Source organism: Rhizobium sp. 01L419 (genome assembly GCF_056400025.1).
This window is the reverse complement of record NZ_JBFTSM010000004.1, coordinates 168,415-225,714: the sequence shown is the minus strand read 5'-3', so window position 1 is coordinate 225,714 and position 57,300 is coordinate 168,415. Positions and strand designations below refer to the sequence as shown.

The 57,300-nt window shown below is 60.0% G+C and carries 51 protein-coding genes and 1 tRNA gene (1 of these 52 only partly in view); 20 read left to right on the top strand and 32 right to left on the bottom strand.

The annotated features are described in order from the left end of the window. The 7 genes from AC1DUP_RS11095 to AC1DUP_RS11065 all read right to left on the bottom strand — a co-directional run. Positions 1–323, bottom strand: partial view of a glycogen/starch/alpha-glucan phosphorylase gene (locus AC1DUP_RS11095; RefSeq protein ID WP_113296038.1) — the beginning only. It extends 2,137 nt beyond the left edge of the window; 323 of the gene's 2,460 nt are visible here — the first part of the coding sequence; it begins with the start codon at positions 321–323; its stop codon lies off the left edge, out of view. Positions 324–597: 274 nt separating this feature from the next. After that, positions 598–1,779, bottom strand: a complete 1,182-nt coding sequence (locus AC1DUP_RS11090; RefSeq protein ID WP_477832669.1) for a vWA domain-containing protein — start codon at positions 1,777–1,779, stop codon at positions 598–600. Between the two features lie 121 nt (positions 1,780–1,900). Continuing rightward, positions 1,901–2,788, bottom strand: coding sequence for a transglutaminase-like domain-containing protein (locus AC1DUP_RS11085; protein WP_113296039.1), 888 nt, complete (start codon positions 2,786–2,788; stop codon positions 1,901–1,903). Beyond that, positions 2,785–5,202, bottom strand: coding sequence for a circularly permuted type 2 ATP-grasp protein (locus tag AC1DUP_RS11080; RefSeq protein ID WP_477832668.1), 2,418 nt, complete (start codon positions 5,200–5,202; stop codon positions 2,785–2,787). The genes AC1DUP_RS11085 and AC1DUP_RS11080 overlap by 4 nt, the downstream gene beginning before the upstream one ends. A gap of 14 nt (positions 5,203–5,216) precedes the next feature. Further along, complete coding sequence (locus AC1DUP_RS11075; protein WP_477832667.1) at positions 5,217–8,543, bottom strand: transglutaminase family protein; 3,327 nt, start codon at positions 8,541–8,543, stop codon at positions 5,217–5,219. 107 nt (positions 8,544–8,650) lie between these two features. Continuing rightward, positions 8,651–10,033 (bottom strand): sensor histidine kinase N-terminal domain-containing protein, encoded by a 1,383-nt coding sequence (locus tag AC1DUP_RS11070; protein WP_477832666.1) that lies wholly within the window; start codon positions 10,031–10,033, stop codon positions 8,651–8,653. Further along, positions 10,030–10,707, bottom strand: coding sequence for a response regulator (locus AC1DUP_RS11065; RefSeq protein WP_477832665.1), 678 nt, complete (start codon positions 10,705–10,707; stop codon positions 10,030–10,032). The genes AC1DUP_RS11070 and AC1DUP_RS11065 overlap by 4 nt, the downstream gene beginning before the upstream one ends. A 214-nt stretch (positions 10,708–10,921) precedes the next feature. Here AC1DUP_RS11065 and AC1DUP_RS11060 point away from each other — a divergent pair, with 214 nt between their 5' ends. Both AC1DUP_RS11060 and AC1DUP_RS11055 read left to right on the top strand, forming a co-directional pair. After that, positions 10,922–11,434: a GNAT family N-acetyltransferase gene (locus tag AC1DUP_RS11060; RefSeq protein WP_477832664.1), complete on the top strand. Its 513-nt coding sequence runs from the start codon at positions 10,922–10,924 to the stop codon at positions 11,432–11,434. Positions 11,435–11,502: 68 nt separating this feature from the next. Beyond that, a complete protein-coding gene (locus tag AC1DUP_RS11055) occupies positions 11,503–12,567 on the top strand; it encodes an ABC transporter substrate-binding protein (RefSeq protein WP_477832663.1) in 1,065 nt (354 codons plus the stop codon). Positions 12,568–12,693: 126 nt separating this feature from the next. Here the strand turns inward: AC1DUP_RS11055 and AC1DUP_RS11050 are convergent, their stop codons facing one another. Both AC1DUP_RS11050 and AC1DUP_RS11045 read right to left on the bottom strand, forming a co-directional pair. Next, entirely contained in the window at positions 12,694–13,527 is an 834-nt protein-coding gene (locus tag AC1DUP_RS11050; protein ID WP_113508452.1) for a class I SAM-dependent methyltransferase, read from the bottom strand. Between the two features lie 195 nt (positions 13,528–13,722). Continuing rightward, positions 13,723–14,406 carry a winged helix-turn-helix transcriptional regulator gene (locus tag AC1DUP_RS11045; protein ID WP_113296045.1) on the bottom strand — a complete coding sequence of 228 codons (684 nt, stop codon included), beginning with the start codon at positions 14,404–14,406 and terminating at the stop codon, positions 13,723–13,725. 326 nt (positions 14,407–14,732) lie between these two features. On the opposite strand from AC1DUP_RS11045, the gene AC1DUP_RS11040 reads away from it, so the two are divergent. The 4 genes from AC1DUP_RS11040 (at position 14,733) to AC1DUP_RS11025 (ending at position 18,221) form a co-directional block, all read left to right on the top strand. After that, the gene (locus tag AC1DUP_RS11040) at positions 14,733–15,677 is read left to right on the top strand and encodes a Bug family tripartite tricarboxylate transporter substrate binding protein (protein ID WP_113296046.1); all 945 of its coding nucleotides are present in this window, start codon (positions 14,733–14,735) and stop codon (positions 15,675–15,677) included. Then, the gene (locus AC1DUP_RS11035) at positions 15,674–16,165 is read left to right on the top strand and encodes a tripartite tricarboxylate transporter TctB family protein (protein ID WP_477832662.1); all 492 of its coding nucleotides are present in this window, start codon (positions 15,674–15,676) and stop codon (positions 16,163–16,165) included. The genes AC1DUP_RS11040 and AC1DUP_RS11035 overlap by 4 nt, the downstream gene beginning before the upstream one ends. A 94-nt stretch (positions 16,166–16,259) precedes the next feature. Further along, positions 16,260–17,777, top strand: a complete 1,518-nt coding sequence (locus tag AC1DUP_RS11030; protein WP_115036311.1) for a tripartite tricarboxylate transporter permease — start codon at positions 16,260–16,262, stop codon at positions 17,775–17,777. Positions 17,778–18,050: 273 nt separating this feature from the next. Then, positions 18,051–18,221, top strand: a complete 171-nt coding sequence (locus AC1DUP_RS11025; RefSeq protein WP_007822797.1) for a hypothetical protein — start codon at positions 18,051–18,053, stop codon at positions 18,219–18,221. 128 nt (positions 18,222–18,349) lie between these two features. Here the strand turns inward: AC1DUP_RS11025 and AC1DUP_RS11020 are convergent, their stop codons facing one another. Continuing rightward, positions 18,350–19,444, bottom strand: a complete 1,095-nt coding sequence (locus AC1DUP_RS11020) for a DUF475 domain-containing protein (RefSeq protein ID WP_113310324.1) — start codon at positions 19,442–19,444, stop codon at positions 18,350–18,352. Between AC1DUP_RS11020 and AC1DUP_RS11015 the strand changes: the two genes are divergently transcribed. The 4 genes from AC1DUP_RS11015 (at position 19,430) to AC1DUP_RS11000 (ending at position 21,145) form a co-directional block, all read left to right on the top strand. Beyond that, a complete protein-coding gene (locus tag AC1DUP_RS11015) occupies positions 19,430–19,567 on the top strand; it encodes a hypothetical protein (protein WP_162748555.1) in 138 nt (45 codons plus the stop codon). The genes AC1DUP_RS11020 and AC1DUP_RS11015 overlap by 15 nt on opposite strands. A 247-nt stretch (positions 19,568–19,814) precedes the next feature. Next, on the top strand, positions 19,815–20,057 hold the full coding sequence (locus AC1DUP_RS11010) for a hypothetical protein (RefSeq protein WP_113296050.1): 243 nt from the start codon (positions 19,815–19,817) through the stop codon (positions 20,055–20,057). A gap of 37 nt (positions 20,058–20,094) precedes the next feature. After that, a complete protein-coding gene (locus AC1DUP_RS11005; RefSeq protein WP_477832661.1) occupies positions 20,095–20,271 on the top strand; it encodes a hypothetical protein in 177 nt (58 codons plus the stop codon). A 157-nt stretch (positions 20,272–20,428) separates the two neighbouring features. Further along, positions 20,429–21,145: a hypothetical protein gene (locus AC1DUP_RS11000; protein ID WP_115036312.1), complete on the top strand. Its 717-nt coding sequence runs from the start codon at positions 20,429–20,431 to the stop codon at positions 21,143–21,145. Between the two features lie 21 nt (positions 21,146–21,166). On the opposite strand, the gene AC1DUP_RS10995 is transcribed toward AC1DUP_RS11000, so the two are convergent. From AC1DUP_RS10995 to cpdR1, 4 genes are all read right to left on the bottom strand, one after another. After that, on the bottom strand, positions 21,167–21,655 hold the full coding sequence (locus AC1DUP_RS10995) for a hypothetical protein (protein ID WP_477832660.1): 489 nt from the start codon (positions 21,653–21,655) through the stop codon (positions 21,167–21,169). Positions 21,656–21,764: 109 nt separating this feature from the next. Next, positions 21,765–22,109 (bottom strand): Rap1a family protein, encoded by a 345-nt coding sequence (locus AC1DUP_RS10990; RefSeq protein ID WP_162747040.1) that lies wholly within the window; start codon positions 22,107–22,109, stop codon positions 21,765–21,767. Between the two features lie 196 nt (positions 22,110–22,305). Further along, positions 22,306–22,380, bottom strand: a tRNA-Val gene (locus tag AC1DUP_RS10985). Positions 22,381–22,464: 84 nt separating this feature from the next. Next, positions 22,465–22,827 (bottom strand): response regulator CpdR1, encoded by a 363-nt coding sequence (gene cpdR1 / locus AC1DUP_RS10980; RefSeq protein WP_003542883.1) that lies wholly within the window; start codon positions 22,825–22,827, stop codon positions 22,465–22,467. A gap of 189 nt (positions 22,828–23,016) precedes the next feature. On the opposite strand from cpdR1, the gene AC1DUP_RS10975 reads away from it, so the two are divergent. Continuing rightward, entirely contained in the window at positions 23,017–23,901 is an 885-nt protein-coding gene (locus AC1DUP_RS10975; protein WP_113310321.1) for an N-formylglutamate amidohydrolase, read from the top strand. 250 nt (positions 23,902–24,151) lie between these two features. Further along, entirely contained in the window at positions 24,152–24,925 is a 774-nt protein-coding gene (hisN, locus tag AC1DUP_RS10970; protein WP_113310405.1) for a histidinol-phosphatase, read from the top strand. Positions 24,926–24,985: 60 nt separating this feature from the next. Here hisN and AC1DUP_RS10965 read toward each other — a convergent pair whose 3' ends face one another. Next, positions 24,986–25,957: an alpha/beta hydrolase gene (locus tag AC1DUP_RS10965; RefSeq protein ID WP_113310320.1), complete on the bottom strand. Its 972-nt coding sequence runs from the start codon at positions 25,955–25,957 to the stop codon at positions 24,986–24,988. A 237-nt stretch (positions 25,958–26,194) separates the two neighbouring features. Here AC1DUP_RS10965 and AC1DUP_RS10960 point away from each other — a divergent pair, with 237 nt between their 5' ends. Together AC1DUP_RS10960 and AC1DUP_RS10955 are read left to right on the top strand one after the other, a co-directional pair. Then, positions 26,195–26,719, top strand: coding sequence for a hypothetical protein (locus AC1DUP_RS10960; RefSeq protein WP_113296056.1), 525 nt, complete (start codon positions 26,195–26,197; stop codon positions 26,717–26,719). A gap of 324 nt (positions 26,720–27,043) precedes the next feature. Next, positions 27,044–27,514, top strand: a complete 471-nt coding sequence (locus AC1DUP_RS10955) for an Hsp20 family protein (protein ID WP_113296057.1) — start codon at positions 27,044–27,046, stop codon at positions 27,512–27,514. Positions 27,515–27,604: 90 nt separating this feature from the next. Here AC1DUP_RS10955 and AC1DUP_RS10950 read toward each other — a convergent pair whose 3' ends face one another. After that, on the bottom strand, positions 27,605–28,651 hold the full coding sequence (locus AC1DUP_RS10950) for a bile acid:sodium symporter family protein (protein ID WP_115036315.1): 1,047 nt from the start codon (positions 28,649–28,651) through the stop codon (positions 27,605–27,607). Between the two features lie 51 nt (positions 28,652–28,702). Between AC1DUP_RS10950 and AC1DUP_RS10945 the strand changes: the two genes are divergently transcribed. Then, complete coding sequence (locus AC1DUP_RS10945) at positions 28,703–29,557, top strand: LysR family transcriptional regulator (RefSeq protein WP_113508534.1); 855 nt, start codon at positions 28,703–28,705, stop codon at positions 29,555–29,557. 145 nt (positions 29,558–29,702) lie between these two features. Here AC1DUP_RS10945 and AC1DUP_RS10940 read toward each other — a convergent pair whose 3' ends face one another. After that, a complete protein-coding gene (locus tag AC1DUP_RS10940; RefSeq protein WP_477832659.1) occupies positions 29,703–30,755 on the bottom strand; it encodes a threonine aldolase family protein in 1,053 nt (350 codons plus the stop codon). Positions 30,756–31,301: 546 nt separating this feature from the next. Between AC1DUP_RS10940 and gltB the strand changes: the two genes are divergently transcribed. From gltB to AC1DUP_RS10925, 3 genes are all read left to right on the top strand, one after another. Beyond that, entirely contained in the window at positions 31,302–36,026 is a 4,725-nt protein-coding gene (gltB, locus tag AC1DUP_RS10935; RefSeq protein WP_477832658.1) for a glutamate synthase large subunit, read from the top strand. A 225-nt stretch (positions 36,027–36,251) separates the two neighbouring features. Then, positions 36,252–37,706 (top strand): glutamate synthase subunit beta, encoded by a 1,455-nt coding sequence (locus tag AC1DUP_RS10930; RefSeq protein ID WP_113296132.1) that lies wholly within the window; start codon positions 36,252–36,254, stop codon positions 37,704–37,706. Positions 37,707–37,961: 255 nt separating this feature from the next. Next, positions 37,962–38,603: a hypothetical protein gene (locus AC1DUP_RS10925; RefSeq protein WP_115036695.1), complete on the top strand. Its 642-nt coding sequence runs from the start codon at positions 37,962–37,964 to the stop codon at positions 38,601–38,603. A 49-nt stretch (positions 38,604–38,652) separates the two neighbouring features. Here the strand turns inward: AC1DUP_RS10925 and AC1DUP_RS10920 are convergent, their stop codons facing one another. Both AC1DUP_RS10920 and AC1DUP_RS10915 read right to left on the bottom strand, forming a co-directional pair. After that, positions 38,653–39,864, bottom strand: a complete 1,212-nt coding sequence (locus tag AC1DUP_RS10920; RefSeq protein ID WP_477832657.1) for an SGNH/GDSL hydrolase family protein — start codon at positions 39,862–39,864, stop codon at positions 38,653–38,655. Between the two features lie 90 nt (positions 39,865–39,954). Further along, positions 39,955–41,178, bottom strand: a complete 1,224-nt coding sequence (locus tag AC1DUP_RS10915; protein WP_113508442.1) for a lytic murein transglycosylase — start codon at positions 41,176–41,178, stop codon at positions 39,955–39,957. Between the two features lie 204 nt (positions 41,179–41,382). Between AC1DUP_RS10915 and galU the strand changes: the two genes are divergently transcribed. After that, entirely contained in the window at positions 41,383–42,270 is an 888-nt protein-coding gene (gene galU, locus AC1DUP_RS10910) for a UTP--glucose-1-phosphate uridylyltransferase GalU (protein WP_113310313.1), read from the top strand. Between the two features lie 6 nt (positions 42,271–42,276). Here the strand turns inward: galU and AC1DUP_RS10905 are convergent, their stop codons facing one another. Continuing rightward, a complete protein-coding gene (locus tag AC1DUP_RS10905; protein ID WP_477832656.1) occupies positions 42,277–43,791 on the bottom strand; it encodes an outer membrane beta-barrel protein in 1,515 nt (504 codons plus the stop codon). Between the two features lie 143 nt (positions 43,792–43,934). Between AC1DUP_RS10905 and AC1DUP_RS10900 the strand changes: the two genes are divergently transcribed. Next, positions 43,935–44,930, top strand: a complete 996-nt coding sequence (locus AC1DUP_RS10900; RefSeq protein WP_113310311.1) for a KpsF/GutQ family sugar-phosphate isomerase — start codon at positions 43,935–43,937, stop codon at positions 44,928–44,930. On the opposite strand, the gene AC1DUP_RS10895 is transcribed toward AC1DUP_RS10900, so the two are convergent. The 12 genes from AC1DUP_RS10895 to AC1DUP_RS10840 all read right to left on the bottom strand — a co-directional run bounded on the left by AC1DUP_RS10895 (position 44,931) and on the right by AC1DUP_RS10840 (position 57,129). After that, positions 44,931–45,386, bottom strand: coding sequence for an NfeD family protein (locus AC1DUP_RS10895; RefSeq protein ID WP_115036320.1), 456 nt, complete (start codon positions 45,384–45,386; stop codon positions 44,931–44,933). 3 nt (positions 45,387–45,389) lie between these two features. After that, a complete protein-coding gene (locus AC1DUP_RS10890; protein ID WP_477832655.1) occupies positions 45,390–46,415 on the bottom strand; it encodes an SPFH domain-containing protein in 1,026 nt (341 codons plus the stop codon). An 83-nt stretch (positions 46,416–46,498) separates the two neighbouring features. Next, a complete protein-coding gene (locus tag AC1DUP_RS10885) occupies positions 46,499–46,762 on the bottom strand; it encodes a hypothetical protein (protein ID WP_477832654.1) in 264 nt (87 codons plus the stop codon). Positions 46,763–46,904: 142 nt separating this feature from the next. Next, positions 46,905–47,936 carry a ferrochelatase gene (gene hemH, locus AC1DUP_RS10880; protein WP_113310308.1) on the bottom strand — a complete coding sequence of 344 codons (1,032 nt, stop codon included), beginning with the start codon at positions 47,934–47,936 and terminating at the stop codon, positions 46,905–46,907. A 126-nt stretch (positions 47,937–48,062) separates the two neighbouring features. Further along, complete coding sequence (locus AC1DUP_RS10875) at positions 48,063–49,949, bottom strand: 5'-nucleotidase C-terminal domain-containing protein (protein WP_477832653.1); 1,887 nt, start codon at positions 49,947–49,949, stop codon at positions 48,063–48,065. 198 nt (positions 49,950–50,147) lie between these two features. Then, complete coding sequence (gene omp10, locus AC1DUP_RS10870) at positions 50,148–50,516, bottom strand: outer membrane lipoprotein Omp10 (protein WP_113296072.1); 369 nt, start codon at positions 50,514–50,516, stop codon at positions 50,148–50,150. A gap of 172 nt (positions 50,517–50,688) precedes the next feature. Further along, complete coding sequence (locus AC1DUP_RS10865) at positions 50,689–52,134, bottom strand: homospermidine synthase (protein ID WP_113296073.1); 1,446 nt, start codon at positions 52,132–52,134, stop codon at positions 50,689–50,691. Positions 52,135–52,264: 130 nt separating this feature from the next. Further along, complete coding sequence (locus tag AC1DUP_RS10860; protein ID WP_477832652.1) at positions 52,265–53,122, bottom strand: heme-dependent oxidative N-demethylase family protein; 858 nt, start codon at positions 53,120–53,122, stop codon at positions 52,265–52,267. A 46-nt stretch (positions 53,123–53,168) separates the two neighbouring features. Next, complete coding sequence (locus AC1DUP_RS10855) at positions 53,169–53,453, bottom strand: YciI family protein (protein WP_477832651.1); 285 nt, start codon at positions 53,451–53,453, stop codon at positions 53,169–53,171. 2 nt (positions 53,454–53,455) lie between these two features. Then, positions 53,456–54,085: an aminotransferase class IV family protein gene (locus tag AC1DUP_RS10850; protein WP_477832650.1), complete on the bottom strand. Its 630-nt coding sequence runs from the start codon at positions 54,083–54,085 to the stop codon at positions 53,456–53,458. Beyond that, positions 54,082–55,242, bottom strand: a complete 1,161-nt coding sequence (locus tag AC1DUP_RS10845) for an aminodeoxychorismate synthase component I (protein ID WP_477832649.1) — start codon at positions 55,240–55,242, stop codon at positions 54,082–54,084. Before AC1DUP_RS10845 ends, AC1DUP_RS10850 begins: the two co-directional genes overlap by 4 nt. 33 nt (positions 55,243–55,275) lie before the next feature. After that, positions 55,276–57,129 carry a M3 family oligoendopeptidase gene (locus AC1DUP_RS10840; protein WP_477832648.1) on the bottom strand — a complete coding sequence of 618 codons (1,854 nt, stop codon included), beginning with the start codon at positions 57,127–57,129 and terminating at the stop codon, positions 55,276–55,278. Between the last annotated feature and the right edge of the window lie 171 nt (positions 57,130–57,300).

Sequence of the window (57,300 nt, the reverse complement as noted above, 5' to 3'; positions counted from 1 at the left end):
GCGAGCGCATCACTTACCTCTTCCATGAGGTTGAGGTTGGATACAGCATCGCGCATCAGGCGGCCGATAAGGAATTCGAGAGACATGTAGTAGACGCGCTTGGCGCCGGTCTCATAAGCCTTGCGGGTGGATTCCATCCACTTGTCGATGATGCGGTCGCGCACCACGAGAATGGTCGCCGTCAGCCAGTCGTGAGGCTTGGCGACCTTGGCGTCCTTGCCGATGCGGTAGGTCAGGCGCTCGATGATTTCCTCAGCGAGGATTTCAGGCCGGGAACTGCGCGGAGCGGGTGCGGGGATGATCGGCTTCGAAACAGTATTCATTCTCAGGTCTCGCCAATTTTGATTTGGTTACAGTAAGATACGCCTGATTCAATCGATTTGTCATATATGCGGACAGGGCAGTTTATGCACCGTTACGAAGCACTTGCAACAAGGGAATTGGCCAAACGAAAAATTTGCGAAACCTTCATATTCACGAGGCCTAAGGGACTTGATTTCAATCGGTTTTCCCGATCTGATAGGCAGGACTGAGTTTAAACGAAAAGCCGCCCCGTTTGTTCCGGAGCGGCTTTTGTTTGCGCTGCAGTTGCGCTGATTACTGGGTCAGCAGAGTCTTGTCGGCGGCGGCACTTTGGCCGATCGCTTGGAAGGCGGAGGTCAGGTCGTTCATGCTTTCCGCCTGAAAGTAGTATGTCGGACCGCTAGCGCATTTGCTCAGTAAGCTCTGCCCCCGCGTCGGGGCCATGAATGCTATCGAATAAATCTTTATCCCGGCATTTTTTGCATTGGTGCATGTCGTTAAAGTATTCGTGTCGGACAGGTCCTTGTTGTTTTCACCATCCGTCATGAATACGATGTATTTGGTCAGACTGGTGTTGCCTGCGTTCGCTTGAATCTTGGATTCGGAGCCGCTGTCCGTCTTGTTAAGGTCGTTATAGGCTTGCAGCATCGGTGCCGCGGATTCGGTATTGCCGCCCGCTGACATCGTATTGATGACCTCTGTTCTTGTGCGGTTGGTACCCCAGCCGAACGTGTTCGAATCCTGAACGGCGCCGCTCCATGCAATTGCATTTGTGCGAACGTATTTCGCTTGTGGATCAGCTTTGTCCAACTGGTCGAGCAGCAGGTTGGCTGCTGTCTTCAAGGCGTCAATCTTCTTGACGTAGCAGGGGCTCTTTGTGCCGATCGACTGGCCGCTGGAATTGTACTGCTGGCAACTCTTGGTTGGAACAATCTGAGTACCTGTATTTGCCAGCATTGAGCCGGATTCGTCGAGGACCAGGGTCATTGAGACGGCGCTGCGCTGTTGGCTGATGCCGCTGGTCGTCTTGCTTGCCGCTGCGATGGTGCTGGTCTTGAAACCCAGGACATTCATGAAGGGCGTAAGACTTAGCGGATAGGAAGCATTGACGGAAATCCCGTAGCTTTTGCCGTTTGCGGAAGTGGTCGTCGTGATGGTTACACTGGTTGACGATTTGATCGCGCTGATCGTGGCTTCGTCGACATAATTCGCCATCTGCCCGGTGACGAAATCCTTCGCCAAAGCCTTTGCCTGATCATCGGTGGTGACCTTGCCGGAGGAAAGCGCGGTCGCTGTTGCAAGTGCTCCCGAGTCGGCTGCCTCCTGAAGCTGACGCTGCGAGGCTATGATATTCATGGTATCAATCGCGAAGCCGGCACTGCCTACAAGCACAGGCAGCAAGATAGCCGTCATAATGCCGAAATTGCCGCCGCGGTCGTGCCGCAGCCGATCGAGAAGCGAATGCAGGGTGTTCATCATGTCCACCGATTTCAAAAGAGCCTTAAGTAGGCACAATTGATGGACCGGATGACTTTAATGGCCGCTAAAGCCAGTACCTAAAATTCTAGACAACTGGCTGTTTTTTCCAATTTCGGGATTATTTCAGGGCAATCACGTCCACGGCCTGCACGGAACGCTGGCTGCCATAACTCTTGAGTACACCGATAACGGGAGCGACATCAGCGTAGTCGCGACCATATGCGACGACGATATGGTCGGTTCCGGCAGGAATGTTGTTGGTGGGATCGAGCTCGAGCCAGCCGGCCGTTTCGCCGCACCAGACGCGTACCCAGGCATGCATGGCATCGGCGCCCTCCAGGCGCTCCTTGCCGGGCGGCGGGATGGTGCGCAGGAAGCCGGAGACATAGCCGGCGGGGATGCCGAGGCTGCGCAGCGCAAGGATCATCACATGGGTAAAGTCCTGGCAGACGCCGCGCTTCAGCTCGAACGCTTCGAGCGGCGTCGTCTCGACGGTCGTCGCTTCCGGATCGTAGGTGAAATCCTTGTTGATGCGGGTGCAAAGCGCATAGGCGATCTGCATGACCGTCAGCGAGGGTCGGACGCAGGTCTTGGCGTATTCAGCGATCGCCTTGGTCTCCGTCAGGCGCGGGCTGTCGCCAAGGAAATGGTGAGGCGATTCCGGATCGAGCGACCAGATTCCAGCAACCTCCTCCGGCAGCTCGGCCAATAGCGGTGAGAAGTCTGCGGATATCGCCTGGCTTTCGACCTGTACGCGGGCCTGCATGCGGATATCCAGCTTTTCATGCGGCGAGCGCAACAGGAAAGATGTCGCCGGATGCTGGAAGAAGTCGATGAAATGCGACTGTTCGTCCGGCTGGGGCGCGACGCTGATCGAGCCTGCGACAAGCCGCTGACGGTTTGGCAGCGAGAGCGGCATCAGGCGCATGATGTGGCGCGCGCCGGATGCCGGCGTGTCATAGCTGTAGCCCATATGCAGGGTGAGATCGTAGAGGACGGTCGTCATCCGAGATAGGTCTGCGCCAGAAGGTCGGAGAGGTGTTCCAGCTCACGCTCCAGCCGATGGTAGACATCACCGTCCATGGTTTCCGGCGTCATGACGGCGAGGCCGGAATGCAGGCGCATCGCCTCGCGGTAGAAGGGCGACATCTGGCCGTTCATAAACGCATTCGGAAGCTGCTCGACCTCTCGGTGGATCTCGTTCATCTGGAAGAGGACCGAGCGCGGGTTCAGCGGATCGAGCGCCAGCAGATCGGTCACCGTCAGCCGTGCCGTGTTGACGTTGTAGCGGCGACGGTGGGTCATGACGCTGTCGCCGATTTCCAGCAGCATGTCGAGTGCGCCATCGGGCGCTTCCGGGCCGGACATGTGGCCGAGAAGGCGCGTCATGTGCAGGCCGCGTTCGATGTATCGGCCTAGCGAGAGGAAGCGCCAGCCGGTGAAGCGGTACATGTTTTCATGCACGAGACCGGCAAAGCCCGCGAGCTTTCGCAAGAGAATGGTCATCGCGTGGCTGGCGTCGTCGCCTGATGTAATGGTCGAGTGAAAGCGGCGGGCGGTCTTGGCGAGGTCATTCAAGGCCAGCCAGCCATCCGGCGAGAAGCGGTCACGGATGTTGCTTGCTGAATAGACGGCGCTGTCGATATTGCGCAGCAGCGATTCCGGCACGGGTTCGCCGGTGTCGATATCGACGGCGGCAAGATATTCGGTGACGTCAGCGAGCAACGGCTGGTTCGGGTCGGCGGCTTCGGCGTAGCGGGCGTGCCAGGCGCGCAGGATGCGCAGCGCCCCTTCGGCGCGTTCGATATAGCGGCCCAGCCAGAAAAGGTTGTCGGCCGCGCGGCTCGGCAGGCTGCCCGGCATGTTGCGGGTGAAGCTACCTTCGGCTGGCAGCAGCGTGTGGCGCTCGACCGGTTTGTCGCTGACGATCCACACATCAGCCGCCGCACCGCCGGACTGCATGGCTATGGCGGCGACATCGTCTCCCGAACCGATGCGGGCAAAACCGCCGGGCATGATCTGCCAACCATTGGCGGTGCGGGCGGCAAAGACGCGCAGCGACATCGGCCGCGGCGTCAGTTTGCCGTCGATCCAGGCCGGCGTGGTCGAGAGGGTGACGACTTCCTGACCTACGAGTTTTGCGCCGTCGCTCGTCAGCCAGTCCGCAATCGAGTTCTTGGCGGTGGCGCGCAGCGAAGAGCCGAGAACGGATTCGCCGCCGTCATCGAAGAAGGGTGCGCGGGAATAGGCCGGGCCGATCACCATCTTTTCGATATTTGCAGCCACATGGTCGCGCTCTTCCTTCTGACCGCACCACCATGTCGCGATGGATGGCAGGCGAAGATCTTCGCCCAGCAGCGAGCGACAGACGGCGGGCATGAAGGCGAGCAGGGCGCGCGTTTCCAGAACGCCGGTGCCGAGTGCGTTCACGATGGTGACGGTTTCGGCACGCAGGGCCTCCACAAGACCGGGCGTGCCGATATGCGAGTTCTGGTTCAGCTCCAGGGGATCGGCATAAGCGGAATCGAGACGCCGCCAGAGCACGCCGATCGGCTTCAGGCCGGCGACTGTGCGCACCATGATGCGCCTGTTGACCACCACAAGATCTTCGCCTTCCAGCAGCATGAAGCCGAGATAACGGGCGATATAGGCATGTTCGTAGTAGGTTTCGTTCGCCGGGCCGGGGGTCAGGACTGCGATACGGTCGTCACCGGAATGCTTCATCGCCTGCAACGCATCGCGGAAGGCGCCGAAGAAGGAGGCAAGGCGATGAACGGGCGTTTCGGCGTAGATATCGGAGAAGGCGCGGGTGGTTGCCACGCGGCTCTCCAGCGCGAAGCCTGCGCCGGATGGAGCCTGCGTGCGGTCGGCCAGTACCCACCAGTTTCCGTCAGGGCCTCGACCGATCTCGAAGGCACAGAAATGCAGGTAGTGACCGGTCGCAGGCTTTACACCGACCAGCGGCCGCTGGAATTCCGGGTTGGCGGCGATCAGTGCGGGTGGAAGAATGCCTTCCTCCACAAGCCTTTTTTCGCCGTAGATATCGGCGATTGTCGCTTCCAAGAGATCAGCACGCTGGACGAGGCCTGCCGAAAGAACCTGCCATTCGCGCTCGTCGATCAGCACCGGAATATGGGAGATCGGCCAGGGGCGCTCGCCGCTGCCCTTGGCGCCGTAGGCCCGATAGAAAACACCGGCGTCGCGCAGATAACGGTCGGCGCGGGCGAAACGCTCGGCCAGTTCCTTTTCGGGCATGGCATTCATATGGGCCATGAAGCGCTGCCAGACCGGACGGATGGCCCCGTTATTGTCCACCATCTCGTCTGCAATGCCGGGCAGAGGCGCATAGTCGAAGACTGCATCCGCGCCGGCGCGTTCCTCGATCTCGTCCCTCAATTCCAGTGCAGGCTTCTTGCCCATCAGACCCAGCTTCTTCAAGTTCCGACCGGCCGCCTCAGATCCAGCGTGAGCGGGAATTCAGGCGAAGGCGTTTCGGCGCGCGGAATATAACCGCCTGCCGTATGTCCCCACGGTTCGAAACGGGCGAGCCGCCGTGCTTCCGCCTCGTTGCCGTTGACCGGGAAGGTTTCATAGTTCCGACCGCCCGGATGGGCAACGTGATAGATGCAGCCGCCGATCGAACGTTTCGACCATGTATCATAAATATCAAAAGTCAAAGGCGTATTCACCGGCAGCACAGGGTGCAGGCCGGAAGCCGGCTTCCAGGCCTTGAAGCGCACACCGGCGACAGACACGCCTGATGTCCCCGTTGGCGCCAGCGGCACGGTGCGGCCGTTGCAGGTGACGGTGTAGCGCGCGGCGTTGTTCGTTTCGAGCCGAACCTGCAGACGCTCGACGGAACTATCGACGTAGCGGACGGTGCCGCCCGGCGCACCTTCCTCGCCCATGACGTGCCAGGGCTCCAGCGCTTGGCGCAATTCCAGCTTCGAACCCTCGTATTCAACCTCTCCGCAGAAGGGGAAGCGGAATTCAAGCTGCGCCTTGAACCATTCGGGGCTGACATCGAAGCCGTTTTCGCGAAGGTCTGCGAGGACGTCGAGGAAATCGGTCCAGACGAAATGCGGCAGCATGAAACGGTCATGCAGGGTCGTACCCCAGCGGACGAACTTGCCATCGGCGGGGTTCGTCCAGAAGCGGGCGATCAGCGCGCGTACCAGTAATTGTTGGGCTAGCGACATGCGAGCATTCGGCGGCATCTCAAAGCCGCGGAACTCGATGAGGCCGAGCCGTCCAGTCGGGCCATCCGGCGAAAACAGCTTGTCGATGCAGATTTCGGCACGGTGAGTGTTGCCGGTGACATCGGTCAAAAGATTTCGGAACAGTCGGTCGGTGAGCCAGGGCAGCGGCAGTTGACCACGACCCGGCGCTCCGACCTGCGCCATGGCGATCTCCAGTTCATAGAGAGTGTCGTGGCGGGCCTCGTCGATGCGCGGCGCCTGGCTGGTCGGGCCGATGAACATGCCGGAAAAGAGGTAGGAGAGGGAGGGATGGCGCTGCCAATGGAGGATGATGCTTTTCAGCAGGTCCGGGCGGCGCAGGAAGGGGCTGTTGTTCGGATTGGCGGCGCCGACGACGACGTGATTGCCGCCGCCGGTGCCGGTGTGGCGACCATCGACCATGAACTTGTCGGCACCGAGCCGGGTGGCGCGCGCTTCCTCGTAGATCGCCGTGGTGATGTCGACGCAATCCTGCCAGTTGGAGGCCGGGTGAATATTGACTTCGATGACGCCGGGATCGGGGGCGACGCGGATGACGTTAATCCGCTCGTCCTGCGGCGGCGGATAGCCTTCGATATGTACGGGGAGCTTGAGTTCGGCAGCAGCGTTTTCGGCAGCGGCGATCAGCTCCAGATAATCCTCGATGCGCTCGACTGGCGGCATGAAGACGCAGAGCCTGCCTTCGCGCGGTTCGACCGACAGGGCAGTGCGCACGGCACCGCCTATGTCGCCAAGGGTCTGTTCTATGCGGACAGCGTGGCTCTCCTCCGCCTGGAACGAGGCTTCGGGCATGGCGCGGCCGGCGGGCACGAAGACGTCAGGTAGCGGCGCGCGCGGTATCGACGGATCGGCGGGGTGGATATAGGGGTAGCGCGCTGGCGGGACATAGGGCAGCGTGCCGAGTGGCAGGCGATAACCGATCGGGCTGTCACCCGGTACAAGGAAAATCTTTCCGCGGCGCGTGCGCCATTTTTCGCTGACCCAGGTGCGGCTTGCGGCGGCCTTGGCATTCCACACTTGAACGGGGAGGACATACCCCGTCGGCACGGTGAGGCCGCGGGCGAAGACGCGGGCAATGCGGTTGCGCTCCTCGGGGTCCTTCAGCTTCGAATTCGACGGATCGACGTTTTCGGGAAGGCTGCCTTCCTTGATGATCCAGTCTGCCGGATCCTCATAGGCCGGCTGCACCATATCGGGCTTGATTGCCAGTTCCCTGGCGATCGCCGTCAGGAGCTTTTCGGCATCCTCCGCCTTGACACCGGTATCCTTGCCTTCAGCGGCGATCAGATCGAGGTTCTGCCAGATCGGCTTGCCGTCACGGCGCCAGTAGAGGGAGAAGGTCCAGCGCGGCAGGCTTTCGCCGGGATACCACTTGCCCTGGCCGTAGTGCAGGAAGCCACCGGGCGCGAAGCGCTCCTGCAGCCGGCGGATCAGGTTGTCCGCCTTTTCGCGCTTGGTCGGCCCGACGGCCGCGGTGTTCCACTCCTCGGATTGGAAATCGTCGATGGAGACGAAAGTCGGCTCGCCGCCCATCGTCAGGCGCACATCCTCGGCTTCGAGGACGCGGTCGACCTTCTCGCCGAGCTGGTTGAGCTCCTCCCAGCTCTCATCCGAGAAGGGTTTGGTGATGCGCGGATGCTCGGCGACCCGAGAGACCTTCATATCGAAGTCGAATTCGGTTTCGGCCTCGCCGAAATAACCGCCGGAGATCGGGGCCGCATTGCTGTAATGCGGTGTGGCTGCGAGCGGTATATGGCTTTCGCCGGTCAGCAGCCCGGAGGTGGGATCGAGACCGACCCAACCGGCGCCGGGCAGATAGACCTCCGCCCAGGCATGCAGATCAGTGAAATCGACCTCGGTACCGGAAGGGCCGTCGAGCGCCTTCAGGTCCGGCGCCAACTGGATGAGGTAGCCGGAGACGAAGCGGGCAGCGAGCCCGAGATGGCGCAGGATCTGCACGAGCAGCCAGCTGGTGTCGCGGCAGGAGCCCTTGGCGGTTTCCAGCGTCTCTTCCGGCGTCTGGACGCCGGCTTCCATGCGGATGACGTAACCTATCTGCCGCTGCAGACGGGCATTGAGGCCGACGATCATGTCAACCGTCGGCTGATCGGGCGACCAGTCGAGCGTCGGCAGCAGCGCCTTCAGGCGCGGGCCGGCCGGCTCCGGTATCATGTAGATCGAGAGATCCTCACGGAGCGTTTCCGGATAGTCGAAGGGCCACTTCGTCGCTTCCTCCTCGACGAAGAAGTCGAAGGGATTGTAGACGGTCATGTCGGCAACGAGATCGACCTCGATCTTGAATTCGGTCACCGGGTCGGGGAAGACGAAGCGGGCGAGATAATTGCCGTAAGGGTCCTGCTGCAGGTTCACGAAGTGGTTGGACGGCGTGACCTTCAAAGAATGGCTCAAAACCCGCGTTTTCGAGTGCGAGGCTGGCTTGAGGCGGATGATCTGAGGGCCGAGGCGGATCGGTTTGTCATACTGATAATGGGTCAGATGATAGATGCTGGCTTTGATCGACATATTGCTCTTTTATCCGCTTGCCGTTGATCGGCTTAGCTGTTCCCATGGCCAGTGTGTGCAATGCAGCGAAAGAATGCAAGGCGGAAAGGTTAACGCGCTGATCGCTTTCAGGCCGCGCGGTTGAATGTCACTGAAGCTTTGAGGCCCCTGCCGCCACGGCCTGATATCAGTACGAGCCTCGCATTGAAAAGATTGGCGATTTCCTCGACGATCGGCAGGCCGAGACCGGCACCGGGCGCACTGGATTCATTGCCGCGGGAGAAGCGCTTTCTGACTGCTTCCAGCTTTTCCGGCAGAATGCCCGGGCCGTTATCCTCGACTTCCAGCCTGACCGTTTCCGCATCCTCCATAATACGGACAGTCACTTCCGCGCCCTTGCCGGCATAGGCGATGGCATTGCCGGCGAGATTGCGCAGCATTTCGCCGATCAGCAGTGGTTCGGCGCGGATCATCGCCGGCCCTTCACCCTCGAAGCCGAGATCGATGCCAGCTTCGGCGGCACGGGGGATCTGCTCGCCGGTGATTTCCTGGGCGATGGCAGTGAGGTCGATGGCCGAGACCGTCAGCGCTTCCTTGGCGGTTGCGGCATCGATCTTGGCCATCAGCAGAAGCTGGGCAAGGATCCGCTCGGCGTGGGCAACCGCCTGATCGCCCTTGAGGGCAGCATGCTGCGCGTCATCCAGAGAGCCGGCCCGGACGGAGAGGGCAAGTTGGGTGCGGATGATGGCAAGCGGCGTGCGGAGCTGGTGGCTGGCATTGCCGGTGAAATTGCGGAGCGCATCGAGCGCCGATTGCAGGCGCACCATGAAGGAGTTGACGGTGTCGACGAGCGGCTGCACCTCGCTCGGAACGGATTGCTCGATCGGGTGCAGGTCGTCGGGGTTGCGCTCGCCGATGGCATCGCCGAGCTTATAGAGCGGTCGCAGCGCCACGGTGACGGAAATCCAGACGATAATTGCAGCGCCAGCGATCATCAAGGCAAGACGCAGCGCCGAGCGGACGAGAATCGCCCGCGCAAGCTGACGGCGGGCAATGGTGGTTTCGGCGACGGTGACGACGAAAGGCACGGAGCGGATGCCGGTCGAGGCGGAACGCTCCAAGGTTGCTACGCGGATCGGCTCGCCACGGAAGATATCGTCGGCAAAGGCAGCCGTATCGCCCTGCGTTTCCTTCAGCACCGGCAGCGCCTGATAACCGGTGATGAAATTTCCGGGCGGGCCGTCGACGCGGTAAAAGACGCGGTCCTGCGCTGCCGAAGTCAGCATTTCCAGCGCGACATAGGGAATGTCGACCTCGAGCGTGCCGTCTTCAGCAACGACGACCCGTTCGGCAATCGCCAGCGCGGAGCCCGCCAGCACGCGGTCGGAAACGATGTTCGAGGTCTGCACGGCCTCGCGCCAGGTATCGGCAAGCGCGAGCGTGCCGATGACGGCGGTCGAGACAAGCAGCCAGAAAAGCAGTCGGCGCCGGAGTGAATAGGCAGCCGTCATGAGGCCTCTGGCAGCTTGTCGAGATAGTAGCCGATGCCGCGGGCGGTCTTGACCGTCAGGCCATGCGGCGAAAGCCTTTTTCGCAGGCGGCTGACATATTGCTCGATGGCATTGGTGGAGATGTCGTCGTCGAAAGCGGTCAGCGATTGCATGATTGCTTCCTTGGCGACGACCTTGCCGGCGCGCATGAAGAGGATTTCGAGCAGACCGAGCTCGCGAGCGGGAATATCGAGCGGTATGGCGCCGGCGGAAAAGGCGCGGGAATTAAGGTCGAGCGAGATCGATCCGAAACTGACCGTCGAGGAGTGCAGCCCGGCCTGACGGCGAAGAAGCACGCGGACGCGTGCCTCGAATTCGGCAATGTCGAAGGGTTTGATGAGATAATCGTCCGCACCGAGATCCAATCCCTTCACACGTTCTTCCGGTGATCCGCGGGCTGTCAGGATCAGCACGGCAGCCCGGCTGCCGCGAGCGCGCATGGCGCGCAGCACATCGAGCCCGTCCATCTCCGGCAGGTTCAGATCGAGAATGACGAGATCGAAATTTTCCGCGGCGATAACGGCATTGGCCGAGGCCCCGTCATGGACGACATCCACCGCATGGCCTGTGCCGCGCAAGATCGCCGACAGGCCATCGGCCAGTGCAATATTGTCTTCGGTGAGCAGGATGCGCAACGGATGTTCCCCAGATTTTTCAGCGAGTTTATCAGGGATGGCAATCTGATGTCACAGCGATTCCGGGAATTGGTGAACGGAGGATGGTATTTGCTCCCGTTCATCATGAGCCCTGTCGCCACGACGCCATAAACCAGTTTCACTCCGCGCCGAATACCGATGGTAGGTGGAAGCTGTCATGATAGACTGCGGGAAGGTCGTGGAGGCTTTGCAGATGGGGAACATATCGGTCGCGCTCGCGGAAAGCCCGGAAGAGATCGATGCCGTTCGACATCTCAGTCGCGCCTTCCGACAATGGCTTTACGACAACTATTCGGATGAGCGGGCGCAGATCGAACTTTATTACAGTCCGGAAAAGTTCGAGGCGATGCTCGCCGACCTGCCGAAAATCCACGCAAGGCCACAAGGCGCAATCTTCCTGGCGCGGCTCGACGGAGAGATTGTCGGCTGCGTGATGCAACACGAGATCGCACCGGGCATTTCGGAGATGAAGCGGCTCTTCGTTTCCGATTCAGCACGCGGCAGCGGCGCGGCGCTGGCGCTCTGCGAAGCTTCTCTCGCGCAGGCCAGGGAGGATGGCTACAGGATGATGCGGCTCGATACCGGCCATCGGCAGATCGCAGCGCAGAAGCTATATCGGCGCCTGGGTTTTCAAGAGCGAGACGCCTATTACGAGATTCCTGACGATCTGAAGCCGATCCTGATGTTCTTCGAGCGCGAGCTTTGAAGTCCGGCTGCAGCGCCCACAGGAAGCCGACCCTTGTCTGACCTGAGCAGCTCGGGCATTCTTGCGCTATGAGGAGCCTTTTCATTCTGTTCCTGTGCCTGGTGCCCGGCCTTGTCGCCGCGGATCAGGTCTTCTATGCGGCGAAATCAGGTAATTCCGATGCGCCGGTGCTGACCGTCTATTCCTCGCTCGACGAGCCATTGGCGCAGCCGATGATCCGTGGCTTTCAGGAGGCCAATCCGGATGTGGCGGTCAAATATGAGGACATGCTGACCGGGGACATCTACGACCGCATCGTCAAAGAGACGGATGCCGGCGATAAGACTGCGGACTTCGCCTTCTCCTCTGCGATGGACCTGCAGGTGAAGCTTTCGAACGACGGCTATGCGCAGGTGAGCAACCTGCCGATGAGCGCCCAATGGCCGAAATGGGCGAACTGGCGCAACACCGCCTATGCGCTGACCTTCGAACCCGCGGTTTTTGTTTATCACAAGCCGAGTTTCATCCATGAGCCGGTGCCGAGTTCGCGGGCGGAATTCGTCGATTACCTGAAGCGCAAGGGTAACGAGGTCTATGGGCGGATCGGCACCTATGACATCGAACGTTCCGGCGTGGGCTTTTTGTTCATGGCGCGCGATCAGGAACAGTTCGGCGATATCTGGTCGGTGATCGGGGCGATGGGGGCTGCGGGCGTGAAGCTCTATTCCACGAGTTCGGCGATCCTGGAGCGGGTGGCCGACGGGCGCTTCGTGCTCGGCTATAATATTCTCGGCTCCTATGCGGCCGACTGGGCCTCGCGTCACCCTGACGTCGGTATCGTTCTGCCGAAAGACTATACGGTTGTAATGTCGCGCATCGGCCTGGTGCCGCAGGCAGCCGCCGAGCCGGAACTGGGGCGGCGCTATCTCGCCTTCTTCATGTCGAAGGAAGGCCAGACGATCATGGCCCGCGAGTTGCAGATCCCGGCCGTCAGCCCGGAAGTGGCCGGTGAGAATACCGCCAATACGTTGCAGGAACTGCTCGGCGCACAGTTGCGTCCGGTGCCGGTCAGCCCCGGTCTCATGGTCTATCTCGACCAGGTGAAGCGGGCACGGCTGATTGCGCACTGGAATGAGGTGCTGCGGACGCAGTAAAAATCTCGCTCGCCAATCTCGCCGTTAGGCGGGAATGGTCCGAGTTCTAGGTCGGAAATGCATCAGGGCGAGGGTGCTTCCGGCGAACCTCGCCCTTTCGCAGCGATGTGGCCGCAATAGCTGCAATCAGCCTTTGCGTATCACCACTTCCAGATATTCAGCCGGCACGACCATGGTGCCATCCTTGGCGCGGTTGAAGCGGGCGATGAGCGCAAGAAAATCCTTCTCAAGCGCCACCTTGCCGGGCTCTGGCAGAGCTTCAAAAGCTTTGTGGACAGGGCCATACCAGGTGCGGAACACTTCCAGCCAATGCTCGGGCGAGCGGTAGCGGAAATTGTACATGAGCGACGTCGCCTCGATGCTGGCATGGCCTCCGAACATTTCTTCCAGCCTTGCCTTGGTCCCCCACAGCGCCGGCGACCTGACGCCCTGCATTGGCGGAATATGCTGGCCTATCGTCTTGAAGACCTGGCCGATGAAGCTCTCCGGAGTCCAGTTGGCCATGCCCATGCGCCCGCCCGGCCGGCAGACGCGCAGCATCTCCCTTGCTGCCTTGTCCTGATCCGGTGTGAACATGACGCCGAAGGTGGAGACCACGACATCGAAGCTTGCGTCCTTGAACGGCAGGGCTTCGGCGTCGGCCTGCTGGAACTCCACCGCCAGGCCGTTCGCCATCGCCCGTTCTCGGCCGCGCTCCAGAAGTTCAGGAACGTAGTCGGTCGAAGTCACCTCGGCCCAGCGCCTGGCGGCGGCAAGCGTGGCATTGCCGTTGCCGGCGGCGATATCGAGCACCTTTTCGCCGGACCGCAGGTCGAGGGCTTCGCAGAGGCTTTCACCGACGATCTGCAGTCGGGCCCCGATGACGGAATAGTCGCCGGATGCCCAGGCGACCTGCTGGCGCGACTTCAACGCGGCGAAATCGGGTGCGGGCCGTGTTGCGGTATTAAGCGTGGTTTGCATGGCATGTCTCCTCTCATGTCGGCGAGCACAGGCTGTTGGTGCGATCGCTCGCCGGTTTTGCAATGATATTCAGGTGTATGCGCAGCGTTCGACCGGCTTCTGGAAGCGTCTCAGGTCGGCTTACACGAGATCGTGCCTCGGGATGTGCGATAGGCCTAGTGTAGAAAATGGACCGGGACCGGTACAAAAAATGGATCAGGCGGCTGCGTAGGAGCTGCGCACCATCCAGTTTCCGATGCTTGCGGCAAGTGACGTATCGCCGATGAAGGAGATGCGCTCCCCGGCGATCTCCATATCGAGACTGGAATGCCCCATCCAGGCCGAGGTCATCGCCTTCAAATCGGCGGTGACGAAGAGATCGACATCGTAACCTGGATCCGTGAGGCAGAGGTCCACAGGCGTGCCCAGCCGCGCCACCAGCCAGTAATGCCGTTCGTCGCGCGGCAATTCGGGATAGGTGAACTGGATAACGCTGCGCTTGCGCAAGGGCAGGGCGGCGGCATTGACCTTGCGGCGCATGTTCCACATCAGAATGCGGGCATCAAGCTTTTCGAGCGTTACGTTGGCGTCGATATTGCGATGCGCCCAAGTGCCGAGCGCGTGCACGATCGGCTCAAGCTCGTTGGCAATCTCGGTGGTCTTGTAGGCGATCTCGCCGGTCGTACGGTTTTCCGAGCGGGTGACGAGACCGTTTGCCTCCATGTCACGCAGCCGCTTTGCCATCAGGGTCGGCGACATTCCCGGCACGCCGCGCCGGATCTCGTTGAACCGCGTGGAGCCGGACCACATTTCGCAGAGTAGCAGCAAGGTCCACCGCGGCTCAAGCAACTCGCACGCCTTGGAAACCGGACAAAACTGGTTGTAACCGCCATTTGCCATCGGATCGCCCTCCGTGGCCGAGTATCGGCCAAGTTCCTGAGGGCGTCCAGTACGGACAATGTATTAATCCAGTCGCCTTTCGCGGGCAGATAGCCGAATTACGGCAAAAAAGTGTCTTGCCGCACTGGATATCCTGATGATGTCAGCTAAATGACAGCTTCATATGATGGCTTGGGCTACTTCCTTTCCGTGGAGGCGGAGAGTTGAAGAATTCCGGGAGGACTTCCGCTCGCTATCAGGACAATTGCGTCCACCGATCGGTGATCTCTCCTCATTTTCAAAAATAGCACTGGCGGTCCGCTCAGCCGCAGCACGGAGGACACATCGTGAAGCACACTTTCATCGCAACTCTTTTGGCAGCGGCTATCGCGCTGCCGGCCTATGCGGCCGATTACACAATCATCGCTCCGGCAGCGCCCGGCGGCGGCTGGGACCAGACGGCCCGCTCGCTGCAGACGGTGCTGCAGCAGGAGGGCATTTCCAAAAGCGTCCAGGTTCAGAACGTACCGGGCGCAGGCGGCTCTATCGGCCTTGCCCAGTTCAGCAGCCAGAGTGCGGGCAATCCGAACGCTCTCATCGTCGGCGGCTATGTCATGGTCGGCGCGTTGCTGACCAACAAGTCGGTCGTCACGCTGAAGGACGTCACCCCGATCGCCCGTCTGACCGGCGAATATGAAGCCGTCGTCGTTCCGGCCGCGTCGGATATCAAGACACTTGCCGATCTCGTCACCAAGCTGAAGGCTGATCCGGGCGCCGTTTCCTGGGGCGGCGGTTCTGCCGGCGGCACGGACCATATCGCCGTCGGCCTGATCGCCAAGGCTTCCGGCGTCGATCCGACGAAGATCAACTATGTCGCCTTCTCGGGCGGTGGCGAAGCACTCGCTGCTATCCTCGGCGGCCAGGTCACCGCCGGCATTTCGAGCTACAGCGAGTTCGAATCGCAGGTCAAGGCCGGCACGTTGCGCCTGCTCGGAGTTTCCAGCGATGCCCGTATCGCCGGTGTCGATGCCCCGACCTTCAAGGAAGCCGGTACCGACGTGACCATCCAGAACTGGCGCATGGTCGCTGCCGCTCCGGGCCTGACCGATGAAGAAGTCGCCTCGATCGCTTCCGACTTCGACAAGCTGCACAAGTCTGCCGCCTGGCAGGAAACTCTGAAGACCAAGGGCTGGGCCGACACCTACCTCGCAGGTGACGAGTTCAAGGCGCAGCTCGAAAAGGATGTCTCCGCTACCGAAGGCATTCTCAAAGATATTGGTCTCGTTCAATGAGTGAGGCCGATACCTCATCGGCAATAAAGCGCCGCCCTGATTGGGCGGCGCTGATCATTGCCGTTTTCCTTATCGCCGTCGCTGTCGTGGTGTTCTGGGATGCGTCGCATTTGAAGACGATCGCGCAGTATGACCGCATCGGCCCGTCGACTGTGCCGAAAGTCGTCGCTCTCGGCCTCTTCTGTCTTGGTATCTGGACGGCGATCGAAGCCTGGCGCGGGGACTTTCCAGAGCGTGAGCATCAGGAAGTGGCACCTGTCATCTGGGTCATCGCGGGCCTTGCCGGGCAGATGCTGCTCCTGCGCACCGCCGGCTTCTCGATCGCGACAGGCGTGCTCTTTGCGCTGACGGCGCGCGGTTTCGGCAAGCGGCAGATCTGGTTCTCGCTGCCGATCGGCATCATCATGAGCTTCATTGTCTGGGCGATGTTCTCGCAGCTGCTGCAGCTCACCTTGCCGGCCGGCCCGCTCGAACACCTGTTCTTCTGATAGCGCTCGCCTCGCGGCTAGGCGCTTTCAGTTCTTTTGCTTTTTGCGCGGACGGTCCTGTGCCCCCTCAGGAGCCGCCGCTTGGGATAAAACCATGAGCACATTCGAATTCCTCTGGCAGGGCATTCTGGTTGCTGGGCAGCCGATCAACCTGCTCTACGCCCTCATCGGCGTGACCCTTGGCACAGCTGTCGGCGTACTGCCGGGTATCGGCCCGGCGCTGACCGTGGCGCTGCTCTTGCCTGTCACCTACAAGCTCGATCCGGGCGGCTCGCTCATCATGTTTGCCGGTATCTATTACGGCGGCATGTATGGCGGCTCGACCACTTCGATCCTTCTGAACACGCCGGGTGAAAGCGCCTCGATCGTCACTGCACTCGAGGGCAACAAGATGGCGCGTGCAGGCCGTGGCGGACCGGCGCTGGCGACGGCGGCCATCGGCTCGTTCGTCGCCGGCCTTATCGCCACGCTCGGCCTTGCCTTCATTGCCCCCTATATCGTGAAACTGGCGTTGATCTTCGGTCCCCGCGAATATTTCGCACTGATGGTGCTGGCTTTCGTGACCGTCTCTTCGGCCTTCGGGGATTCGGCGTTGCGTGGCCTTACTTCGCTCTTCATCGGCTTTGCGCTCGCCATGGTCGGCATCGACCAGCAGACGGGCCAGGCGCGCCTTTCCTTCGGCATTCCCGACCTGCTCGACGGTATCGAAGTGACGACGCTGGCTGTTGCCATGTTCGCCATTGGCGAGACGCTCTACATCGCCGCTCAAGGAAAGCGCGGCGAGGACAAGGTGGAAGCGGTTCGTGGCTCGCTCTGGATGAACAAGCAGGACTGGGCGCGTTCCTGGAAGCCGTGGCTGCGCGGCACGCTCATCGGCTTCCCCATCGGCGCCATGCCGGCGGGCGGTGCGGAAATCGGCACGTTCCTCTCTTATGCCACGGAAAAGCGGCTGTCGAAGAACCCCGAGGAGTTCGGCCATGGCGCCATCGAAGGCGTTGCCGGTCCGGAAGCTGCCAACAATGCCTCGGCCGCCGGCACGCTGGTGCCGTTGCTGACGCTCGGCCTGCCGACGTCTGCGACGGCGGCGATCATGCTCGCCGGCTTTCAGCAATATGGTCTGCAGCCGGGTCCGCTGCTTTTTGCAACCAACCCGCAGCTCGTCTGGGGTCTCATCGCCAGTCTGCTCATCGCCAATGCGATGCTCTTGGTGCTGAACCTACCGATGATCGGCCTCTGGGTTCGCCTGCTGACGGTTCCGAAGCCGTGGCTTTATGCCGGCATCCTACTGTTTGCGACACTCGGGACCATCGGGGCAAACCCGTCGGTTTTCGAACTCGGCATGCTGCTCGCTTTCGGTGTGCTCGGCTATGTCATGCGCATCTTCGGCTATCCGATCGCGCCTGCCGTCGTCGGCCTCATTCTTGGGCCTCTGGCAGAGCAGCAGCTTCGCAGAGCGCTCTCGATCAGCCAGGGTGATGTGACCACGCTCGTCATGTCACCCATCGCCTGCGGACTGCTGATTGTCGCGGCTGCGGCCTTCCTGATTCCGCTGATCCTGAGATTGCGGGGCCGCGGCCAGGTTCTCTCGCAGCTCGCGGCGAATGAAGACTAAACCAAAAAGACAACCTGACCCCTAATTCAGGCCGGCCGTGGCGACATGGCCGGCCTTTTCTTTGTGATTTGTCATTTTTGTCGGCATCTGGAAGTCCATGCCTCGTAAGTGTAGGAATTATAAAAGAAACTTTCCATATTGCTGAGTTCTGTTCTTTCGCCGGCGAAAGAAATATGCGCTTTTTGCATAGCTGCGGTGATTTCCTGCGCGTTGTGGGTGCATGCAGCTTCCCCCATCTATAGGGGGTCAACCAAAGAGCGAGAGGAAAAGAAGATGTCCGCTTTCAGAAAGTCGATCCACAATGGTTTCCTGGCCCGTGCCTTTGCAGCGCTCGGTGCCGCGAACGCAGTCAGCGCCGCTGTCGAAGGTGGCCGCAAGCCGCGCGCCCGTGACCTGCAGGAGCTTGGTATCGATCCGGTAAGCTTCGGCCGTGTCATCCGGTAAGACGCGGCGAATGCATAGATTGAATATCAAAGTATCTATTGAATGAATGAGCCCGCAACCGTTGGTCGCGGGCTTTGTTTTTTGAGACTATGCGAGCCGCAGCGCCAGACCGCCGCGGCTTTTGACTATCAGGCGTGCAGGCGCTCCCGCTCGGGGACATCAGCTTCTTTCTGACGTTCCTGCCTGTTGTAGCGGATCGAGGACCAGAGCGAGATGCCGATGAGCGCCGCGCCGCCAAGACCGGTGATGACTTCAGGAATGTGCGTCAAGGTCTGCACATACATGATCACCGAGAGGATCAGGATGGCGTAGAAGGCGCCGTGTTCCAGATAGCGGTATTCGGCAAGCGTTCCCTTTTCCACCAGCATGATCGTCATGGAGCGTACGTACATGGCGCCGATGCCAAGGCCGATGGCGATGATGAACAGGTTCTGCGTCAGCGCGAAAGCGCCGATGACGCCGTCGAAGGAGAAACTGGCATCCAGAACTTCCAAATAGATGAAAGCGCCGAGGCCGCCCTTTGCCGCCTCACTCATCGCACGCTGCGAAGCATCGAGAAGACCGCCGATGACTTCAACCACCAGGAAGGTCACGAGACCGTAGATGGCGCAGTAGACGAAGGTGGTCGCGTCTTCGCCTTCCAGGAGATAGGAGAACAGCAGGATGAGCAGGAGCACGAAGGCGATCTCGATGCCCTTGACGGCGGCCGAACGCGCCATCATCCGCTCCAGCGAGCCGATCCAGTGGACTTCCTTCTCCTGGTTGAAGAAGTAGGAGAGGCCGACCATCATCAGGAAGGTGCCGCCGAAGGCTGCGATCGGCAGATGCGCGTCGTTCATGATGCGGGCATATTCGGCCGGTTCACGCGCCGCCAGTACGAGTGCTTCCCATGGGCCTATCTTTGCCGCGATGGCGACAATTGCCAGCGGAAAGACGATGCGCATGCCGAAAACGGCAATGACGATACCCCATGTCAGGAAGCGCTGCTGCCAGACAGGGGTCATTTCCTTGAGTTTGTTGGCATTGACGATGGCATTGTCGAAGGAGAGCGAAATCTCCAGAACGGCCAGCACGGCGCAGATGAAGAAGATGGTGGCCATGCCACCCAGCGTGCCTGTCGACTGCCAGCCGAGGAATGCGCCGAGCGCGAGGCCGAGCGCGGTGACGATGAAGGCCCAGCGGAAATAGCCGAGCGAGGATTTTTGGGATTGAAGCTGGTTCATGGCTGCACCTCGCAGCCGCAAACCGTTTCTGAAGAGATGGTGAAAGCAGAAAACCGCATACCATCAAGGGCATGCGCGTTTGGCATGGTGAGTTTTTTCATCGATGAAAAATCCGCCGGCTGATTTGCAGGCGGTACCGACATCACGAGAGCGCCGTAAAAACTCTCGCCAGAGGGGCCCGGCACCAGGGTTCCCCCGCAGCCGATGTCTGGATGAGGCGGCGGGTGCATCACTAGGTAGTGATGTTACGGCGCCAGTCAAGATGCCCGTTCGAGCAGAGTTGGCGATTTCTTTGGAACCATGCGGTCCCTCGCTCGTTACGATCTAGCTGAGCCGATGAAAACATCTCAGATACTCTTAAAGGAGGGCGATGATGCATAATTCGACCCATGTTCCCGATAAGCGCACGGAAGCCTCCGACCGCATGAAGCGGGCGAAACCCAACCGTATGCAGAAGGCACAGGTTCTGCCTCCGCATCAGGTGGATCTGACGTTGACGCCGGGGGTTCTCCACGACATTCACGTGCCGGCGCACGTGACCGGCAGCGACCTCTCCAGGGGTGGGCCTGATATCAAGAGCGACGATCCCAACGTCGCTAAGCCCGTTCGCTGAAAACCAGTTCCGCAACCGACAAGCCAGTGAGATACGAATGACGATCAACCTTGTGCCGCGCGATATCTTCATCCAGCACGAAAATGAGTGGCAGGCCGTGCGCGAAGCGGCCGAACGCCGGATCGATGTCGGCAAGCGCCAAACGCCATCCGTGCCGCCGAGTGGACAAACTGCAAAACCCGCTGTTGTACCTTCGGCAGCGCAAGGCTGCTGAGCACATAGCAGAGTTTGAATGATACGCCCGGCCCGGTGCCGGGCGTTTTCGTTTCCGGTGGATTCCTGCTTGGGAAACCGATCCTGGGCTATGCCTTGCCAACCTTTCCGAAAGGATTGAGCAGCGATAATCCGGCCCATTCAAGGGAATCGGATCGATGGCCAAGACAGCGACACGCGGCCGCCGCAAGGCGCCGGCAAGAAGAAAGAACACCGCATCCTCCGGCGGCGCTCTGCCTTGGATGGTGATCGGCCTCGCTGCGGTGGGTACTATTGCCGCCTACGACAACTGGAATAGCATCCGCCCGATGCTCGGCAAGGCGCCGGCTGCAATCGTCCGCGATACGGCCGATGCCAAACCGCAGGCAGCCAAGGAGGCGCCGAAGCAGGTTGCCGTTGCGGCACCTGCCGCCAAGCCGCGGCAGACAAACGATCCTGTGCCACCCGCTGCAATCCCCTTCACCTCCTCCGCTCCAGTGCCGACGGCGAAGATCGTGCCAGCCTCCATTTCCCCGGCCGCTTCGGAAACCGCCAAGGCTGCTTTCGGATATTGCGGGCAGGGCGAGCATATCAACTGCGTCGGCGATGCCGGCACCTTCTGGTACAAGGGTGAGAAGATCGTCGTCGCCGATATGGTGAGCCCGGATGTCGACCGCGCGCGCTGCGAAGACGAACGGAAGATCGCCTTTGCCGCCAAATCACGGCTGCTCGCGCTGCTGAATGCAGGTCCGTTCAACATGGATGCCGCCGGCAAGTCGGATGACCGGGGTGCACCGCGCGTCATTTCGCGCGACGGACGCTCCTTCGGTATGCGCCTTATCAACGAGGGCTTGGCGAGGAAGCCGGGATCTGCCTCAGGCTCCTGGTGCGCCTGAGGCCGTCAGTCCAACGATCTCTTATTTTCCACCATTTTTCCGTGCCGGCGCCTTGCCACTGGTGCGGAAGCTGCCCGTAAAGGCCGAATCCTTGCTTTCCGCCGTGCATTCGATGGCTATCGGCTTGCCGGCATAGGGGTTGCCGAAGGTGCAGAAGCCGGCAACCTTCACTTCACCCGTCATCTTGTTGCCGACGCCAGTGGTGACGAGGCTGAGGGGCAGGCGGGCGTTGCCATTGGATGCAGGGTTGATGCCCTTTCCATCGCCCTGGAAGCCCAGCAGCTTGCCTTCAGAGGTGAAGATGAAGGTCACTGTGCCGTTGACCAGTGTAACGCTTGCAAGCTCTCCCTTGCAGCCCTTCGTGGCATCGAATTTGGCGACGACGAGCTTCTGACATTTACCGGAGAGTGCGATGACGCCCGGCGCGCCCGGAAAATTGTCCTCCCCCTGCGCTGCCGCCGCAAAAGCGAGAGTGGAGAAGGCGGCGATGCCAAGCGCTGATAATTTCATTTCGATTCGAACCCCATGTCCTGACGAGGCGAATCAGTGCCTCAGGTCCATTATCGCGCATGGCACGGCTCTGTGTCTGAATTTGGTTTCGGTGCGACCTCTTATCCTGTCAGCAGGGATACATTCGCTTGAGCGACGTGAGCAGGACGTAGGGATAAACCTGGAATGTTTCCTCGCCGGTATCTGGGTGCATTTCCAGATATTTCTTCACAATGGCAACATATTCGGCGTTTGAAATCGCGCGGTCCCGCGGTGGGCAGTATAGCCGCGGTTGGCCTGCATCCTTGAGTTCGTCGTTTACAAATAAGAGTGTCAGTCCAGCTGCGCCTATCAGCATTTCGACGACACTCGTCTGCTTGCTTTCCATCAGCGTGCGGAACTTCATATCTTCCTTTGCGGAAGCCGGGCTCGAGCTCAGCACCAACAGCAATATCAATCCAACAGTGATTTTCATGCGCACCCCCAATGAGGGAGAGCGAAACAACATTGCAACCGGTTGGTCAAGCCTTCCCTCGGGGGAAGTCTGCAGGACTGCTTTGTGATTGAGTTGCAATGCTGCGCAGGCGTGAGATGATTTGCGAACCGCAAATCGCCAAAATGAAAAAGGCCTCTCGATTTCTCGAAAGGCCTTGCTTTTCAGCAAATTAGGATGGTGGGCGTGACAGGGATTGAACCTGTGACCCCTACGATGTCAACGTAGTGCTCTCCCGCTGAGCTACACGCCCATCCGATGGCGGCGCATAGATCACAAAACCTCCGGAGCCGTCAATAGGCTTTTTTGAAGTTTTGTGACGAGCCGCCAAGAAGCCTTATGCGGCAAGCATCTTGTTGACCTCGTCCACGAGATCGCGCAGGTGGAAAGGCTTGGAAAGGACCTTTGCATCCTTCGGCGCCTTCGAATCAGGGTTCAATGCAACGGCCGCAAAGCCGGTGATGAACATCACCTTCAGGTCCGGATCGAGTTCGGTCGCGCGGCGTGCCAGCTCGATGCCGTCCATTTCCGGCATGACGATGTCGGTCAGCAGCAGCGAGAAGGGCTCCTCACGCAGGCGGTCATAAGCGCTAGCGCCGTTGTCGTAGGAAAGGACCTTGTATCCGGCCTTTTCGAGCGCCTTCACGAGGAAGCGGCGCATGTCGTTGTCGTCTTCGGCGAGAAGTATCTTCTGAGTCATTAATCCGGACCGCTGATCACTGATGTTTTATGGGATACCAGCCATCTACACTAGACTTCGCCCGGTAAACAACCGGTGAAATCGCCCTAGCCGCGACTGCTATCCCCTGTATGTAGTATGGACTTAAGGGCAGGCAACTGGCAACATGGTCGTCACAGCCACTTGATGACATGGTAAAGAGGGCAGAAAGTGCCGGAAATACGCGAATACGAGCTTTTTGAAGTGCATGAGCCCGTGTCGCAGACCATTCCCTTCGTCTACAACTCCCCTCACAGCGGCCGTATTTATCCACCGGAATTCATCGCGCAGTCCCGGCTGGAAGGTATCTCGATACGCCGTTCCGAAGACCACTATGTCGATGAGTTGTTCGGCGCGGCTGTGGATCTCGGCGCGCCGCTGTTACTTGCGAATTTCCCGCGCGCCTATCTCGACGTCAATCGCGAGCCCTATGAACTTGATCCGCGCATGTTCGACGGATTGCTGCCGCCCTATGCGAATATCAACTCGCTAAGGGTTGCGGGTGGACTCGGCACCATCCCGCGCATCGTGGCCGAGAATATGGAAATTTATGCACGCCGGCTGCCCGTTCAGGAAGGGCTGGAACGTGTCGAAAGCGTCTACAAGCCCTATCACTCGACGCTCAGGCGGCTGATTGCGCGCACGCATGTGCAGTTTGGTTTCGGTGTTCTGATCGACTGCCATTCCATGCCGGGTAATGTGCGCGTTGCCGGCAGCAATGCGCGGCCCGATTTCATCATCGGCGACCGTTACGGCACCAGCGCTTCGGCTGAGCTGTCGCGCACGGCGATTGGTATCCTTGAGGAAATGGGTTTTGCGGCGATCCGCAACAAACCCTATGCCGGCGGTTTCATCACCGAGCACTACGGCCGCCCGTCACGCGGGCTTCATGCGTTGCAGATCGAAGTGAATCGCTCGATCTATGTCGACGAAGTGACACTGGAGAGGCGTTCCGATTTTTCCACCGTCGTAACGGCGATTACATCCTTCATGCAGCAGATGGCTGACTATGTCGAGAAGTTCGCTGGCGACCACCGGGCGCTTGCAGCCGAGTAACTCCTGCTTTCAGATCAAAAAAAACCGCGCTTTGTCAGCGCGGCTAAGTCTAGGGAGGAAACACCCAAGGAGGGTATTTACAGTCAGAAGACTGTAGGTCGGAAACTACTGCTGCATTGCACAAATGTCAAGCAATATATTGCGCTGCAAAATCTTTAGGCAGCTAACCGGAAATTGCCTGTTGCATTTGCATTCCACCGGTTTTTCGCTATGAAAAACGCCATCTCCCGCCAGCTATATGGATTTCTCCATGCTTCCTGACCGTGCGTTCTTCAACCGTCTCGCCGAAGCTGCCAAGGCGGAAACCCTGCCGCGATTTCGCTCCAGCATCGATGTGACCAACAAGCTGTCATCGGGTTTTGATCCCGTCACGGAAGGCGACAGGGCGGCGGAGACGGCCATTCGCGCGCTGATCGAGGCGCATTTCCCCGAACACGGTATTTTGGGCGAAGAGCACGGCAGTGTCGGCCTTGACCGAGAACATGTGTGGGTGATCGACCCGATCGATGGCACGCGCGCCTTCATCTCCGGCGTCCCGGTCTGGGGAACGCTGATCGGCCTGCAGAAGAACGGCCGGGCGGTTGCCGGCATGATCGAACAACCCTTCACCGGCGAGCGTTATTTCGGCGACGAGAATGGTTCGACCTATAGCGGGCCGGAAGGCGAGCGCCGGCTGCAGGTACGCGATTGCGGAACGGTGTCCAAAGCCATCCTTTTCACCACCTCGCCGCATCTATTCGTTGGCGAGGAAATGGAGAAGTATCGGGAGATCGAAAGCCAGGTTCGGCTCTTCCGGTACGGCTGCGATTGTTACGCCTACGCACTGCTGGCGGCAGGCCATGTCGATCTCGTCATCGAAAACAACCTCAAGCCCTATGATGTCGGCGGGATCATCCCCGTTATCGAGGGCGCCGGCGGCATCATGACCACCTGGGATGGCGGGCGGCCGGAAAACGGCGGCTCGATCATCGCTGCCGGCAGCAGGACGGTCTACGAGGAGGCGATCGCCATTCTCCAGCGCTAAAGCATGTCGCGCAAAAGTGTGCAGCGGTTTTGCGATAACGACATGCGTAAAATCGCAGCTTCAGACGCCGATCGCCGTCACTTCTTCGGTCGCTTCGGCATCGCTACCGGGAATGAAGGCGTTAAAGGCGGCAAGGGCGGCGGTGCGATACATATCCCTTTCCTGGAATATCTCGTGGCGGGCGCCATTGATCGGCACGAGCTGACCGGCGCGGAAATAGCGCGAAAGCCGCTCCTGCGCCGTATAAGGCACCAGGCCATCGCGTGTCGGTGCGATGACGACAGAGGGGATGGTGATCGAAAAGAGATGGTAGGGCTCCGTCACCCGATCGATCGCCTTCATGCACTCATGCATCCACCGCGCAGTCGGCGCTCCCAGCGCAAGTTCCGGATGTGACTTCACCACGGCAATGTTGCGCTCGAAGCGCGTTTCGTCCGACGTAAGCAGATTATCGGGGAATTGCAGCTCCTTCATTTTTCCGAGCGGCAGGCCGCCGAGGCCGATGGCGCAGAGCGCGGCCGAAATCGTCCGGATGACACCCTCAGACGCAGATTGCCCGCTGAGGCCGAGGAAGGGTGCCGAAAGCACCATGCGCTCGATGCGTGTCGAAAGGTAGGGGGCGGCGGAAAGGGCGATCAGCGCGCCGGTGGAATGGGCGAGCAGATAGAAGGGCAGGCGCGTATCCGGCAGCACGACCTTCTCGAGGAAGGTATCGAGGTCACGCTCGTAATCCGCAAAGCGGCGGATGTGGCCATGGTTGCGCTTCTTGATCAGCCTGGGCGAGCCGCCCTGGCCGCGCAGGTCGAAGGTCGCGACCCAGAGGCCCTTGGCGGTGAGATCGCGGATCGTCTCGAAATACTTTTCGATGCATTCGCTGCGCCCGTGCAGGAGGACCACCGTTCCATGGGCGATCGGTGTCTGCGACCGGAAGACGGCGTAACGCAACCTATGGCCGTCGTGGGTCTCGAAAAAACCTTCGGTGCGGTTCTCCGGCGTCGGATTGTCTGGGGTCGAGTAAAGAACCTGTTCCATAGGCAGAATGTTTCTTCGCGTGAGAGATATACTAGGGGATACCGCAGGGGCCAGGAAAATCAACGGCCAAATTGCCGCTTAATATAAGCTAACTATAATACATTAAGATCTTTCTATATGGCAAGCTTCGCGAAAGCAGAGACACGCTATGGTTAGTGCGAACGAAAGATTTGTTCCGGCATGAGGCCGGTTATCCGCACGTTCATGACTGAAGATTGGGGCGCCGGGAGGCTGGCCATGAATTCGGTTTCTTCCGTCGGGTCTGTCAATTCCGGCGTCCGCCAATCAACCGGTCCGGAGCGGCCGGAGTCCGTTCTCGACTATCTACAGTCGGATTATCTCGATATCGATCCGCCGGAAGCGCATCTGGCGATCCTGAAGCTTTTCAGCGACAATCCGAAGTCACAGGCAGCTTTCGCGCGGGAATATGCTGCACTCATGGCAATGCCGCAGAATTCCGGCATCTCACCGGAAAATGGCCAGTTTCTCGCGCTCGAGCAGATGATCATTGATAACCGCGACGCCTTTCCGGCAGCGGGGTTCACGATCAGCACGAAGCTGCCGGGCGGCGGTTCCATCGTTGCCGAAGTGCCGCCCTCAAACAGCGGCGGCAAGGAGAGCGGCAGTCCTTTTTCGATATTTTCGAGCAGCGATTCAGCCGCGTTGTCGCGCATCATCAGCGCTCTCATGCTCAGTCATCAGGATGCCGCGGCTGACAGGCTGGATGCGACGCAGGATCAGTTTGCAGAGCTTTATGCCTGAAGAAAAGAGGCCGGCGGAGCTGAGGGAGCCCTTGGCCGGCCGAATTTAGGCTGAAGAAGAAGGGACGATACACTTCAACCTTCGGGCTAGTGTCACCCGATGTTTTATCTCTGGACCTCAGCGCCTGAACCTTTGCCGAACCCGTCATTCATACAGGGTTCACGCAGCAATGCGGGTGCTTTGAAGAAGGCCTTGAAGTCTCAGAAAGCCATCCCCATCTGAACTTTGCGGACGCCAGAAGGGTCCGCGCAACCGTCCCGAAGCCGCCAAGAGTGGGGTTTCAGGGCATGATATCGCAACACGTCGCTTCCCTAGGAGGACATCATGCGTCACGTAGACTTCTCTCCCCTTTATCGTTCCACTGTCGGTTTCGACCGTCTCTTTACCATGCTCGACAGCCTCTCCCAGCCGGAGCAGGTTCCGAGTTATCCGCCGTACAATATCGAGCGGACCGGTGAGAACACCTATCGCATCACGATGGCCGTTGCCGGCTTTGATGAAACCGAACTCTCCATCGAATCGCATGCCCACGCGCTCATCGTGAAGGGTGAAAAGCGTGAAGAAAATGCCGATGGTAGCGAGTTCCTGTATCGCGGCATCGCAAAGCGCGCCTTCGAGCGCCGCTTCCAGCTTGCCGATCATGTCGAAGTGACCGCCGCTTCGCTGAAGAACGGCCTCCTGCACATCGACCTTCTGCGGAGCATCCCGGAGGCTCTGAAGCCCCGCAAGATTGCTATTGCTGCTGAGCCGGTCGACGCTCCGAAGGCCATCGAAGCGCAGGTCGTCAACAGCTAATCCGATTTAACGGATCAGACGCGAACGGCGCCCGTGAGGGCGCCGTTTTTGTTTGTCTTTGTGTTTGTTGGAGGAGGCCTTTGGCTGGTGTCAGGCCGGGCTGGCGGCTTCTTCCAACTGCTTTTCGGTGGCGCGGCGCGCCGCAGCGGCTGCATATTTCTGGGCGATGACGGCGCAGACCATCAGCTGGATCTGATGGAAGAGCATCAGCGGCAGCACGATTGCCCCAATCGACTGCCCGGCGAAGATAACGTTTGCCATCGGAACGCCGCTTGCGAGGCTCTTCTTCGAGCCGCAGAAGGTGATGGTGATTTCATCTGCCTTGTTGAAGCCCAGCCAGCGGCTGCCATACATGGTGATGATCAAAACGAGAGCCAGCAGCACCATGTCGGCGATGATGACGGCGGCGATGTCGGCTATCGTGAAGGTATGCCACAGTCCTTCGACAACCGCCGTCGAGAAGGCCAGATAGACGACCATCAGGATGGAGCCGCGATCGACGGGCATGAGAATCTTCTTCTTCGAGCGGATCCATTCGCCAATCCAGGGCTGGAGGATCTGGCCTACGACGAAGGGGGCCAGAAGCTGGAGCAGGATCTGTTCGAGTGCATCGAAGGAAAAGCCGCCATGGCCGCCGACCGAGAAGAGCAGGCCGACGAGCAGCGGCGTCAGGAACATGCCGAAGATGTTGGAGGCCGAAGCCGAGCAGATCGCCGCCGGCACGTTGCCGCCGGCCATCGAGGTGAAGGCGATCGAGGACTGCACCGTCGACGGCAGCACGCAGAGGAAGAGAATGCCGAAATAAAGCGGCTGCGGCAGGATCGAATTCGGAATGAAGCCCATCCCCAGGCCGAGAATCGGGAAGATGCCGAAGGTCGTCAGCAGGATGATCAAATGTAGACGCCAATGCAGCAGGCCGGCGATGACGACATCACGCGAGAGGCGTGCGCCATGCAGGAAGAACAGCAGCGCGATCGCGAAATCGGTCGCCACGCCAAACCAGCCGGCGAACGTGCCGCTCGCCGGGAAGATCGAGGCGAGTATGACGGTGCAGACGAGCAGGATCGTGAAGGTATCGGGCAAAAAGCGGCGCATGACAGTCTCGCTGAATAAATGAGTCATTGTTTTGTCGCTCATTATGATCCAGGATGCAAGGAATAACAGTTATTACAAATCTGGATCATCATTATGCTGGACCTTTCGCAGCTTCGCAGTTTCGTCACCGTCGAGCAAATGGGCAGCTTCACGCTTGCCGCCGAAAGGCTGGGGCTCGGACAATCGACAGTCAGTCAGCACATACAGAGGCTGGAAACCTCGCTCGGGCGCCGGCTGCTGGAGCGCGATACGCACAAGGTCGTGCTGACCGGTGATGGCGAGGCCTTGCTTTCGCATGCCCGCGCCATGCTGTCGATCGAAGGGCAGGTACAGTCGCTGTTCAGGAGCGGCAGCCTGCGCGGACGCCTGCGGTTGGGCGTCTCCGAGGATTTCGTGACAAGCCAATTGCCGGCGGTTCTGGAAGACTTCGTGCGTTCACATCCCTCGGTCGATCTGGAATTGACGGTCGCGCTGTCGGGCGTGCTCTATGAAATGCAGGATGCGGAAGCGATCGACCTCGTACTTGCCAAGCGGCGGCTTGGTGACGTGCACGGGCGGCTGGTCTATCGCGAGCCGCTGGTGTGGTTGGCGCGTGATCCGGAGCATGTACTTGCATCCGGTCCGCTTCCCTTGATCGCTTTCCCGCCGCCGAGCGTCACGCGCGCCATTGCACTGGAAGCACTCGGCCGTCACGGCGTAGCCTGGCGCATCGTTTGCACCTGCGGGAGTTTGAGCGGGCTGACGGCTGCTGCGCGTGCCGGCATGGGAGTGCTCGTCCAGCCGCGCAGCATGGCGCCCGCGGGATTGAAGGAAATCGCCTCTGGCAGATTGCCGGTGCTGGAGGATGTGGAATTTGTACTCGTACCGCGAAAGGGGGCCGATCAGGCCCTCGTGGCGGCACTTTCCGATGATATTTTGAAGAAAGTCAGGGGTTTGCGGTCGGCCTGAGCACCTTCAATCAAAATCCCGCCGGAGCGGGCGGGATTTTCTTTTTCGAAATTAGAACTCTACGGCCAAAACGCACTGGCGGCGCGGACCGCAGTAGCGGCCGGAACACCGGCTCTTTCGGACAAGCGTTCCGGCAGTTGGCAAATCAGGCCGAGAGGCACTTCAGGAAGCCGTCGACATCGGCCTCGGTCGTTGCAAAGCTGGTGACGAGACGGACCAGCGTTTCGCTCTCCGAAGCGAGGTCCGGCATGCCGGCCGGGATCGGCCACTCGTAGAATTTTGCGCCTTTGTCCTCAGCCGTCTTTGCCGCTGATTTCTGAATGACCGCGAAAACTTCGTTTGAAGCGGTCGGCCAAACGAGCCGAGCCGAGTTGCTGGCCCCGATACCGGCGCGCAGACGGTCGGCCATGCCGTTGGAGTGGCGGGCGAGATCGAGCCAAAGGCCGTTTTCGAAATAGGCATCGAACTGGGCGGAGATGAAGCGCGACTTGGAGAAGAGCTGGGCGGCGCGCTTGCGGATGAAGGGCATTTCCTTCGCCTGATCCGGATTGAAGAAGACGATCGCTTCCGCGCACCAGCAGCCGTTCTTGGTGCCGCCAAAGGAGAGGATGTCGACGCCACGTTTCCATGTCATTTCGGCAGGCGTTGCGTTCAGTGCGACGAGCGCATTGGCGAAGCGGGCGCCATCCATGTGCAGAGGCAGATTGCGCTTCCTGGCGATGGCGGAAATTTCGCCGATTTCCGGCAGCGAGTAGACAGTGCCGATTTCGGTCGCCTGGGTAATGGTAACAGCGCTGGCGCGGCCGTGATGGACGGCATCCTCGGGGAAGGCGGCAATCTTTGCGGAGAGTGCGGCCGGGTCGATCTTGCCGAAATCGCCGGCGACCGGCATCAGCCGAGAAGAACCGGAGAAGAACTCGGGGGCGCCGCATTCGTCCTGGATCGCATGGGCTTCCTGATGGCAGAAAGTGATGCCGCCGGGGCGCTGTACGCTCGCGAGCGAGAGCGAGTTGGCGGCTGTGCCTGTCGCCACGAAGAAGACCGAGACCTCACGCTCGAAGATTTCAGAGAAGCGAGCTTCCACCTTTTTGTCGAGGTCGCTATTGCCATAGGCGGCAGCGTATCCGGGGGATTCAGCCAACAGGCGCTCGGCAATGGATTTATGGGCGCCAGCCCAGTTATCGGAAGCAAAAAACATGGGAGAAACCATTGGAAAAGATGGGGCAGGAGGTTCGGACGGGGACATTACGCCAAAGCTTAACAGGATCAAGGGCGGAAGTCGGGATGCATCACAGAAATTGAACTGCGCAATCAATAAACAAAATAATGCAGTGTTGTGTAATTTTATGTCGCGCTTTTCGCTGATTTGGCAATCTTCCGTCGTAAATTGACGTTTTTTTAAGAGGACACTCTTGCGAAGAGGAGCTGTTTCTGGCATTGAGCTGATGAACTAGGACAGGGTTGCTGTCCTATTTTGGCCTTCCCGGCCGAAGAGACGCCGAAAGCCCTGGCACAGAGCGGCTTTCACGCTATAGTTCTTTCGAGCGCCAAAGCCTTCAAATGGCGGCGCGCGGAGGCGAATGGCAGGCGCGGAACGCGACGGTTTGCTTTCCTTGAGAAGCAGTTGTCTGCGATCGGATCTTCACAATGCAACAGCGCTGTCACGCGCCGGACCTATCTTCAGGGTGCGGAGCGCGACGAAAAGCCGCCCGCAGCCCCGCGGGCTTCGACAGGAGGAAAAACGATGACGAAGATGACGCCATCCACGGGTATTGACCAGTTCGCAGCAGCAGACGTGCGCGCAACGGCCAATACGCGTAAATCCGCCTCCGGCCTGCCGAAAAAACAGGGGCTTTACGATCCGCGCAATGAGCATGACGCCTGCGGCGTCGGCTTCGTCGCGCATATGAAGGGTCAGAAGTCGCACCAGATTATCAAGGACGGTCTCTTCATCCTCGAAAACCTGACGCACCGCGGTGCCGTCGGCGCCGATCCGCTGATGGGCGACGGCGCGGGCATTCTCGTGCAGATTCCGGACCGCTTTTTCCGCGAGGAGATGGCCAAGCAGGACATCACTCTGCCGAAGGCCGGCGAGTATGGCGTCGGCCATATCTTCCTGCCGCGCGATGAAAAGCAGATCGAGCATTTCAAGAAGGTAATCAAGGACGTCATTACCGAGGAAGGCCAGGTCTTCATCGGTTTCCGCGACGTACCTGTTGATAATTCATCGCTCTCCAAGGCGCCGGCGATTGCCGCGACTGAACCGCATCACGTTCAAGTCTTCATCGGCGCGGGCAAGGATGCTGCGACGAACGACGAGTTCGAGCGCAGGCTCTTCACTCTGCGCAAGGTGATCTCCAACCGTATCTATGATGAGTTCGACGGCGAGGAGAGCAATTTCTATCCGGTGTCGCTGTCGAGCACGACCGTCGTCTACAAGGGCATGTTCCTGGCCTACCAGGTCGGCGCCTATTATAAGGACCTGTCGGACCCGCGCTTCGAAAGCGCCGTCGCCCTCGTGCATCAGCGTTTTTCGACCAACACCTTCCCGTCCTGGAAGCTCGCGCATCCGTACCGCATGGTCGCACATAACGGCGAGATCAACACGCTGCGCGGTAACGTCAACTGGATGGCAGCACGCCAGGCCTCGGTCTCCTCTCCGCTTTTCGGCGAGGACATCTCCAAGCTTTGGCCGATTTCTTATGAAGGCCAGTCGGACACGGCCTGCTTCGACAACGCGCTCGAATTCCTTTTGCGCGGCGGCTACTCATTGTCCCATGCCGTGATGATGCTCATCCCGGAGGCCTGGGCCGGCAACCAGTCCATGTCGCCCGAGCGCAAGGCATTCTACGAATACCATGCCGCCCTCATGGAGCCGTGGGATGGACCGGCTGCCGTTGCCTTCACCGATGGCAAGCAGATCGGCGCGACGCTCGACCGCAACGGCCTGCGTCCGGCCCGCTATCTCGTCACCGATGACGACCGGGTTATTCTCGCCTCTGAAGCCGGCACGCTGCCGGTTCCGGAAGAGAGCATCATCCAGAAGTGGCGCCTGCAGCCGGGCAAGATGCTGCTGATCGACATGGAGGAAGGCCGCATCATCTCCGACGACGAGGTGAAGGCGCAGCTTGCAAACGCGCATCCCTATCGCAGCTGGCTCAACCGTACACAGCTCATCCTCGAAGACCTGAAGCCGGTCGAGCCGCGCGCGCTGCGCCGCGACGTCTCGTTGCTCGACCGCCAGCAGGCCTTCGGCTACACGACCGAGGATACCAGGATCCTGATGTCGCCGATGGCGACGACGGGTCAGGAAGCGATCGGCTCGATGGGCACTGATACGCCGATTTCGGCCATGTCCGAGAAGTCGAAGCTGCTCTACACCTACTTCAAGCAGAACTTTGCGCAGGTGACGAACCCGCCGATCGACCCGATCCGCGAAGAGCTCGTCATGAGCCTCGTCTCCTTCATCGGGCCGCGTCCGAACATTCTCGACCACGAGGGTATGGCGAACGCCAAGCGCCTCGAAGTGCGCCAGCCGATCCTGACCAATGGCGATCTCGAAAAGATCCGCTCGATCGGCCACACGGAAGACCGCTTCGACACCAAGACGCTGGACTTCACTTATGATGTGGAGCGCGGCGCTGAAGGCATGCCGGAAATGCTTGATCGCCTCTGCGAACGCGCGGAAGCGGCGGTCAAGGGTGGCTACAACATCATCGTGCTGTCCGACCGCCAGGTCGGCCCGGACCGTATCGCCATCCCGGCGCTGCTGGCGACCGCTGCCGTGCATCATCACCTGATCCGCAAGGGGCTGCGTACCTCAGTCGGCCTGGTCGTCGAAACCGGCGAGCCGCGCGAAGTGCATCATTTCTGCCTGTTGGCAGGTTACGGCGCGGAAGCGATCAACCCCTACCTCGCTTTCGACACGCTGCTCGACATGCATGCCAAGGGTGAATTCCCGAAGGAAGTGGACGCCAGTGAAGTCGTCTACCGCTATATCAAGGCGGTCGGTAAGGGCATCCTCAAGGTCATGTCCAAGATGGGCATTTCGACCTACCAATCCTATTGCGGCGCGCAGATTTTCGATGCGATCGGCCTGCAGTCGGAATTCGTCGACAAGTACTTCTTCGGCACGGCAACGACCATCGAAGGCGTGAACCTCGAAGAGATCGCCCGCGAGACCGTGGCTCGCCATAATTCAGCCTTCGGACGTGACCCGCTCCTGGCCAGCACGCTCGATATTGGCGGCGAATATGCCTACCGCATGCGGGGCGAAAGCCACGCATGGACGCCGGATGCCGTCGCTGCCCTGCAGCATGCGGTGCGCGGCAATGCCGAGGACCGTTACCGCGAATTCGCCGATATGGTGAATGACTCGGCCCTGCGTATGAACACGATCCGCGGTCTCTTCAAGATCAAGAGCGCCGAGGCGCTGGGTCGCAAGCCGATATCGCTCGATAGCGTCGAGCCCGCGATCGACATCGTCAAGCGCTTCTCAACCGGCGCCATGTCCTTCGGCTCGATCAGCCGCGAGGCGCATACGACGCTGGCTATCGCCATGAACCGGATCGGCGGCAAGTCGAACACCGGCGAGGGCGGTGAAGAAAGCGACCGCTACATGCCTTTGCCGGATGGTTCGGCGAATCCAGAGCGTTCGGCGATCAAGCAGATCGCCTCCGGCCGCTTCGGCGTGACGACCGAATATCTCGTCAATGCCGACATGCTGCAGATCAAGGTTGCGCAGGGTGCCAAGCCCGGTGAAGGCGGCCAGTTGCCGGGCCACAAGGTAGACGCGGTCGTTGCCAAGACCCGTCACTCGACGCCGGGCGTCGGCCTGATTTCGCCGCCGCCGCACCATGACATCTACTCGATCGAAGATCTGGCGCAGCTGATCTACGACCTGAAAAACGTCAACCCGACCTCGGATGTCTCGGTCAAGCTCGTCTCGGAAGTCGGCGTCGGCACGGTTGCCGCTGGCGTTGCCAAGGCGCGCGCAGACCATATCACGGTATCCGGCTTCGACGGCGGTACGGGCGCTTCGCCGCTTACCTCGCTGAAACATGCCGGCAGCCCTTGGGAAATAGGTCTTGCGGAAACCCAGCAGACGCTGGTGCTGAACGGCCTGCGTTCGCGCATCGCCCTGCAGGTCGATGGTGGTCTGAAGACCGGCCGCGACGTCATCATCGGCGCGTTGCTCGGTGCCGACGAGTTCGGTTTTGCAACGGCTCCGCTGATTGCCGCGGGCTGCATCATGATGCGCAAATGCCACCTCAACACCTGTCCTGTCGGTGTGGCGACGCAGGATCCCGTCCTGCGCAAGCGCTTCAAGGGTACGCCTGAGCACGTCATCAACTACTTCTTCTTCGTCGCCAACGAAGTGCGCGAAATTCTGGCCTCCCTCGGCTTCACCAAGCTCGATGACATTATCGGCGCTGCCGAGTTGCTCGAGAAGGATGAGATGCTGGCGCATTGGAAGGCTAAGGGCCTCGACTTCACCAAGATCTTCCACAAGGTCGACGCACCGAAGGAAGAGACCTACTGGACGACGCGCCAGAAGCACCCGATCGACGACATTCTCGACCGCAAGATGATCGAGAAGGCCCAGCCTGCGCTTGCTTCGAAGACGCCTGTCGCTTTCGAGGTCGGCATCAAGAACGTCGACCGTTCGGCCGGCGCCATGCTGTCAGGCGAGGTGGCCAAGCGCTACAATCATCGTGGCCTGAAGGAAGACACGATCAACGTCACGCTCAGGGGCACGGCAGGTCAGAGCTTCGGCGCCTTCCTGGCGCGCGGCATCACCTTCAACCTGATCGGCGACGGCAACGACTATGTCGGCAAGGGGCTTTCGGGCGGCAAGATCATCATCCGGCCGCCGGAAAATTCGAGGATCGTTGCTGAGCACTCGATCATCGTCGGCAATACGGTGCTCTATGGTGCGACCGAAGGCGAATGCTATTTCCGCGGTGTCGCAGGTGAGCGTTTCGCGGTTCGTAACTCCGGTGCGATCACCGTCGTCGAAGGCGTGGGCGATCACGGTTGCGAATACATGACGGGGGGTGTGGTCGTCGTGCTCGGCGCGACGGGCCGTAACTTCGCGGCGGGCATGTCCGGTGGCGTGGCCTATGTTCTCGACGAAGCCGGCGATTTCGCCAGCCGTTGCAATATGGCCATGGTCGAACTCGAGCCGGTTCCGGAAGAGGACGACATGCTGGAGAAGCTGCATCATCACGGCGGCGACCTCATGCACAAGGGACGCGTGGACGTTTCCGGTGACATGACGCGCCACGACGAGGAGCGCCTTTACCAGCTGATCTCCAACCATCTGCACTATACGGGCTCCACCCGCGCCAAGGAAATCCTTGAACACTGGGTCGATTACCGACCGAAATTCCGCAAGGTCATGCCGGTCGAATACCGCCGCGCGCTTGAGGAAATGGAGCGCAGCCGGATGGGCATCGCTGCCGAGTAATTGCACCGAACAATCCGCCACGCCTCAAAAGCGCGTGGCGGGTGACTGAAATATCTCAATGACTCAACGACGATCAGCTGCAAGCTTGAAGCTTGCGCAACCGCGCGGATGGCTATCAGGGGATATGTTCGAATGACGGTCAAAACAAACAACCTGCCTCCGCGATCGAGGCTGAACACACAACTGGCCGCGGGCGAGGCGGTCATGAGGGTAAGGGACGAAAATATGGGTAAGGTAACAGGGTTTCTGGAAATCGACCGGCAGGTAGCGAAGTATCAGCCCGCATCGGATCGCATCCGGCATTTCCGTGAATTCACGATCCCGATGTCGGACCCGGAAGTGCAGAAACAGGCGGCCCGTTGCATGGACTGTGGCATTCCCTATTGCCACGGACCGACCGGCTGCCCGGTGCATAACCAGATTCCGGACTGGAACGACCTCGTCTACAACAACAATTGGGAAGCCGCGATCCAGAACCTGCATTCGACCAACAACTTCCCGGAATTCACCGGCCGTGTCTGCCCCGCTCCGTGCGAGGAGGCCTGTACGCTGAACCTCGAGGATACGCCGGTCGCGATCAAGACCGTCGAGCAGGCGATCGCCGACAAGGCCTATGAACTCGGCTTCATCCGTCCTCAGCCGGCGACGATTCATACCGGCAAGAAGGTCGCGATCATCGGTTCCGGTCCGGCCGGCATGGCAGCGGCGCAGCAGCTTGGCCGCGCCGGCCACGATGTGCATGTCTATGAGCGCGAGACGAAGCCGGGCGGCCTGCTGCGCTACGGCATTCCGGACTTCAAGATGGAGAAGAACTTCATCGATCGTCGTGTCGAGCAGATGAAGGGCGAAGGCGTCACCTTCCATTGCGGCGTCAATGTCGGCGTCGACGTGAAGGTCGAGCAGTTGCTGGCGGATCATGATGCCGTGCTTTACTGCGGCGGCTCCGAGACGCCGCGCGAAGCCGGCATTCCCGGCACCGATCTTGCAGGCGTCCATGACGCGATGCCCTATCTCGTGCAACAGAACAAGCGCGTGGGCCGTGAGAACATCGACAGCACCGGCTGGCCATCTGATCCTATTCTCGCCGGCGCCAAGCATATTGTCGTCGTCGGCGGCGGCGATACGGCATCCGACTGCGTCGGCACGGCCTTTCGTCAGGGTGCGGTCAAGGTGACCCAGCTCGACATTCGCCCGCAGCCGCCGGAGAAGGAAGACAAGCTTGCCGTCTGGCCGTTCTGGGCAACGAAGATGCGCACCTCTTCTTCACAGGCCGAAGGCGCAATCCGGGAATTCCAGGTCGCAACGCTCGAATTCGTCGGCGAAGACGGCGTGCTGACGGGCGTGAAGTGCTGCGAGGTCGATGAACGTCGCCGTCCGGTTCCGGGAACGGACTTCATCATCAAGGCAGATCTGGCTTTCATCGCCATCGGTTTCAGCGGCCCGTTCAACGACAGCGTGCTGAAGGAACTCGACGGCAAGCTGACGCTCAATACCGACAAGCGCGGTTCGACAAACGTTGTCGCCAATGATCGCGATTACAAGACCTCTGTCGACAAGTTCTGGACGGCAGGCGACGTGCGCCGCGGTCAGTCGCTGGTGGTCTGGGCAATCCGTGAAGGCCGCCAGGCAGCCCGCGCCATCGACGAAGCATTGATGGGCTCGACGGTTCTGCCGCGCTGATCCGCTTCGAACAGTTAGTCGATTAAGAAACTCCGCCGCATCCCGGCGGAGTTTTTCGTGGTGCGACCGCTTGACGCGGCGGGGCTTCAGGCAAGCCTCATGCAATTCCCGAACTGCAGCTTCCTGATGCTTGCAGGCCCGCACCGGTCTGCGGCGACTGCCGGACTTGCCCCCGCCCGTTCAGTCGTGAGGCGTTTCACTGTTGGCCGTGGCGCAAGGGACATGGTTGCCGCGGACCATTACAAAGGACAAACCATGGTTTCCGCAATCGACAGTACGCGGCTGGTCTCAGCCCAATATGCCCTGAAGAATCTTCGTGGTTCCGATGACGACAGCAGTCAGAGTGCCACCGATCCCTCCAGTGCCTCAACTATCCTCAGCAGCTACGGCTTGGACCCGGATACGTCGTCGCTCCTCTCCAACAATGCGCTCGCAAGCCTGCTCGACACGCTTTCGGCGCAGAATGACCAGCCGGTCGAGACACCCGACACAGCCAGCGAAAATCCCGATGTGACGAGTTCCTCCTTCATGGCGATGCTCAAGCAGCAGTTGGAAGAGGCGGCTGAACAGGAAGGCACTGACGGTACGGCGCATGATATGCTGGCCGCTCTCGAAAACGGTACGCTGACGGTCTCCCATCCGACGCAGGGTGTTTCCATCACTGCCTGGGATGTCGAAAATCCGGATGAAGCGAATACGAACAACAAGCCCGGCACCGATATCGAGGCCAGTGGCTGGAACGACTTCCTCAATGTGCATCTGAAGCGGGGCGACGACGCTTCGTTCGTCAAGCAGGCCGGTCACTATGTAGATAAGGTCGACAACAGCAATGCCTATTTCGGCCAGATCGGCTCCGACTTCTACTATCTGACCTGGCCGCAGGCGACAGCCAAATAAATCCGGACCATCGAGCGAGGGCCGCATCACACGCTCTAGCGGCCCTTTCTCATTTCACGGAAACTTCCGCCGTCGTCTTCAGCGTCGGCATGCGATAGTCGTCGATACGGCCTGCGGGCGCAGGCGCCATTTCTCCCTGTTCGACCAAAAGATCACGCGGCGATTTCGTCAGTGTCACCGGCGGCGTCTTGCCGGCACCGAGCAGCTCTGCTCCGCCATCGAGGTTCGGGTCGGACAGACTGATCGGCTGCGTGTGTTCGACGGGATTGGTCGGCAGCGTCAGCGCCGGCAGGTTGCCGGGGTCGAGGCGCACGAGATCGGGGCTTGCCTGGGTGCCAAGAATGCGGCGCGCCGGTTTTTCCACGTAGAAGGCGAGCTTGCGGCGGCCGGCCTGTGTCAGGTTAATTCCGTCGGTAGTGCGCAGACGTACCTGCTGGCCGTTAACATCAGAACCGGTGACGATGAACTTGCCGTTCTCATCCACGAAGCCATCCCAGATATCGACGAATTCGCCGCCGATGCTTTCCACCTGATTGCGGTAGAGCTGGTTCATCTGCACGGCATCGGCCGTCATCGAATCGGATTCGAAGGCGGGAAGTCCGACCCACAGCAGCGGAATCTTGCGGTCGGTAATCTCCTTGCCGAAGGCGAGCACACGGCGCTGATATTCGCTGAACCAGCCGTCGGTGCGGAATTTCTCCTTGCCGGCATCGGTCACCATCTGTTGACGGTCATTCGCGCCGATCATGATGACGACCATTGCCGGCTTCAACTCGTCGATCATCTTCGGCAATTCGCCGGGCCAGTTGTAATAGTCGTCGCGCACGAGGCCGGATGAGACATTGCTGCGGGCTTCGACCACGACGCCGGGCGATGCCTCAAAGGCAGCGGTGAGGCCATCACCCAGGCCGCCGGCGAGAAAGTCGCCGACGATCAGGATTTTTTGGGCATCGTCCAGCTTCTGAACCACGGGTTCGGCGGGCGCTACCGGCATGGTGCGGGTCGGCGTCATAGCCTTTTGTACAGGCGGGCGCTTGCGCTGTTGCTGTCGCCGCCGCGGTTGGTCGCGCATCTCCGGTTGCGGATTATCATCGATGTAACGGCGACCGAGAAAGAAATCGAGGATGGAGCGGCGCTGGTAACGCGTCTCCTGTGCCTCGGCATAGTGCACCGGCACCATCGAGCCAAGGCAAAGAGAAAGCGCGGCCGCGGCAAGCGCAAGCCCGCGAAACCGTCGGGTCGGGTCAGTTTTTCTTGTCATGGGGCAGTTCCGCATCTGCCGGGCATCTTGCATAGGCACCGGCTTTCCGTCCACTCCACCCATACTATTTAGGTCAGACTTTCGCCGCTTCTAGCGTCGCAACGCGTGCAGAAGCGAAAGCGACGGCTCACCATCCGCCTGCATGCCGATACGCTCCTGCACGGCAGCGATCGCCGCCTTGGAGCCTGAACCGAAATTGCCGTCGACATCGCCGCTATAATAGCCAAGTGTCTTCAAGCGCGTCTGCAATTCGAACTTCTCGGTAATATCGAGCGTGCCTTCCGGGCGCGGCCAGCGCTGTTGCATGCCGCCAAAGCCGGCAATCTGGTCTGCAAGCAGGCCGACGGCGAGTGCATAGCTGTCGGAGGCATTGTAATTTTTGATGGTGAAGAAGTTGGCGGTCATCAGGAAACCCGGACCATTCGCACCAGCCGGCATCTTCAGCATGGCGCGGGTATCACCATCCTTGAAAGCCTTGCCGTTCGGACGCTTCAGGCCGAGTGCCGCCCACTGCGCGAGCGTGCGGGTCTTGCCGACCTGCTGGGCAGCGGATGCCGGCACTGCGACCTCGTAACCCCAGGTTCGGCCGGCATCCCAGCCATTCTTCATCAGAAGATTCGCTGACGTCGCCAGCGCGTCGGGCACGGAATTCCAGATGTCGCGATGGCCGTTTCCATCCGCATCGACCGCGTAGAGAAGATAGCTTGTCGGGATGAACTGGGTATGGCCCATGGCGCCAGCCCAGGAACCGGTCATCTCTTTGGCGGGAACATCGCCATTCTGGAGGATCTTCAGGGCTGCGATCAACTGCTTCTTGGCATATTTGCCGCGCTTGGGATCGGCATAGGCAAGTGTTGCCAGCGCCCGCGGCACATAGTGAAGGCGCTCATCTTTAGCGAGAACTGCGCCATAATTTGATTCCATCGACCAGATCGCCAGCAGAATCGACTTGTCGACGCCGAAGCGGCGCTGGATGGCGTCGAGCGTCCTGGCGTGTTTGGCTGCCATCTTGCGGCCGATTTCCACAGTGTAGGGGTTGACGCGGGAATCGACATAGTCCCAAATCTTCGATGTAAATTCAGGCTGATAGGTCGCCTTTTCGAGGACTGTCGGATCTGGTTCGCTTACCCCAGAAAACGCTTTCTGGTACGTTGCCTTACTGATGCCATTCTGAGCAGCAGTTTGGGAGAAGTCCGCGATCCACTTCTGGAACCGGGCATCGGCTTTTGCGTTATTGGGGGCCAATCCAGCCGCAGTTGCAACAACGATGGCGAGAGCTAGACCACGAAGGGAGTTTGCGTATTTCTGGGTCATCGGCAATCGTATCCGTCATCTTCAGTTTTAGCCAAGGCGGTACGTCATGTCCGCCCTACGCCGAAATTACAGGAACGGAGTCAACAAATTCTTTACCATAGGCGGCCGGAACAGTCATCATTTGCAAAACCGTAGCAATTCTATACTAGTTCAAATCGATATAGCGTTTAGTTAAAAGCGGTATAGTCAAAACAGGAGATCGGTGTGGCTCAGCATAAGAAAGTTCGTAAGGCAGTATTTCCAGTCGCGGGACTGGGAACGCGGTTCCTTCCGGCTACCAAAGCGGTTCCGAAGGAAATGCTGACTGTCGTTGATAAGCCAATCATTCAGTACGTTGTCGACGAAGCACTTGAAGCGGGCATTGAACATCTGGTTTTTGTTACCGGTCGTAACAAGCATGTCATCGAAGACTACTTCGATATTCATTTCGAACTTGAGCAGACGCTCAAGGAGCGCGCCAAGAAGGCGGAAATCACCCTGTTGCAGCAGCAGCTTCCCAAGGCAGGCACGGTGAGCTTTACCCGTCAGCAGGAGCCGCTCGGCCTCGGCCACGCCGTGTGGTGCGCCCGCGAGATCGTCGGCGACGAACCTTTCGCGCTGCTTCTGCCCGACATGATCATGAAGGGTGAAAAGGGCTGCATGAAGGGCATGATAGATCTTTACGAGCACAGCGGCGGCAACATTATCGCTGTCGAGGAATGTGCTCCCGATCAGGCCCACAAATACGGCATTGTCGGCGTCGGCGACGCGATCGGCGAGGGCTTCCGCATCACTGGCATGGTTGAAAAGCCGGCCAAGGGCACGGCTCCTTCCAACTTCTTCATCAACGGCCGCTACATCCTGCAGCCGGAAGTCTTCAAGATCCTGGAAACTCAGGAACGCGGCGCGGGCAACGAAATCCAGCTCACCGACGGCATGCTGAAGCTGCTGAAGGAACAGGATTTCGCAGGCTACCACTTCAAGGGTGCGACTTACGACTGCGGCGCCAAGGATGGCTTCATCCTCGCCAACGTTGCCTTTGCTCTCGAGCGTGCGGATATCCGTCCGAGCGTCGAAGGCGGCTTCAGGGAACTGCTCGCGGGCCTGAAGTAAGTCTCGTCAGCGCTTCACCTTGACACCGACGCCGGCTCGCCATTGCCGCGAGTCGTCGCCTTCCTTGCGCGTCGTCAGCTCGTAGCCAAGCGTGCTGGTGAAGTCGAGGTAGCGGTTGATATTCCAAACAAGACCTGTCGAGGCGGTGTAAACCGTCTCGTCACTTATTGTGCTACCGCTCGGATAATCGCGCAGCGTCACGCCGCTGATGGTCGTCGCCACCAGATTGTCGCGCAACTGATGATCGACCGTGGACGTCAGCTGATGTGAAACATAACCGCTTTCGCCGGCTGCGGTCGAAGGCTGGATGCTCGTCTGGAGGTCGATATTGACATTCGTTCCGCGGATCGGCGACCAGAGCAGGCTGGCATCGAGCGTGGCCGTATCGATCGATTTCAGGCGGCTATCATCGAAATCCGCCGTTGCATAACCGACTGCAACCTCGCCCTTGAGCTTTTCACCCATATCGACCTGCACGCCGCCCTTGGCGCCGTAGCTATCTCCGGAACGCTGGTAGCCCGAAGAATCAATGCGATCATCATAGTTGGTCTTGCCGACCGACGCTTCGATGAAGGGAATGAGCGCCGGCGAGAGTTCGTAACCGATGCGGCCGCGCACCGTGCCTGTGGTCTGGTTGCGGTCGCTCAGCGAAACGGTCGTGCCGTTGGAAAGCACGGCATCCGAATAGATCGAGCGGGAGAGCGCAACGGCGGCTGTGCCGCGCAAGATCCCGAAGTCGTGCTCGATGGAAGCGCCGCCGGTAAATTCCTGTACGTCCGACTGCTGGGCGGCGTCGGTGATCGCGTCCGGATCGTCCGTATCCTCGCGATAGAAATTGTAGCCGCTGGTGATATGGGCGACGGTGTCACGCGGCAGGTCCAGCCGCAGATCGCCATCGATCTTGAAGGAGGGCTGTTCTTCTCCTTCACCGCTGATGTTCTTCTGCCAGGCGCCTTCGGTGGTGACGGTCAACTGGTGCCGACTCCAATCGGAGGTCAGTGTCGCGCCCATATCGGTTTCGAGAAAACCGCGGCTCTGTTTCGTGCCGCCGTCTTTCGTGGTTTCGCTGTTGATCGTCTGGGTGACGCTTGGGCGCAGCACGAAGCTGCCGATCGGGATACCGGGCGTCTGTTCGGTCGATATGCTCTCCGGCACCCTGCGAGCCGGCGTTTCGTCCAGGCGCGGTTCGCGGGTGTTCAGCTTGCGCATATCCTCATCGAGGATCGAGCCTGTAGTCTCGTCGTCGGGCTGCGTCGTCGGGGCGGGTGCAGCCGCGGTGTCCGGATCCTGATCCCGTGCACTGGCAGGAGTGGTCGCGGTATCGTCCGTATCGCCGAAGTCCGGCGTCGCATTGTTCGTGGCTGCGGCGCGGGAATTCGCTGTACTTGCCGGCTGTTGTTGCGATGTCGTCTGCTGCGCGAAAGCGGCGGGCGCGACCAGCAGCCCGACAGCCGTGATGGAGACGGCACGGCTCATGGCGCGGAGCGGCGTCACACTGCTCGTCTGTTTTCCCTGGCCCATTCAATCCGCGCCTGAAATGCTTCGAAGTCTTACCCAAGCGTAAAGCCTTGTGGTTAACCATTCGTTGCACTGCCGGCAGCGTGTTCATACATCGGAAACATTGTCGGGTGGACAGGTAAAGTGAAAAGGTCTAACGCATTGCCATGATCAGGAGAGCCGTGAAACTCGTCGAAAACAGCGTGCTGGAGTCGGGCAAGCGCACGATCAGCATCGAAAGACGCGCCCTCGAGGCACTCGAACTTGCCTTTGATAATGGGCTGGCCGGACCTTTTACCCGTGCGGTCGAGATGATCGGCCAAAATTCTGGCCGCGTGATTGTGACCGGCGTCGGCAAGAGCGGCCATATAGGCACCAAAATAGCTGCCACTTTCGCTTCGACAGGTACGCCGGCCTTTTTCGTGCATGCGGCGGAAGCCAATCACGGCGACCTCGGCATGATCGCCGGCGACGATGTCGTCCTTGCGATCTCCAAGGGTGGTGAGAGTGCCGAACTGAAGAGCATCATTTCCTATACACGGCGTTTTTCCATTCCGCTGATCGCGATGACCTGCAGCCCACAGTCCTCGCTGGCGACGGCCGCAGATATCGCATTGCTGATCCCCAACGAGGAAGAGGCCTGTCCGAACGGGCTGGCGCCGACCACATCGACAATGATGCAGCTTGCGCTCGGCGATGCGCTGGCGATCGCACTTCTTGATGCGCGCGGCTTCACGGCGACCGATTTTCATGTCTTCCATCCCGGCGGCAAGCTCGGTGCGAGCCTGATGCACGTTGCCGACATCATGCATACCGGTGAGCGCTTGCCGCTGGTGGTGAAGGGCACGTCCGTGCCGGAGGCAATCAGAGTGCTGTCGCACAAGCATTTTGGCTGCGTCGGCGTGCTGGATGCCGAAGGCCGGCTTTGCGGCATCGTCACTGATGGTGACATGTCGCGCAACCTCACCCGCAATCTTGCGCAGCTAACGGTTGACGACATCATGACGCGCGCGCCGAAGACCGTCAGGCCGACGATATTGGCGACTGCAGCTCTGGCGCTGCTTGAGCAATACAAGATTGGCGCACTTATCGTCGTTGATGACGAGCAGCGTCCAATCGGGCTCGTTCACTTCCATGATCTCTTGCGGATCGGCGTGGCCTGATCAGGTCGGCTCGACCGTCAGGTCGCGGCCGTTACTCGAAACCACTTTGACCTGCGTTCCGGCCGGAAGATCCGGCCCCATGACCTGCCACATCGTGTCATCGAGGCGAATGCGGCCGCGGCCTTCGCGGATAGGCTCGCGCAGCGTTGCGGTGCGGCCGACGAGGCTCGCACCACGCTGGTTGAGGAATGGTTCATCCGTCGTGTCGTTGCGCAGCGTGAGCCGCCGGCCGATGAGCGTGGCGACGACCGCAAAAATGGCGAATAGGATCGCCTGAAGCTCCCAGATCCAGAAAGCGGCATCCCAGAAGATCAGCGACAAAACGCCGACGGCAAGAGCTGCAAGGCCGATCCAGACAAGGAAGAAGCCCGGCACGATCAGCTCGGCGGCAAGCAGCACGAGGCCTGCCACCCACCAGCTCCACGGCCCAAGTTCGCCGACGATCTTCGCCAGCATGGCTTATCGCTCCGGATTGGGATTGAAGGGATTGGCCGGAGCCGGGCCGACCGACGGCGTCGAGCGTGCCGGACCTGTGCTTGGACGCGGCGCAGACGGCGGATTGTTGCCTTCGCCAAAGACCTGCCGGGCAATCGCCCCGATGCCGCCGAGCGAGCCGAGGATGGAAGACGCCTCCATCGGCATCATCACGATCTTGGAATTGGGCGCCGAACCGATCGAGGTGAGGGCCTCGGTGTATTTCTGTGCCACGAAATAGTTGATTGCCTGGATGTCGCCCGCGGCGATCGCTTCCGAGACCATCTTCGTCGCCTTCGCTTCGGCTTCGGCCAAGCGCTCGCGAGCTTCGGCATTGCGGAAGGCGGCTTCGCGCTGGCCTTCGGCCTGAAGGATGGCGGACTGCTTGGCGCCCTCGGCCCTCAGGATCTGCGCATTGCGCGAACCTTCGGCTTCCAGCACCTGGGCACGCTTCTCGCGCTCGGCCTTCATCTGGCGGGCCATCGCGTCGACGAGGTCGCGGGGCGGCTGGATATCCTTGATCTCGACACGGGTGACCTTGATGCCCCAAGGATGCACGGCCTCGTCCACGACGCGCAGCAGCCGGTCGTTGATCGCATCGCGATTGGAGAGCAGCTCATCGAGATCCATAGAGCCCATGACTGAGCGAATATTGGTCATGGTGAGGTTCAGGATCGCATTTTCCAAGTTGGAAACCTGATAGGCGGCCTGAGCGGCATTCAGCACCTGGTAGAAAGAGACTGCATCGGCCGCGACCGAGGCATTGTCCTTGGTGATCACCTCCTGGGTCGGCACGTTCAGCACCTGCTCCATCACGTTCATCCTGGCGCCGACGCGCTCGATGAAAGGGGTGATCAGGTTCAGGCCGGGTTCCAGCGTGCGGGTATAGCGGCCGAAGCGCTCGATCGTGTAGCGATAACCCTGTGGAACCGTCTTGATGCCCGCAAAGAGCACCATGATGACGAAAATCACCAATACGATCACGACGATATCGAAGCCGCCCAGCAGCATATGTTCCTCCCTAAGCCCACCTATCTGACGTGGTGAGTTAGCACGTTCTTTGCAAGGAAGGAATGACAGTCCCGCCTGTCAAATCAGGGTGATAGGCCGGCATCATCGAGGTCGCTCTTTGTGATGTAGCCGCCCATCAGGCAATTGGTGAGGAACGGCTGATCGTCCGGCTTCAGATTGCTGGTTTTGACATCGCGGAGGCGAAGCTGACAGGCGACCTGACCGACGATGCCTTTGGGAGGGGCGTTGGCATAGACCCGCTGATAGTGCTCCCACGCGAGATAACCGCCACCTGCGACGACGAAAAAGCAGGCGAGGACAATCAATTTTCTAAAACCTGAAATCATGAAATTCGTCCAGATGAATAAAGCCGCAGACCGAGAGCCTGCGCGCCGCAGTTGCGGTTGTCGGCTTCGGTCCTTCCTTAGATCTGGAGCGGGGGACGTCTTTATCTATTGCGGGTCGCCAGAAAATCTGACGCCGCGTCTGTCATGCCCAACCCAGCAGCTCACGGCGCACGACTTTTTCCAGCACCTGCATGCCGTCCTCTCCGTCATTCAAGCACGGAATATGCGCGAACTGCTCGCCGCCATTGTGCTTGAAAGAATGGGCGGCCTGTTCGGCAATCTCCTCCAGCGTCTCCAGACAGTCGGAAACGAAGCCGGGGTTCATGACTGCGATGCGCTTGACGCCGTCCTGCGCCAGCTTCTCGACGGTCTTATCTGTGTAGGGCTGCAGCCATTCTTCCGGCCCGAAGCGGGACTGGAAGGTGACCATGAAGTTCTCCTTCGTGAGACCTAGACGCTCGCGCAGCAGGCGGCCGGTCTTTTGGCACTGACAGTAATACGGATCGCCCTGCTGGAAATAGGAAAGCGGGATGCCGTGGAAGGAAGCGAGCAGCATTTCCGGCTTCCAGTCGAGGGTAGCCAGGTGTTGTTCGACCGACTTCGCCAGCGCTTCGATATAGGTCTCGTCGTCGTGATAGTCAGGCACCGTGCGCAGCGCCGGTTGCCAGCGCATGGTGAGCAGCTTCTGGAAGGCCTTGTCGTTGACGGTTGCCGTGGTGGCGGCGGCATATTGCGGATAGAGCGGGAAGAGCAGGATGCGGTCGCAGCCTTCATCCTTCAGCGCTTCGATGCGCGAGGGAATCGACGGGGTACCGTAGCGCATCGCCCAGTCCACCTTGACGTTTGGCAGGTCCTTCAGCCGGTCGGCCATGAAGTCCGACTGGTTGCGGGTATAGGTGCGCAGCCAGCTTTCATTCAGCTCCTTGTTCCAGATCGTCTCATAGGCCTTGCCGACCTTCTGCGGGCGCGTATTGAGCACGATGCCGAACAGGATCGGATACCATTTCCAGGGCGACCATTCGATGACGCGCTTGTCGGTCAGGAATTCGCGCAGATAGCGGCGCATGGACGTATAATCGGTGCCATCAGGCGTGCCGAGATTGACCAGCAGGACGCCAACCTTGCCGAATTTGACGGCGGGATGGTCCGCCGGGCGGAGTGAAGTATCTGTCATTCTGGCCCCAACGCGCTTTCGTGTCTCGCCGGCTCATACGCAGCCAGCCGATCACGGTTCACCCTATAAGAAGAAAAACCGGCCCGGGGAACCCCGGACCGGCTCTCATGATCGGGACAAATCGTCTTACTTGGGTGGAACCTGGATTTCCTCGCCGATCCGCAGATGACGGGGGTTCGGGCTGCCATTGGCTTCCGACAATTTGCGCCATTCGGCACCGTCGCCGTAGAAGGACTTGGCAAGATCCCAGAAGGTGTCGCCGGCAACGATGACGTGGGTCGAGGGCGTGGCAGGTGCGGCGGCTGCCGGTGCAGGCGTTGCCGGGGCGGGTTCCGTAGCAGGTGCAGGAGCGGTAGGCGCCGGAGCCGGCTCGGCTGATGGGGCCGGAGCGGATGGAGCAGGAGCAGCCTGGGCTATTTCCGTGATGCGACCGTCCGTATAGGGCTTATAGGGCGAGTGGGCGGCGAGATATTCAGCGGTCACGTCGGCCAGATCCGGGCCGAAGTCATAGGCGTTCTGGCCGTCCTTGAAAGCGACATATCCATCGCCGCCGGCGCGCATGAAGTTGTTGGTGGCGACGCCATAGGTTTTGGCATTGTCGATCGGTACGAAATTGTCACCGTCCTTGACCTGGACGTCGCTGATGCGGCTGCCGACCGGCTTCGACTGGTCGAAAGTGAATTTCAGACCGGCGACTTGCGGGAAACGACCGGCGCCCTGGTCGATCTGGCTGACGCCGTTTTCGAGCGCCTTGACAACATCGGCGCCAGTCAGCTGGAAGGTGGCGAGCGTGTTCTGGAACGGCAGCACGGTGATGACTTCGCCCTGGGTGACGTCACCGCCATCTATCGAGGCACGCAGGCCGCCGCCGTTCTGGATGGCAATAGTGACAGCCTGGTTCTTGGTGCGGTCGAGTATGGCATCGGCCACCAGATTGCCCATCGAGCATTCCTTCACGCGGCAGACCTTGCTGTTGCCCTCGATCGGGCTTTCGGAGGAGCCTATTACCTTCTTGCGCAGGTCGTCGATCGGCTTTGCCAGTTCGACAATGCGTGCCGCGACGGCCGGATCCGGCGTGAAAGAGGAATCGATCAGGATCGGATCGCCCTTGGCGTCCTTGACGACGCCGTTGTCATCGAAGCTCACGACGAGATCGCCGAGATATTTGCTGTAGGAGGCTGCCTGCACCACCGGCACCTTGTAGCCGCCGGGGTTGTCAACCAACGTCGGATAGGGGCCTTCGGCCTTCGCGTCGGTGTTCGAGAGCAGGCTGTGCGAATGGCCGCCAACGACCACGTCGACATCGGGGATCTTGGCAATCAAGGCAAGGTCGCGTGGGTAGCCGACATGGGTGAGCGCAATGATCTTGTTGACGCCTTCGCTCTTCAGTTTCTCGACCTCTGCCGTGATGCTCTTGACGTCATCGGCAATCGTCACGTTCGGGCCGGGCGAGGAAAGCTCCGGCGTATCGTTGGTGACGGCGCCGACGATGCCGATCTTCTGACCAGCGATATCGAGCACGAGAGAAGGCTTGATCCGGTCGCCGATCTTGGAGGCGGCACTTGCCTTGACGTTGGCGGTGACGACGGGGAATTGCACCTTGTCGAGGAAGGTCGCGAGCCCATCCTCGCTGTCGTCGAATTCATGATTGCCGACCGTCATGGCGTCGAACTTCATGAGGTTCAGCATTTCGGCTTCAGCCGCGCCCTTGTAGGTCGTGTAGAACAGCGAGCCCTGGAAATTGTCGCCGGCATTGAGCAGGAGCACGTTCTTGCCCGTCAGGGCCTGACGGCGCTGGTCGATCGCTGTCTTCAGGCGTGCCGCGCCACCGAAGCACGCGGTCTTGCCCTCGTCCTCTGCAGAGCACGTGGAATCGAACTTGTTGATCGATTCGATGCGAGAGTGGAAATCGTTGATATGAAGAATATTGAGTTCGTAATCCGCAAATGCGGCGCTTGTGCTCAGCGCCAGAATAGACGCGGTCAAAAGACCGAAGCTGAAAGACTTCGTCATCCCTGTTCTCCTGATTAAAGCCGGGATCTTTACCCCTGATCCTGGCCATCCCTCATGTGGATCATCACCGACAATGCCGGCGCGCGAATGTTTCCACCTGCGTGGATCAACCGCAAGAGGGAAGCTGTGAAGAGGATGGCGCTTTCCAAGAGGGCTGCTGGCAAAAAAGCCGGAAGCCCGCCAATATCAGGAAAGGCTCTAACTGCGGCGGGTCAGGACGAATTGTGCGCCGGCATCCGAGGTGCAGTTCAGCTGGCCGGTCGTGACGAGGGCGCAATTGACCTTCGACTGCGTGTTGCGAACCAGCGAGGTCATGTTGATTTCCACGAGCGTCGGCGACGTCTTGATATAGGTGCCGGAGGCCAGAAGCTGGTTGCTGTCGGTCGTGCGCGTCGTGAAGGTACCACTCTGGAAGGTGGAGACGATACCGTTCGGATCGGCCCAGGTTCCCTCGACACCGGTAGGAGCGGGTGCCGATGCCACGGGGAGGGGGCGCGGGCCGGAGGAAACGCAGGCGGCAAGAGCTGCCGATGCAACCGCAAGAACGAGACCAGTTCTGATTTTCATAAGGCTTCTCCCGGCGAATTTAAGCGGAAGCTATCCGCGACAGTCGCCAAAAACATGGCGCGGACCCTCCGCGAAGGCAAGCCTTCGGCGGAGCCCGTCCGGCATTTAGACAGCAGGCGTTACAAAAATGCCCGCCTCGCAGCGGGCATTTTCGACAGCGTTACGGCAGGGCTCAGCGAACGAGGATGTTCTTGAACTGCCACGGATCCTTGGTGTCGATGTCTTCCGGGAACAGGCCCGGACGGCCGTCGAGCGGGGTCCAGTCGGTATAGTGGCCTTCAACCGGGCCGAGATAGGGCAGCTGCACTTCGAGGCAGCGCTTGTAATCCATCTCGTCGGCTTCAACGATGCCGGCCTTCGGGTTTTCGATGGCCCAGACCATGCCGGCGAGAACGGCCGATGTTACCTGCAGGCCAGTCGCGTTCTGGTAGGGGGCGATGCGGCGGGTTTCTTCCAGCGACAGTCGCGAACCGTACCAGTAGGCGTTCTTGTCGTGGCCGTAGAGCAGCACGCCGAGCTCATCGACACCGTCGACCAGCTCGTTCTCGTCGAGAACGTGGAGAACCGGCTGTGCCTTGCCGCCGTTGCCGAACATCTCATGCAGCGACAGAACCGCGTCGTTGGCGGGATGATAGGCGTAGTGGCAGGTCGGACGATAGGTGACGTCGCCGTCCTTATCCCTGACCGTGAAGAAGTCGGCGATCGAGATCGACTCGTTATGGGTGACGAGGAAGCCGTATTGCGGGCCGGGCGTCGGGCACCAGGTGCGAACGCGGGTGTTGGCGCCGGGCTGTTCGAGGTAGATGGCGGCCTTGTTGCCCTTCTTGTGCTTCTTGGCGTTCTTCGGCATCCAGTTTTCATGGGTGCCCCAGCCGAGTTCTGCCGGCTGCAGGCCCTCAGAGATGAAGCCTTCGACCGACCAGGTGTTCCAGAAGACGTTGAGCGGCTTCGGATGGATGGTGCGCTGCGTATCGCGCTCGGCGATATGAACGCCCTTGACGCCGACCTTCTTCATGAGCTTTGCCCATTCTTCGCGGTCGTCCTGGCCCGGCTCGTCGAATTTCAGGCCGATATCCTTGGCGAGGTTGAGCAGCGCCTGCTTGACGAACCAGGACACCATGCCCGGGTTTGCGCCGCAGGTGGAAACGGCAGTGGTGCCGCCCGGGTTCTTGGCCTTTTCCTTGCGAACGGTTTCGCGCAACGCATAGTTGGTGCGCTCCTCGTTCTTCATGTCCTTGTCGAAATAGAAGCCGAGCCAGGGCTCGACGACGGTATCGATGTAGAGCACGTCAAGCTTGCGGCAGAGCTTGATGATGTCGAGCGACGAGGTATCGACCGAAAGGTTGACGCAGAAACCCTGGCCTTCGCCTTCGGTCAGGAGCGGCTTCAGCAGTTCCTTGTAATTGTCCTTCGTCACGTGCGCCTGGATGTGCTTGACGCCGTGCTTTTCCAGAATGTGGGCATCGTCCGTGCGCGGGTCGATGACAACCATCCGGCTCTTGTCGAACTTGAAGTGGCGCTCGATCAGGGGCAGCGTGCCGCGGCCGATGGAGCCAAAGCCGATCATGACGATCGGACCGGTAATTTCGCCATATACCGGATAGTTCTGTTCCGTCATTCTTTTCTCCTGTGGAAGGGAACGAAGGCTTTCAGCCTAAAGAATTCATGTGAAAATGCGACGAAGGTCGCGAAGTGACCGGCTCTAATCACAAAATGACGTCACAATAAAGAGCGTTCCCCTGCAAAGGTCAAATATCGGACCTACAAAGCGCCCGCAATTTCCCCACGAGCTCGGCTCTTTGCACGGCCAGGCCCTTGTAGGCAGCCTGCTGATCATCGAGCGATTCCAGCTGATCGGCGAAACTTGCTGCGAGTTTCTGCGCCTGCGGATGGCGGGCAATGACAGCAACCGGATCGATATAGATGCGGATGGTGAAAAGGATATCGCCTGACGCGGCAAGCCTGCGCAGGGTCTGGCGTTCGACGCGGATGAAGCGCTCCTCCAGCGTGAAGGCTTCGGTGTAAGGCGGCCGGCGATGTTTCGAGACGGGGAGGAAGAGATCGGCCGTGGTGTTAACCGACCAGTTCAGCCGCTCGACTGGCTGGTCAACCCGCAGATTGTCGAAGATGCGGGTAATAAGCGCCGCATTGCGTGTGCCTTGGCTAAAGTCCGGCACGTCAGCATGGATCTCGTGCATCGGGCGGCTGAACTTTTCGCGCAGCGACCACGAAGAGGGAAAGGCGACGTGGGCGGCAACGAGATGCCAGCCATCGGCCTTGCGGCGCATGAGGACAAGATCATCCTGAACGAGCGAACCGGCCTTGAAGAGGGGCGGTAGGGCCGAGGTGTCGTGACGGTGCATTGCCGGATGCCGCTCGCCGAGGTGAGCGAGAAGAAGATCCAACGCCTCCTGCTGGGCGGTTTCCGTTCTTTCTTCAGCGACGAAAATGTCGTCGAAGCGCTCGCCAGCCAGCCGCGCTTTTTCCTTGAGGTAGCGTTGCAGATCGTCGTCGGGCTCGATCCAGCGGTGGGGATCGAGCGGTATCAGACCGATGGTGAAAGGCCGTGCCGAGCCGTGATAGGGCGTATAAGTCGGAAGTTTCATCGCCGCTCYTTTTTGAGCCTGACGAGCAAAAGGCGCGGTTCGTGACTCAGCGCTTCAAAGCCTCCAGCCCGTCCGTCACCGTCGTCAGCGCAACTTCGGTGATGTCATATTCGGCGACGCCATGGACGGTGAAGGGGTCGGTTGCCACATAGGCTTCGATCTCGGCGCGGTCGCCGACGGCAAGGATGACGCCGCCGGTGCGCGGCACCTTGCGGCCGGAGGCGAGGAACCAGCCTTTGGCATATCCTTCCTTCACCCAGGCCATATGCGGCTCCATATGTTTGTCGGCCTCTTCGTTCGGCTTCACATAGGTCAGGGCGAGGATCAGCATGTTCAGTCCTTTTGCAGCGTGGCGCGGATCAGACCGCGCAGCGAATTTCCGACGTAAAGCCTGCCCTTGTCCAGATCTTCGAGCGTGATGCGCCCGACGCGCGCTTTGCGCTGGCAGATGAGCTCGGTACGCAGCACGCCGGCGAGCAGGCCGCAGGAGATCGGGGGCGTGCGAAGAATGCCGGAGCCATCATCGAGGAAGACGGAGGTGATGGTGCCTTCGCAGACCTCTTCCCGTTCGTTGAGCAAGATGACTTCGTTTGCCTGTTGCTGTGTGAACTCGGCGCGTGCTGCCTCGTAGACGCTACGGCGCGTGGTCTTGATGCGCAGCAGCCTGTCGGCGGAATCGAGGCGGGTGCTGGCGATACGGAGGGTCCAGACAGCGTCGGGCGGAAGCGGCGCGAAGGGTGCCGTGGTAACGTCGATGTGGCCCTGATGGTTAAAGGTCAGCCTGACACGGCACGGTTTATTTCCCCCCTTTATCGCTTCCTCCAGCCTCATGGTCGTATCCAGCGGCTCGGGAAAGCCGATGCGGCGGGCGGAACGAGAGAGGCGGGCGAGATGCAGGCGCAGGCGAATGAAGCCTTCATCCGGTTGCCAGCGCAGCGTTTCGATCAGTGAGAAATCCGTCATCGGGCGATCCATTGGTCGCCGACGGCGAAGCGGGCCTTGAGCAAACATTCCTCATATTCGGCTTCAGCCGTGGAATCGAAGACGATGCCGCCTCCAACGTTGAAGATTGCCTTGCCGCTATCGAATAGCGTCATGGTGCGGATGCCAACGGAGAAGCGCATGGCGCCACCCGGCGAGATCATGCCGATCGCGCCACAATAGGCATCACGCGGCGTGTCTTCGAGATCGTGGAGGATTTCCATGGCACGGATCTTCGGCGCGCCGGTAATCGAGCCGCAAGGGAAGAGCGCCGCGAATATGTCGCGTATGGAAAGATCGGGCAGGAGCTTTGCCTGCACATGACTCACCATCTGGTGGACGGTGGGATATGTCTCGATCTCGAAGAGCTTGGGAACATCGAGCGTGCCGACTTCGGTGATGCGCGAGATATCGTTGCGTAAGAGGTCGACGATCATGCGGTTTTCCGCTTGCGTCTTGATGTCGGCCTTCATGGCTTCGACGATTTCGGCATCTTCGGCCGGTGTCGCACCCCGCTTTGCAGTGCCTTTCATCGGGTGCGTCTCGATCCAGCCATCTTCATCGATGCGGAAAAACAGTTCCGGCGAGCGGGAAAGAATGATGGGGCCGCCGAGATCAGCCAACGCACCGTATTTGACAGGCTGGCGATCGATCAGTGACCAGAAGGCGGCGAGCGGGTCGCCGTTCCAGCGGGCTTCGATCGGCATCGTCAGATTGGCCTGATAGATATCGCCGAGGCGGAGGTGGCGGTGGAGGCGTTCAAAACGCTCTTTATATATATAGAAATTCCAGGCTGCCTTCGGCGCGGTCAGGAACTCCTCGTTTTCCTGCCGCTGTCGCGGTGTCGCGAGTGGATGACTTTCCGGCTGAGGCGCATCGAAGACGCCGAACAGCAGCAAGGGCGTCTCCCGGTTCTCTTCGGCGAAGGAGGCAAGCTTGCTTTCGAAGAGATGGCCAGCCTCATAGGCGATGTAACCGGCAAGCCATTTTCCGGCTCTGCGCGCTTCTTCCATCCGCTCCAGCGCCGGCAGGAATTCGGCGTGCGTGCGAGCAACGATCATGCGTTGCGGACCGGCGAAGAGCATGACTTCGCCGGTCGTATCGTCCCGGAACAGGATGAATGGTTCGGAGGCTGCCATTGCCTTTCCAGTGAGGTGCGGGCTCGGGCAGCCTTATGCCTTGTCCAACGCCTCGAGTTCGTCGATCAGCCCTTCGATCATCGACAGGCCCTTGCTCCAGAAGGAGGGATCTGTCGCATCGAGGCCGAAGGGCTCCAGCAGTTCGGCATGATGCTTGGTGCCGCCGGCCCTCAGCAGTTCGAAATACTTCTCCTGAAAGCCCTTCTCCGCCTTCTGATAGACGGCGTAGAGCGAGTTCACCAGACAATCGCCGAAGGCATAGGCATAGACATAGAAGGGCGAATGGATGAAGTGGGGGATATAGGCCCAGTAGGTCTCGTAGCCCTCGGAAATCTTGATCGCCGGGCCGAGGCTTTCGGACTGGATCGAAAGCCAGAGCTCGCCGATATCGTCGGCGGTCAGTTCACCGGCCTTGCGGGCAGTGTGGACCTTGCGCTCGAATTCGTAGAAGGCGATCTGGCGCACGACCGTGTTGATCATGTCTTCGACCTTCTGGGCGAGCATTGCCTTGCGTTCGCGGTTGTCAGCCGTGCGGTTGAGCAGCGCGCGGAAGGTCAGCATCTCGCCGAAGACGGAAGCGGTCTCGGCGAGCGTCAGCGGTGTCTGACACATGAGTGCGCCTTGTGCACCGGCAAGAACCTGATGCACGCCATGCCCGAGCTCGTGGGCAAGCGTCATGACATCGCGCGGCTTGCCCATATAATTGACGAGCACGTAGGGATGCGCGGAAGGCACAGTCGGATGGGCGAAGGCGCCGGGCGCTTTGCCGGGGCGAACGGGCGCATCGATCCACTGTTCATCAAAGAAGCGCCTGGCGATATCAGCCATTTCCGGCGCGAAGTTGCCGTAGGCGGAAAGCACCGTGTCCTTGGCTTCGGACCAGGAGATGATGGCGTTTGAAGTTTCCGGAAGCGGCGCATTGCGATCCCAGAAATTCATCTGCTCCATGCCGAGCCACTTGGCCTTCATTTTGTAATAACGATGCGAAAGACGCGGATAGGCTTCCTTGACGGCCGCGGCCAGAGCATCGACCACCTCGCGCTCGACGCGGTTTGCCAGATGGCGGCTATCGGCGATGTCTTCGAAGCCGCGCCAGCGATCGGCGATTTCCTTGTCCTTGGCGAGCGTATTGGTGATGAGCGTGAAGATGCGGATATTGGTCTTGAAGGTTTCGGCGAGCGCCATCGCCGCCTTGCGGCGCACTTCGGGATCCTTTTCCTGCAGCATGTTCAGCGCCACTTCGAGCGGCAGCTTTTCCCCGTCGATTTCGAAGCGCAGTTCCGCCATCGTTTCATCGAAGAGACGATTAAAGGCGGCAGCGCTCGTCATCGACTTTTCGAGGAAAAGCTGCTCCAGCTTATCTTCGAGCTGATAGGGCTTGTCCTTGCGCAGATCGACCAGCCAGGGACGGTAATGGCCGGCAAGCGGATCGTTCGCCATGCAGGCATCGATCACCGCATCGTCGATGCGGTTCAGCTCCAGCGCGAAGAAAAGCAGGCGGCCGGAATATTCTGTCAGTTTGGTCTGAACGTCGCCGTATAGCTTTCCGTTTGCCGGATTGGAGGTATCAGAAAAATAGGTGAGGCCGGCGAAGGAGCCGAGGCGGCCCATGATGTCGTCGAGCGCCTCATATTCCTTCAGCGCCTGGCCGATGCCTTCCTCGCCCTTCTTCACGGCGGCCTCGGCAAGCTTGCCCTTCCATTTGTCTTCAAACGCGGAAGCGGCCTTGCCAGCCTTTTCCATATCGGCGACGAAGGCGGTGGAGATGGCCGAGGGGTAGAGGTCCTGCAGCTTCCAGGTCGGAAGGTCGCCCAGAGCCGGGGCTGCCGCTGCGGCGGGAGCCGTTGCCGAAAGGTGAAGATCGGCGTGCGCAAGCGTGTGTCTCATGGGACGGTTCCTCTTTTTATAACAGGTTTGACTGTCTACAGCATCGGCCCGAAAATCGGAATCGATTTTCGGAAAGCCTGATGCGCAGTTTCAAAAAGACAGAGCGTCCTTTGCGCGTCCGAATGGACGCGCGGCGCTCTGGGCGCCGGAAGGCCCGGCATCAAGGGGTTT

Bases quoted from the DNA above. Each gene is read 5' to 3' on its own strand.
- AC1DUP_RS11090 (WP_477832669.1), bottom strand. From the start codon at position 1,779: ATGAACACCCTGCATTCGCTTCTCGATCGGCTGCGGCACGACCGCGGC.
- AC1DUP_RS11085 (WP_113296039.1), bottom strand. From the start codon at position 2,788: ATGACGACCGTCCTCTACGATCTCACCCTGCATATGGGCTACAGCTAT.
- AC1DUP_RS11080 (WP_477832668.1), bottom strand. From the start codon at position 5,202: ATGGGCAAGAAGCCTGCACTGGAATTGAGGGACGAGATCGAGGAACGC.
- AC1DUP_RS11075 (WP_477832667.1), bottom strand. From the start codon at position 8,543: ATGTCGATCAAAGCCAGCATCTATCATCTGACCCATTATCAGTATGAC.
- AC1DUP_RS11070 (WP_477832666.1), bottom strand. From the start codon at position 10,033: ATGACGGCTGCCTATTCACTCCGGCGCCGACTGCTTTTCTGGCTGCTT.
- AC1DUP_RS11060 (WP_477832664.1), top strand. From the start codon at position 10,922: ATGGGGAACATATCGGTCGCGCTCGCGGAAAGCCCGGAAGAGATCGAT.
- AC1DUP_RS11055 (WP_477832663.1), top strand. From the start codon at position 11,503: ATGAGGAGCCTTTTCATTCTGTTCCTGTGCCTGGTGCCCGGCCTTGTC.
- AC1DUP_RS11050 (WP_113508452.1), bottom strand. From the start codon at position 13,527: ATGCAAACCACGCTTAATACCGCAACACGGCCCGCACCCGATTTCGCC.
- AC1DUP_RS11045 (WP_113296045.1), bottom strand. From the start codon at position 14,406: ATGGCAAATGGCGGTTACAACCAGTTTTGTCCGGTTTCCAAGGCGTGC.
- AC1DUP_RS11035 (WP_477832662.1), top strand. From the start codon at position 15,674: ATGAGTGAGGCCGATACCTCATCGGCAATAAAGCGCCGCCCTGATTGG.
- AC1DUP_RS11030 (WP_115036311.1), top strand. From the start codon at position 16,260: ATGAGCACATTCGAATTCCTCTGGCAGGGCATTCTGGTTGCTGGGCAG.
- AC1DUP_RS11025 (WP_007822797.1), top strand. From the start codon at position 18,051: ATGTCCGCTTTCAGAAAGTCGATCCACAATGGTTTCCTGGCCCGTGCC.
- AC1DUP_RS11020 (WP_113310324.1), bottom strand. From the start codon at position 19,444: ATGAACCAGCTTCAATCCCAAAAATCCTCGCTCGGCTATTTCCGCTGG.
- AC1DUP_RS11010 (WP_113296050.1), top strand. From the start codon at position 19,815: ATGATGCATAATTCGACCCATGTTCCCGATAAGCGCACGGAAGCCTCC.
- AC1DUP_RS11005 (WP_477832661.1), top strand. From the start codon at position 20,095: ATGACGATCAACCTTGTGCCGCGCGATATCTTCATCCAGCACGAAAAT.
- AC1DUP_RS11000 (WP_115036312.1), top strand. From the start codon at position 20,429: ATGGCCAAGACAGCGACACGCGGCCGCCGCAAGGCGCCGGCAAGAAGA.
- AC1DUP_RS10995 (WP_477832660.1), bottom strand. From the start codon at position 21,655: ATGAAATTATCAGCGCTTGGCATCGCCGCCTTCTCCACTCTCGCTTTT.
- AC1DUP_RS10990 (WP_162747040.1), bottom strand. From the start codon at position 22,109: ATGAAAATCACTGTTGGATTGATATTGCTGTTGGTGCTGAGCTCGAGC.
- cpdR1 (WP_003542883.1), bottom strand. From the start codon at position 22,827: ATGACTCAGAAGATACTTCTCGCCGAAGACGACAACGACATGCGCCGC.
- hisN (WP_113310405.1), top strand. From the start codon at position 24,152: ATGCTTCCTGACCGTGCGTTCTTCAACCGTCTCGCCGAAGCTGCCAAG.
- AC1DUP_RS10965 (WP_113310320.1), bottom strand. From the start codon at position 25,957: ATGGAACAGGTTCTTTACTCGACCCCAGACAATCCGACGCCGGAGAAC.
- AC1DUP_RS10960 (WP_113296056.1), top strand. From the start codon at position 26,195: ATGAATTCGGTTTCTTCCGTCGGGTCTGTCAATTCCGGCGTCCGCCAA.
- AC1DUP_RS10955 (WP_113296057.1), top strand. From the start codon at position 27,044: ATGCGTCACGTAGACTTCTCTCCCCTTTATCGTTCCACTGTCGGTTTC.
- AC1DUP_RS10950 (WP_115036315.1), bottom strand. From the start codon at position 28,651: ATGAGCGACAAAACAATGACTCATTTATTCAGCGAGACTGTCATGCGC.
- AC1DUP_RS10945 (WP_113508534.1), top strand. From the start codon at position 28,703: ATGCTGGACCTTTCGCAGCTTCGCAGTTTCGTCACCGTCGAGCAAATG.
- AC1DUP_RS10940 (WP_477832659.1), bottom strand. From the start codon at position 30,755: ATGTTTTTTGCTTCCGATAACTGGGCTGGCGCCCATAAATCCATTGCC.
- gltB (WP_477832658.1), top strand. From the start codon at position 31,302: ATGACGAAGATGACGCCATCCACGGGTATTGACCAGTTCGCAGCAGCA.
- AC1DUP_RS10930 (WP_113296132.1), top strand. From the start codon at position 36,252: ATGGGTAAGGTAACAGGGTTTCTGGAAATCGACCGGCAGGTAGCGAAG.
- AC1DUP_RS10925 (WP_115036695.1), top strand. From the start codon at position 37,962: ATGGTTTCCGCAATCGACAGTACGCGGCTGGTCTCAGCCCAATATGCC.
- AC1DUP_RS10920 (WP_477832657.1), bottom strand. From the start codon at position 39,864: ATGACAAGAAAAACTGACCCGACCCGACGGTTTCGCGGGCTTGCGCTT.
- AC1DUP_RS10915 (WP_113508442.1), bottom strand. From the start codon at position 41,178: ATGACCCAGAAATACGCAAACTCCCTTCGTGGTCTAGCTCTCGCCATC.
- AC1DUP_RS10905 (WP_477832656.1), bottom strand. From the start codon at position 43,791: ATGGGCCAGGGAAAACAGACGAGCAGTGTGACGCCGCTCCGCGCCATG.
- AC1DUP_RS10900 (WP_113310311.1), top strand. From the start codon at position 43,935: ATGATCAGGAGAGCCGTGAAACTCGTCGAAAACAGCGTGCTGGAGTCG.
- AC1DUP_RS10895 (WP_115036320.1), bottom strand. From the start codon at position 45,386: ATGCTGGCGAAGATCGTCGGCGAACTTGGGCCGTGGAGCTGGTGGGTG.
- AC1DUP_RS10890 (WP_477832655.1), bottom strand. From the start codon at position 46,415: ATGCTGCTGGGCGGCTTCGATATCGTCGTGATCGTATTGGTGATTTTC.
- AC1DUP_RS10885 (WP_477832654.1), bottom strand. From the start codon at position 46,762: ATGATTTCAGGTTTTAGAAAATTGATTGTCCTCGCCTGCTTTTTCGTC.
- hemH (WP_113310308.1), bottom strand. From the start codon at position 47,936: ATGACAGATACTTCACTCCGCCCGGCGGACCATCCCGCCGTCAAATTC.
- AC1DUP_RS10875 (WP_477832653.1), bottom strand. From the start codon at position 49,949: ATGACGAAGTCTTTCAGCTTCGGTCTTTTGACCGCGTCTATTCTGGCG.
- omp10 (WP_113296072.1), bottom strand. From the start codon at position 50,516: ATGAAAATCAGAACTGGTCTCGTTCTTGCGGTTGCATCGGCAGCTCTT.
- AC1DUP_RS10865 (WP_113296073.1), bottom strand. From the start codon at position 52,134: ATGACGGAACAGAACTATCCGGTATATGGCGAAATTACCGGTCCGATC.
- AC1DUP_RS10860 (WP_477832652.1), bottom strand. From the start codon at position 53,122: ATGAAACTTCCGACTTATACGCCCTATCACGGCTCGGCACGGCCTTTC.
- AC1DUP_RS10855 (WP_477832651.1), bottom strand. From the start codon at position 53,453: ATGCTGATCCTCGCCCTGACCTATGTGAAGCCGAACGAAGAGGCCGAC.
- AC1DUP_RS10850 (WP_477832650.1), bottom strand. From the start codon at position 54,085: ATGACGGATTTCTCACTGATCGAAACGCTGCGCTGGCAACCGGATGAA.
- AC1DUP_RS10845 (WP_477832649.1), bottom strand. From the start codon at position 55,242: ATGGCAGCCTCCGAACCATTCATCCTGTTCCGGGACGATACGACCGGC.
- AC1DUP_RS10840 (WP_477832648.1), bottom strand. From the start codon at position 57,129: ATGAGACACACGCTTGCGCACGCCGATCTTCACCTTTCGGCAACGGCT.